The organism is Achromobacter xylosoxidans (assembly GCF_014490035.1).
Taxonomy (GTDB): domain Bacteria; phylum Pseudomonadota; class Gammaproteobacteria; order Burkholderiales; family Burkholderiaceae_B; genus Achromobacter; species Achromobacter bronchisepticus_A.
The window spans coordinates 3661936-3719606 of the sequence record NZ_CP061008.1 but is presented as its reverse complement, the minus strand read 5'-3'; the positions used below and the strand labels follow the sequence as shown (position 1 = coordinate 3719606).

General features: G+C 66.7%; 47 protein-coding genes (2 of these 47 only partly in view). 36 read left to right on the top strand and 11 right to left on the bottom strand.

The window, feature by feature from the left end:
- On the bottom strand, window positions 1–346 hold the 5' portion of the coding sequence (locus tag IAG39_RS17305; RefSeq protein ID WP_118931928.1) for a hypothetical protein. 218 nt of this gene lie to the left of the window's left edge; the window shows 346 of its 564 coding nt (coding positions 1–346); the start codon lies at window positions 344–346; its stop codon lies off the left edge, out of view.
- A gap of 369 nt (window positions 347–715) precedes the next feature.
- Here IAG39_RS17305 and IAG39_RS17300 point away from each other — a divergent pair, with 369 nt between their 5' ends.
- Window positions 716–1564: a DUF4189 domain-containing protein gene (locus IAG39_RS17300; RefSeq protein ID WP_059379662.1), complete on the top strand. Its 849-nt coding sequence runs from the start codon at window positions 716–718 to the stop codon at window positions 1562–1564.
- Window positions 1565–1573: 9 nt separating this feature from the next.
- On the opposite strand, the gene IAG39_RS17295 is transcribed toward IAG39_RS17300, so the two are convergent.
- Window positions 1574–2317, bottom strand: coding sequence for a hemerythrin domain-containing protein (locus IAG39_RS17295; protein WP_118932016.1), 744 nt, complete (start codon window positions 2315–2317; stop codon window positions 1574–1576).
- Window positions 2318–2547: 230 nt separating this feature from the next.
- On the opposite strand from IAG39_RS17295, the gene IAG39_RS17290 reads away from it, so the two are divergent.
- From IAG39_RS17290 to IAG39_RS17255, 8 genes are all read left to right on the top strand, one after another.
- A complete protein-coding gene (locus IAG39_RS17290) occupies window positions 2548–3039 on the top strand; it encodes a pyridoxamine 5'-phosphate oxidase family protein (RefSeq protein WP_118931929.1) in 492 nt (163 codons plus the stop codon).
- Window positions 3036–4400: a GAF domain-containing protein gene (locus tag IAG39_RS17285; protein ID WP_059379664.1), complete on the top strand. Its 1365-nt coding sequence runs from the start codon at window positions 3036–3038 to the stop codon at window positions 4398–4400. Before IAG39_RS17290 ends, IAG39_RS17285 begins: the two co-directional genes overlap by 4 nt.
- 98 nt (window positions 4401–4498) lie before the next feature.
- The gene (locus tag IAG39_RS17280) at window positions 4499–4966 is read left to right on the top strand and encodes a YMGG-like glycine zipper-containing protein (protein WP_118932017.1); all 468 of its coding nucleotides are present in this window, start codon (window positions 4499–4501) and stop codon (window positions 4964–4966) included.
- A 104-nt stretch (window positions 4967–5070) separates the two neighbouring features.
- Window positions 5071–5739, top strand: coding sequence for an RNA polymerase sigma factor (locus IAG39_RS17275; protein ID WP_059379665.1), 669 nt, complete (start codon window positions 5071–5073; stop codon window positions 5737–5739).
- Window positions 5736–6788 carry a FecR family protein gene (locus IAG39_RS17270; protein WP_118931930.1) on the top strand — a complete coding sequence of 351 codons (1053 nt, stop codon included), beginning with the start codon at window positions 5736–5738 and terminating at the stop codon, window positions 6786–6788. Before IAG39_RS17275 ends, IAG39_RS17270 begins: the two co-directional genes overlap by 4 nt.
- Window positions 6789–6908: 120 nt before the next feature.
- Window positions 6909–9380 (top strand): TonB-dependent siderophore receptor, encoded by a 2472-nt coding sequence (locus IAG39_RS17265; protein WP_118931931.1) that lies wholly within the window; start codon window positions 6909–6911, stop codon window positions 9378–9380.
- Window positions 9381–9450: 70 nt separating this feature from the next.
- Window positions 9451–11325, top strand: a complete 1875-nt coding sequence (locus tag IAG39_RS17260) for a PepSY-associated TM helix domain-containing protein (protein WP_118931932.1) — start codon at window positions 9451–9453, stop codon at window positions 11323–11325.
- Between the two features lie 196 nt (window positions 11326–11521).
- Complete coding sequence (locus IAG39_RS17255; protein WP_118931933.1) at window positions 11522–15001, top strand: autotransporter outer membrane beta-barrel domain-containing protein; 3480 nt, start codon at window positions 11522–11524, stop codon at window positions 14999–15001.
- 78 nt (window positions 15002–15079) lie between these two features.
- On the opposite strand, the gene IAG39_RS17250 is transcribed toward IAG39_RS17255, so the two are convergent.
- From IAG39_RS17250 to IAG39_RS17235, 4 genes are all read right to left on the bottom strand, one after another.
- Complete coding sequence (locus IAG39_RS17250; RefSeq protein ID WP_118932018.1) at window positions 15080–15748, bottom strand: response regulator transcription factor; 669 nt, start codon at window positions 15746–15748, stop codon at window positions 15080–15082.
- A 97-nt stretch (window positions 15749–15845) separates the two neighbouring features.
- Complete coding sequence (locus IAG39_RS17245) at window positions 15846–19118, bottom strand: hybrid sensor histidine kinase/response regulator (RefSeq protein WP_223283318.1); 3273 nt, start codon at window positions 19116–19118, stop codon at window positions 15846–15848.
- A 17-nt stretch (window positions 19119–19135) separates the two neighbouring features.
- The gene (locus IAG39_RS17240) at window positions 19136–20350 is read right to left on the bottom strand and encodes an EAL domain-containing protein (RefSeq protein WP_187523961.1); all 1215 of its coding nucleotides are present in this window, start codon (window positions 20348–20350) and stop codon (window positions 19136–19138) included.
- Complete coding sequence (locus IAG39_RS17235; RefSeq protein WP_223283319.1) at window positions 20350–23106, bottom strand: ATP-binding protein; 2757 nt, start codon at window positions 23104–23106, stop codon at window positions 20350–20352. The genes IAG39_RS17240 and IAG39_RS17235 overlap by 1 nt, the downstream gene beginning before the upstream one ends.
- A gap of 286 nt (window positions 23107–23392) precedes the next feature.
- On the opposite strand from IAG39_RS17235, the gene IAG39_RS17230 reads away from it, so the two are divergent.
- Entirely contained in the window at window positions 23393–24220 is an 828-nt protein-coding gene (locus IAG39_RS17230) for a hypothetical protein (RefSeq protein WP_118931935.1), read from the top strand.
- Between the two features lie 19 nt (window positions 24221–24239).
- Here IAG39_RS17230 and IAG39_RS17225 read toward each other — a convergent pair whose 3' ends face one another.
- Window positions 24240–25169, bottom strand: a complete 930-nt coding sequence (locus tag IAG39_RS17225) for a LysR family transcriptional regulator (RefSeq protein ID WP_118931936.1) — start codon at window positions 25167–25169, stop codon at window positions 24240–24242.
- A gap of 138 nt (window positions 25170–25307) precedes the next feature.
- Here IAG39_RS17225 and IAG39_RS17220 point away from each other — a divergent pair, with 138 nt between their 5' ends.
- From IAG39_RS17220 to IAG39_RS17195, 6 genes are all read left to right on the top strand, one after another.
- A complete protein-coding gene (locus IAG39_RS17220; protein ID WP_118931937.1) occupies window positions 25308–26531 on the top strand; it encodes an FAD-dependent monooxygenase in 1224 nt (407 codons plus the stop codon).
- A gap of 245 nt (window positions 26532–26776) precedes the next feature.
- Window positions 26777–27118, top strand: a complete 342-nt coding sequence (locus tag IAG39_RS17215; protein WP_373428966.1) for a low affinity iron permease family protein — start codon at window positions 26777–26779, stop codon at window positions 27116–27118.
- Window positions 27115–28197: a flavodoxin family protein gene (locus IAG39_RS17210; protein WP_118931939.1), complete on the top strand. Its 1083-nt coding sequence runs from the start codon at window positions 27115–27117 to the stop codon at window positions 28195–28197. The genes IAG39_RS17215 and IAG39_RS17210 overlap by 4 nt, the downstream gene beginning before the upstream one ends.
- A 39-nt stretch (window positions 28198–28236) precedes the next feature.
- Complete coding sequence (locus IAG39_RS17205) at window positions 28237–28503, top strand: hypothetical protein (RefSeq protein WP_118931940.1); 267 nt, start codon at window positions 28237–28239, stop codon at window positions 28501–28503.
- A gap of 84 nt (window positions 28504–28587) precedes the next feature.
- Window positions 28588–28794 (top strand): hypothetical protein, encoded by a 207-nt coding sequence (locus tag IAG39_RS17200; RefSeq protein WP_124260345.1) that lies wholly within the window; start codon window positions 28588–28590, stop codon window positions 28792–28794.
- A 61-nt stretch (window positions 28795–28855) separates the two neighbouring features.
- Window positions 28856–29692: a hypothetical protein gene (locus tag IAG39_RS17195; RefSeq protein WP_118931942.1), complete on the top strand. Its 837-nt coding sequence runs from the start codon at window positions 28856–28858 to the stop codon at window positions 29690–29692.
- A gap of 3 nt (window positions 29693–29695) precedes the next feature.
- Here the strand turns inward: IAG39_RS17195 and IAG39_RS17190 are convergent, their stop codons facing one another.
- Window positions 29696–30946 (bottom strand): NnrS family protein, encoded by a 1251-nt coding sequence (locus IAG39_RS17190; protein ID WP_118931943.1) that lies wholly within the window; start codon window positions 30944–30946, stop codon window positions 29696–29698.
- 234 nt (window positions 30947–31180) lie between these two features.
- On the opposite strand from IAG39_RS17190, the gene IAG39_RS17185 reads away from it, so the two are divergent.
- From IAG39_RS17185 to IAG39_RS17110, 16 genes are all read left to right on the top strand, one after another.
- Entirely contained in the window at window positions 31181–32458 is a 1278-nt protein-coding gene (locus tag IAG39_RS17185) for an MFS transporter (protein ID WP_059379680.1), read from the top strand.
- A gap of 10 nt (window positions 32459–32468) precedes the next feature.
- The gene (locus tag IAG39_RS17180) at window positions 32469–33857 is read left to right on the top strand and encodes a NarK family nitrate/nitrite MFS transporter (RefSeq protein ID WP_059379681.1); all 1389 of its coding nucleotides are present in this window, start codon (window positions 32469–32471) and stop codon (window positions 33855–33857) included.
- Between the two features lie 154 nt (window positions 33858–34011).
- A complete protein-coding gene (locus tag IAG39_RS17175) occupies window positions 34012–37755 on the top strand; it encodes a nitrate reductase subunit alpha (protein ID WP_118931945.1) in 3744 nt (1247 codons plus the stop codon).
- Window positions 37752–39317, top strand: coding sequence for a nitrate reductase subunit beta (narH, locus tag IAG39_RS17170; RefSeq protein ID WP_059379683.1), 1566 nt, complete (start codon window positions 37752–37754; stop codon window positions 39315–39317). The genes IAG39_RS17175 and narH overlap by 4 nt, the downstream gene beginning before the upstream one ends.
- Before the next feature lie 14 nt (window positions 39318–39331).
- Complete coding sequence (gene narJ, locus IAG39_RS17165) at window positions 39332–39979, top strand: nitrate reductase molybdenum cofactor assembly chaperone (RefSeq protein WP_054454743.1); 648 nt, start codon at window positions 39332–39334, stop codon at window positions 39977–39979.
- An 18-nt stretch (window positions 39980–39997) separates the two neighbouring features.
- On the top strand, window positions 39998–40681 hold the full coding sequence (gene narI / locus IAG39_RS17160; RefSeq protein WP_118931946.1) for a respiratory nitrate reductase subunit gamma: 684 nt from the start codon (window positions 39998–40000) through the stop codon (window positions 40679–40681).
- 22 nt (window positions 40682–40703) lie between these two features.
- Complete coding sequence (locus tag IAG39_RS17155) at window positions 40704–41465, top strand: peptidylprolyl isomerase (RefSeq protein WP_118931947.1); 762 nt, start codon at window positions 40704–40706, stop codon at window positions 41463–41465.
- A complete protein-coding gene (gene moaA / locus IAG39_RS17150; protein WP_118931948.1) occupies window positions 41462–42460 on the top strand; it encodes a GTP 3',8-cyclase MoaA in 999 nt (332 codons plus the stop codon). The genes IAG39_RS17155 and moaA overlap by 4 nt, the downstream gene beginning before the upstream one ends.
- A 1-nt stretch (window position 42461) precedes the next feature.
- Window positions 42462–43121, top strand: coding sequence for a carbonic anhydrase (locus tag IAG39_RS17145; RefSeq protein ID WP_059379687.1), 660 nt, complete (start codon window positions 42462–42464; stop codon window positions 43119–43121).
- Complete coding sequence (gene mobB / locus IAG39_RS17140; RefSeq protein ID WP_118931949.1) at window positions 43118–43615, top strand: molybdopterin-guanine dinucleotide biosynthesis protein B; 498 nt, start codon at window positions 43118–43120, stop codon at window positions 43613–43615. The genes IAG39_RS17145 and mobB overlap by 4 nt, the downstream gene beginning before the upstream one ends.
- 79 nt (window positions 43616–43694) lie before the next feature.
- Window positions 43695–45632: a type IV pili methyl-accepting chemotaxis transducer N-terminal domain-containing protein gene (locus IAG39_RS17135; protein WP_059379689.1), complete on the top strand. Its 1938-nt coding sequence runs from the start codon at window positions 43695–43697 to the stop codon at window positions 45630–45632.
- Window positions 45633–45643: 11 nt separating this feature from the next.
- Complete coding sequence (locus IAG39_RS17130; RefSeq protein ID WP_054454724.1) at window positions 45644–46315, top strand: response regulator; 672 nt, start codon at window positions 45644–45646, stop codon at window positions 46313–46315.
- A gap of 78 nt (window positions 46316–46393) precedes the next feature.
- Window positions 46394–47410, top strand: a complete 1017-nt coding sequence (locus IAG39_RS17125; RefSeq protein ID WP_118931950.1) for a peptidase U32 family protein — start codon at window positions 46394–46396, stop codon at window positions 47408–47410.
- Window positions 47407–48300 carry a U32 family peptidase gene (locus IAG39_RS17120; protein ID WP_059379691.1) on the top strand — a complete coding sequence of 298 codons (894 nt, stop codon included), beginning with the start codon at window positions 47407–47409 and terminating at the stop codon, window positions 48298–48300. The genes IAG39_RS17125 and IAG39_RS17120 overlap by 4 nt, the downstream gene beginning before the upstream one ends.
- Complete coding sequence (locus IAG39_RS17115; protein WP_059379692.1) at window positions 48297–48719, top strand: SCP2 domain-containing protein; 423 nt, start codon at window positions 48297–48299, stop codon at window positions 48717–48719. The genes IAG39_RS17120 and IAG39_RS17115 overlap by 4 nt, the downstream gene beginning before the upstream one ends.
- Before the next feature lie 122 nt (window positions 48720–48841).
- Window positions 48842–49558, top strand: coding sequence for an SDR family NAD(P)-dependent oxidoreductase (locus IAG39_RS17110; RefSeq protein WP_118931951.1), 717 nt, complete (start codon window positions 48842–48844; stop codon window positions 49556–49558).
- A 35-nt stretch (window positions 49559–49593) separates the two neighbouring features.
- Here the strand turns inward: IAG39_RS17110 and IAG39_RS17105 are convergent, their stop codons facing one another.
- On the bottom strand, window positions 49594–51669 hold the full coding sequence (locus IAG39_RS17105; protein WP_223283320.1) for an ABC transporter permease subunit: 2076 nt from the start codon (window positions 51667–51669) through the stop codon (window positions 49594–49596).
- Window positions 51670–51827: 158 nt separating this feature from the next.
- On the bottom strand, window positions 51828–52850 hold the full coding sequence (locus IAG39_RS17100) for an amino acid ABC transporter substrate-binding protein (RefSeq protein ID WP_118931953.1): 1023 nt from the start codon (window positions 52848–52850) through the stop codon (window positions 51828–51830).
- A 168-nt stretch (window positions 52851–53018) separates the two neighbouring features.
- Here IAG39_RS17100 and IAG39_RS17095 point away from each other — a divergent pair, with 168 nt between their 5' ends.
- The 4 genes from IAG39_RS17095 to IAG39_RS17080 all read left to right on the top strand — a co-directional run bounded on the left by IAG39_RS17095 (window position 53019) and on the right by IAG39_RS17080 (window position 57558).
- A complete protein-coding gene (locus IAG39_RS17095) occupies window positions 53019–54158 on the top strand; it encodes an aminotransferase class V-fold PLP-dependent enzyme (RefSeq protein ID WP_118931954.1) in 1140 nt (379 codons plus the stop codon).
- Window positions 54159–54195: 37 nt separating this feature from the next.
- Window positions 54196–55491, top strand: coding sequence for an O-acetylhomoserine aminocarboxypropyltransferase/cysteine synthase family protein (locus tag IAG39_RS17090; protein ID WP_118931955.1), 1296 nt, complete (start codon window positions 54196–54198; stop codon window positions 55489–55491).
- Window positions 55492–55494: 3 nt separating this feature from the next.
- Window positions 55495–56322 carry an alpha/beta fold hydrolase gene (locus IAG39_RS17085; RefSeq protein WP_223283321.1) on the top strand — a complete coding sequence of 276 codons (828 nt, stop codon included), beginning with the start codon at window positions 55495–55497 and terminating at the stop codon, window positions 56320–56322.
- Window positions 56323–56445: 123 nt separating this feature from the next.
- Complete coding sequence (locus tag IAG39_RS17080; RefSeq protein ID WP_118931956.1) at window positions 56446–57558, top strand: acyl-CoA dehydrogenase family protein; 1113 nt, start codon at window positions 56446–56448, stop codon at window positions 57556–57558.
- A 32-nt stretch (window positions 57559–57590) separates the two neighbouring features.
- Here the strand turns inward: IAG39_RS17080 and IAG39_RS17075 are convergent, their stop codons facing one another.
- Window positions 57591–57671: the 3' end of a surface-adhesin E family protein gene (locus IAG39_RS17075; protein ID WP_059379696.1), read on the bottom strand. The gene runs 474 nt beyond the window's last position; only the last 81 of its 555 coding nucleotides appear in the window; the start codon falls outside the window, past its right edge; it ends in the stop codon at window positions 57591–57593.

Genomic DNA, 57671 nt, shown 5'->3' with positions numbered 1-57671 from the left:
GAATCATGCCCACGACCTGCTGCGAGGTGCCGGTCGAGACCCATTCGGTATAGGGGGCGGTCTGGTAGTCGGACCAGATGAGCTCCATCGTGTTGCCCACGCCGCGCTTCTTCGACGGTTCGCCCAGCGCCGTGATGGCGTCGGAGACCGGACGGCCCTTCATGTTCTTGGCCACGTTCACGCTGGGCGAGAGCGATAGCCCGGACGAGAAGATATTGGTCAGCGACGGCAGCGTGGAACTGCCGCCCGTGGGCATCGGCGCGCAGCCGGCCAAGGCGGCCAGGGCCAAGGCCGCCGGCAGGGCGCGGCCCAGCAACCAGGTCGAACGGAGTCGCGATTTTTTCATGCTGGGCCCTAGCTCCCTCAAAGATCCGGCGTGCCGCAACATAATTCAGCAACCGCAAGATTTTGTCTTGTTTTGGTTTCGTTTCGTGACGAGTCGTATCGCGACGCCGAAGCGTCCGCAGGGCGGCGGATACCCGCAAGCAGCCGCTCGGCGCTGCGCCATGAGGGCAGAATGTTAACGAAAAAATAGTGGCGCATCAGCTTTCAGCCGTCGCAAAATTGGTTACGTAATGCCTGGAAACGTGGAAAAGCAGGGCATGGAAGACAAACTGTAACGTGTTACGATCCGCGCGTTCTGCGCCCCGGGGCGCCCTGGCGATGACAGATCGCAGGGGTGCGCGGCGCCACAACCACTGGATATTGCACACCCATGATGCTCGCGCGATTGCTCGTTCAGTTCCGTTCCACCGTGGCCGCATTGGCCGGCGCAGGCGCGCTGGCGCTGGGCCTGGCCGCTGCGCCCGCGGCGCATGCCGACACGCTGTACGGCGCCGTGGCCACCGACGAAGCGCACGCCAAGCTGTATTGGGTCATGCCCGAAACTTCCACCAAGGAAGCGCAGGACGCCGCGCTGGCCAAGTGCAACAAGGCCGGCGGCAAGGGCTGCAAGAGCGTGACCTCATTCTCCGACAGCTGCGTGGCGTTCTCGCGCAATTCGCGCGACGACCTGTTCTGGGGTGCCAGCGTGTCTTCCGAGGTCGCCGCGAAGAAGGCTATCCGCACCTGCACCAACGACAGCGCCGACGGCAAGTGCAAGCTTGCCGTCATGCCCCTGTGCGTTGGCCCCGGCTACAGCGAAGCCGACCTGAAGGCGCCCGACAGCGCCACGCCAGCCCAGCTCGAAGCCCTGTCGGCCAAGCTGGATTCGCGCGGCTACTGGGGCTCCGTGGCCGAGAAGGACTCGGGCCAGCTGACCTATGCCGACGGCTACCCGAGCGAGAAGGAAGCGGTCGACGCCTTGCTCAAGTGGGAAGACTGCGTGGGCTGCCGCACGGTGCTCACCTATACCGACACCTGCGTCGGCATGGCCTGGGGCAAGGGCAGCAAGGGCCGCGGCACCAGCTTTACCGCGAAGAATCCAGATCCGGTGGCCGCGCGCAACGAGGCGCGCGCCACCTGCGACGCCAAGAGCGGCGGCCTGACCTGCGTGGCCTTCGTGCGCTGCTCGGGGCGCGCCTATATCAGCGGTTACAAGGGCGAGGACGAAAAGGCGAATTGATCGCGGCTCTCAGGCCACGATCCGCACAGCGGTGTCGGATGGTGTCAGCGCACGGGTCAGCTTGACCCAATCCGCGCGAGTCAGATGCGGCCGCACCGCGTCGAGCACGGCGGCGTAGACAGGCGCGGGCGCGGCAGCCCGTACGCCTGCCAGCAGTTCGGCGCGCTCGGCGGGCGTCATGGCCGGAACCATCCAGCGCATGATGCAAAGGTTCTCGGCCGGCGGCAGCGATGCCACGATGGCGCCTTCCAGCGCGCGCAGCTCATCGTCGCTGTAGCAAGACCACAATACCTGGTTGTGCTGCGTTTCCTCCACGTGCATATGGGCGAAGTTCTCGCCGACGAACAGCGCCAGTTGCCGGTACAGCAGCAGCGCGGCTTCTGCTTGCGTTGCGCCACAGCCGGCTGCAAGCAGGGCGGAGGCCGCGGCGCGCAAGCGGGCAATTGCCGCAAGGTGTTCGACATGCTCCGCGGCGATGCGCCCGCTGGATCCGGGGCGGCGCGCTTCCATCGCCGCATGCAAAAAATCGTTTTCATGTCCCAGGTGGCTGGCGCAGATGTCGGCCAGCGCCTGCACGCGTTCGCATGCCGCGCGCGTTTCGGCGGGGTCGGCCGTGTCGACGCGGCCCACGGCCTGCAGCGTGTCCAGCATCATGGCGCGCAAGGCCTTGTGGATGCCGACATAGATGTCCATGCGCGGGGGCATGCCGGCGCTGGACGTAGGGAAATACTGGGCTTCGGTATTGCAGTTCATGGTGCTGGCCTTGAAAAGAGGACGGGCGAGGCGGTTGCCGGTTGCCCGGAAATGGCCGGATTCGGTCCGGAAACCGGGCAAGGAAAGTGTAGGAACGCCGCGCTGCGCGCGTTGCTAAGAGTTTGTTAAGCAAGCGCTAAAAAAACGCTAATTGCCATGCCATCCGGGCAGGGGCCTTGGGCTATGATTTCTGGCACCGTCGAGCTTCAACAGCCCAGGGGTTTCCCGCCGTGCCCATACTGCCCGCCGAATGGATCCTGTGCCTGCCCATGCTGCCTTCGCTGCGGCTGGGCAGTTGCGATCGAGACGGCAATCCCCATGTCTGCAGAGCCCTGGCCGCCGATACGCTGCCGGACGGCCGCATGCTGGTGCTGGTGGCGGAAAATGCCGCTCCCCGGGTCGTGGCCGCCATCCGCGAAACCGCGCAGGTCGCCATGCTGGCCACCTCGCCCCGCACGAACCGCACGCTGCATCTCAAAGGCCGCGACGCCCGCGTCGAAGCCGCCTTGCCCGCGCATGCCGAATTGCTGGCATTGCGGCGCAACACGCTGACCCGGGAGCTCGCCGAAGTCGACGGTTTCGCGGGGGCGCCTTTCCTGGACCACTGGTACGGCGTAGCCGTGCACGAATTGGTGGCGTTGCGCTTTACCGTGGCGGGAGCCTGGAACCAGACGCCGGGTCCGCATGCCGGGCAGGCAGTGGAACTGGAGCCTGGCCCATGAGCGCATTGACCCTGCTGGCGGTCCGACGTGTCCTGGATGGCGGCATTCCGCCCACCTTGTGCAGCGTCTCGGCCGATGGCATCCCCCATGTCAATCTGCTGTCGCACGTGGAGTACGTGGATGGCTGCCACGTGGCCTTGACCTTCCAGTTCTTCAACCGCAGCCGCGAGAACATTCTCGCCACCGGGCGTGCCAGCCTGATGGTGGAGGACCCTTGCACCGGGGCCAGCCTGGCTCTGCAATTGCGTTATCTGCGCACCGAAACCGAAGGCCCGGTGTTCGAGCGCCTGCGCGCCAAGCTGGCCGGCATTGCCGCGCATACCGGCATGGAACACGTGTTCCGGCTGCGCGGCGCCGACATCTACGAGGTGCTGGACATCCAGCCCATGCACGCCGGCGCGTCGCTGCCGACGCTGCAGCCGCGCTGCGATCTGGCCGCCGGCGCGCGGGCCGTGTCGGCACGGCTTGCCGAGTGCGACGAGCTTAGCCTGTTGCCCCAGGTCGCCATGGATGGCTTGCGCCGCGACCTGGCGGTGAGCCATGCCATCCTCTGGTTGCTGGATGAGCAGCGCCAGACCCTGTATGCCTTGGCCAGCATGGGTTATGCGCAGCAGGGCGTGGGCGCCGAAGTGCCGCTGGCCGAAGCCGGCCTGGCGGGCGTAGCCGCGCGCGAAGGCGTGGCGCTGCGCATCGGCCATATGGCGCGCATGTACCGGTACGGCCGCACCCTGCACGAGATGGCCAGCGGCTTGGGCCCGATCGAAGGCCTGCCCATCGCGCTGCCCGGCCTGGCCACCCCTTGTAGCCAGTTGGCCGTCCCGCTGCGCGCGCGGGGGCGCACAGTGGGCGCGCTGCTGGTCGAAAGCGAGAGCGACCAGTTCTTCGGGTATGACGACGAGGATGCCTTAGCGGTATTGTGCGCGCAGCTGGCGCAAGCCCTGGTAACGCTGCAAGGCGCCGAGCTGGATGCAGGCGCTCCGCTGCCGCAGGAGACGCCGATCGGGCTGGCGGCGCACCCGGGCGCGCCTCTCAGCCTGCGCTACTTTCCGCGCGACGGCACGGTCTTCATCGACGGGCAATACCTGATCAAGGGCGTGGCGGGAGCGATTCTGTGGAAGCTGGCCTGCGATGCGCAGCGCCACGGCCGCTGGGGCTTTTCCACGCGCGAACTGCGGCTGGCCGGAAGCGCCCTGGGACTGCCCGATGTGCAGGACAACCTGGGCGTGCGCCTGTTGCTATTGCAGCGCCGCCTGGCGGATTGGGGCGGACCCTTGCAGATCCGCAAGCTGCGCCGCGGCTGCTATGAATTGGTGCCGGGCAGGGCGCTGTCGCTGGAATCCGCGGGCGGGGTTCCGGCCTGATTTCCGCAGGAAGTAACTGTGCCTGGCAGGCGATCGCGGCCAGCCATGCGGCGCTAAACTGAAACGTCCAGGGTCCCTCACCATCAATGGAGTTTTTCATGAAAAAGTCCATACGCCCCTGTACCGCGACGCTGCTTTCCCTGTTCTGCCTGTGCGCCGGCGCACAGACGGTAACGCCGCTCAAAGGGCAGTCGCCCCAAACCACCCAGCAGGACATCAGCGCATGCCAGGCTTTGTCAGGCAGCGGCGCCAGCGCCAGCACGAACGATCCTAAATCCGGCGGACGGGTCCGTGGCGCCGCCGCGGGCGCGGCAGCAGGTGCGGCAGTAGCCGGCGTGCGCGGCAATCAGCACGAGGAGGTCTACGACCGGATGAGCGACGACGCCAAGCAGCAGTACCGGCAGAACCAGGCGAAAGACGCGGCGGCGGCAGGGATGGTCGTGGGCGGTTCGCGGCAACGCCAGGACCGCCGCCAGGATCGCGCCGAAGCGTCGCAGCAGAATGCGGCAGCGGCCTCCGCGTACAGCAATTGCATGCAGCAGCGCGGGTATCAAGTGGCGCCGTGAGTCGCGAGGCTTGCAGGGATGGGTGAACGGCACGGGGCCGGGCTGCATTGCGATTGAGAATAAATCTCAGTACAATCCGGCCAATTTCAAATGACTCGCGCCGCATGAGCCGCAACCCTTTGCTGGCGTCCGACACGACACCCGCATCCGCCGACGACAAGAACGGAGATTCCAGCGCGATCGCCAAAGCCTACGCGCGCTGGCGCTTGCCGCTCATGCGCGGCCTGGCGCGGTTCAAGGGCAGCATAGGCAGCGCCGAAGACGCGTTGCACGATGGCGTCGTCAAATGGGTGGCGGCGAATCCCGCGCTGGACTCTTCCGATGAACAGGGCGCCTACCTGCGCAGGACGGTGTTGAACGGCGTGGCGGACGAATTCCGCGAACGCAAGGCAGGCCGGCGCTTGCAGACGGTGTCGCTCGATGAAGCGGAAGAGGGCGTGCAGGCCATGGCGGCGGGCGATGCGGCGTGTCCCATGCGCGCGGCCGCGCATCAGCAACGGCTTGCGCGCCTGGGCGAAGCCTTGCAGGAACTCCCCGAACGCCAGCGTGAAGCCTTTGTGCTGTGCCGTTTCGATGGATTGACTCAGGACGAAGTCGCTGCCCGCATGCAGATATCGCGGCGCATGGTCGTCAAGCATCTGGCGCGGGCCATCGCGTACTGCGAGGTCCGCGTGCACTATGCTACGGTTGCGCAGATGCAGCAATTGCATCGGCCTGCTGGCGGCGATGCCGGCCTGGACAATAACAACAACAGCGACGCTGCCTCGTCATGACCGACCCGTCTTCCTCTGCCTCGCCGGACACGCTTGCCCTGCACGAAGCGGCGGCCGAGTGGCTGGTGCGCCGCCAGGACGCCAGCTGGTCGGACGCCGATGAAGAGGAGCTGCATGCCTGGCTGGCCGCGCGGCCCGCGCATCGGCAGGCCTATTCGCGGGTATCGCGAACCTGGGAAGACCTGTCGCAGGCGCCGCGGCCCGCCTTGGCCTCCGACGCGCAGGCCGCCAACCGTTCATCGCCGCGCTTGCCGCGCCGCGCTTCGCGGAAGGCCTCCGTCCGGCCGGGCTTCTGGGGCGCGCTGTTGGGGCAACCGGGTTTCTCCAAGACCTTCGCCGCCGCCTGTGCGGCGCTGGTGGTGGGCGGCGGCTACGGCTGGTATCGCTGGGACAACACGCCCGGCTATGTACTGAGCGTGAGCACCGCCGCGGGAGAGGTGCGTCAGCTGGACCTGCCCGACGGCTCGCATGTCGCGTTGAATTTCGGCAGCACGCTGGAGGTCCGCTACTACCCGCGGCGCCGCGAGCTGGTGTTGAACCAGGGCGAAGGGTTTTTTGACGTGGCGCCGGACGCCGGCCGGCCATTTACCGTCGATGCCCGCCGCAGCAGGATCACCGTGGTGGGCACGGCCTTCAATGTGCGCAACACGCCCGAGGAAGTCATCGTCAAGGTGTCGCACGGCCGCGTGCGCGTGCAACCCGACCGCGACCAGGCCAGGCCGGAGCTGTCGCTGGGCGCGGAACAAGGCGTGACCCTGGATGCGCGCAACGCCACCCATCAGGCGGTGACGGCGGTGCCGGACGGGGTGGGCGGATGGCGCACTGGCCGTCTGGTGTACCGGCGCACGCCGCTGGGCGAAGTGGCCCAGGAAGTTGCGCAGTACTTGGGCAAGCCGGTGGCGCTGGACAACCCGGGCCTGAAGTCCCTGCCGGTCTCGGGCTTTGCCGCGACCAATGCGCCCGCCGCATTCCTGGAAGCCCTGCCGGATCTGCTGCCGGTGCAGGTCAAGCGCGCGCCCGACGGCGGCTACCTGATCCTGGATCGCTGAGCGTGCAGGCGCCTGCCTGAAAATTATTTTTGTTTGCAGACGGTATGCGGGTTCCCAATCCCGTGCCGCAATCCGTTTACTCCCGCAAGGCCGGTAGCGGCCAACAACGATGGAGCGGGAATGGGACGGGGATTGTTGAAGGACGCGCTGGCTGGCGGCGCGTTGACGGCGGGCATGCAACTCAGGGCCATGCCGGTGATGGTGGCGTGCGCGCTGGCCGCCCTGGCGTCGCCCGCTGCGGTGCACGCGCAGCAGCAGGCGCAGGTGGATTTCAGCATTCCGGCTCAACCGCTGGAACATGCCTTGAGGCTGTTTTCGGAACAGTCCCGGCATCAGGTGCTGTTCGATGAGGCCGTGGTGGCGGGCAAGCCCGCGCCAGCGGTCAATGGCCGCCTTACGCCGCGGGAGGCGCTGGATCAGTTGCTGGCCGGCGCCAATGTGCGCGTGAACAGCGCCAGACCGAACGTGTACACCTTGACGGCCATCGGGCAATCGTCGGGCGATGCGGTGACGCTGCAGTCGGTGACGGTCAGCGGCAGCGGCGTGGGCAATCCGACCACCGAAGGAACCGGCTCGTACACGAGCGACGCCATCACGATCAGCAAGATGACGCAGTCGGTCAGGGAAACGCCGCAGTCGGTCAGCGTGCTCACGCGCCAGTTGCTGGACGACAAGAACCTGACCACCCTGGACGAGGCGCTGGCGCAGACCACCGGCGTGACGAAGACGGCCAGAAACTTCGGCAACCACAAGTTCTCGATACGCGGCTTCACCGTCGACGACAACAACTATCTGGTCGATGGCGTGGCCGGGGTGGTCTATGCCCCGGTAGGCTGGCTGCCCATCGACACCGCGGTATTCGACCGGGTCGAAGTGCTGCGCGGCGCGGCCGGCTTGATGCTGGGCTCGGCGGACCCCAGCGGCGCGATCAACATGGTGCGCAAGCGCCCGCGCGGCGAAGGCCATTTCGAGGGCTCCACCACGGTCGGATCCTGGAACAACTACCGCATGGAACTTGATGGCGGCGGCCCGCTCAACGAGTCCGGCACGGTGCGCGGCCGCCTGGTGACCGCTTATCAGGACCGCCATTACTTCTACGATGGCACGAAGTCGAAATCGCCCCTGGTCTACGGCGTGATCGACGCCGATCTCGGGCGCGACACCACGCTGACGTTCGGGGCGCGCCACCAGGCCACCGACACGGACGGCTATTGGCTGTTCGGCCTGCCGCGCTATACCGATGGCGGCGCGCTGGACGTTTCACGCTCGACCTCGCTGATCCAGGACTGGAACCGGCAGAAGGGCCAGGTGAACGAAGTGTTCGCCGAAGCCGAGCACCGGTTCGACAAGGACTGGAAGCTGCGCCTGTCTCTCAACCACACCGAGGTGGACCTGGACCAGCGCGTGGCCATTCCGATCGGCGGCGTGGATCGGGCGACTGGCGTCGGTTCGAGCTTCTACACCATCTACTTCAACAATGCGCGGGTGAAGAGCGATGGCATCGATCTGAACACGACGGGCAGTTTCCAGGCGCTGGGCGGCACGCACCAGATTCTGCTTGGCACCAGCTGGTCGCGCCAGCGCGTCAATCAGAAGTCGGCGAATCTGGACAGCGACTCGCCCATCAACGTGTACCACCCGGACCATTCCTCCATCCCTGAGCCGGCGCGTCCAGCGTGGGACAGCAAGGAGACCTCGCAGTTGGAGCAGACCAGCCTGTACGGCAGCATGCGCCTGCAACTGGCGGAGCCACTGCATTTGCTGCTGGGCGGCAAGTTCAGCTGGCTGAAGTACCGGTCCGACGACGGGCTGACGGGCGCGAGAACCCGGGACTATGAGCAGAAGCATGAATTCACGCCCTATGCCGGACTGGTCTACGACCTGGACCAGCAATGGTCGGTCTACACCAGCTACGCCGACACCTACCAGCCGCAGAGCACCTACGTAACGTCTTCGGGCAAGCCGCTGGACCCGTCCATCGGCGCCAATTATGAGGCGGGGGTGAAGGGCGAACTCTACGACGGACGCCTGAACGTATCCGCCGCGGTATTCGCGGTGAAGAAGTCCGGCATCGCCGTGGAGGACATGTCTGCCCCTGGCAACTGCCCGGGTTCGCTGGCCTCGCCCAATTGCTATCGCAACGGCGGCACCCTGCGCAGCAAGGGCTTTGAACTGGAAGCCAGCGGGGAATTGTCGCCGGGCTGGCAGGTGATGGCCGGCTACACCTACGTCACCAGCCGCGACGACGAAGGCGAAACGATCAGCGCGGAAACGCCGCGCCATCTGTTCCGCCTGTCCACCACCTACCAGTTGCCGGGCCGTTGGAATGCCTTCAGCGTCGGCGGCGGCGTGTCGGCGCAAAGCGGCTACTCGTACAAGGCCTACGACGACATGTCGGTGCGGATGGGCGCGCCCGGCCGCGCGGTGTGGGATTTGCGCGCGGGCTATCGCATCAACAAGCACTGGTCCGCCAGCCTGAACGTGGCGAACGTGTTCGACAAGGACTACTACGGCATGGTCAGCCAGATCCGGCGCGGCAACCATTACGGCGAGCCCCGCAACGTGATGCTGACCTTGCGGGGCACGTTGTGACCGGCCGGTTGTCGGTCGGTGATCGCTGCGGCCTGCGGACCCGATTGTGAAAGGGGGATTCCGTCAAAGCATGTCCTGGCTGCACACCTGGTGCGGCCTGACTTGCGGCTGGCTGCTGTGCGCGATCTTCCTGACCGGCACGCTCAGCGTGTTCCGGGAACCCATCACGCGCTGGATGGAAGCGGGGCCGCCGGCCAGCTCCGCCTCTGATGCCGCTGCGGATGCCAAGCAGTGGCTGCCGCGGGCAACGCAGGAGTTGTCGTCCCGCGCCGCGGCGGCCTCCGCCTGGGATATCGCCCTGCCGGCCAGACCCGGCTGGCCCGTGCAGCTGTCCTGGCGCACGGACGATGGCGCGCGCCACGAGGTCTGGCTGGACTCCCGGACTGGCGCGGTGCAGCCGCCGCCCCAGATACGCGAGACCGAGGGCGGCCGGCATTTCATGTCCTTTCACTACACCTTGCACGGCGGCTTGCCGGGTTACTGGCTGGTGGGTTGGATATCCATGTGCATGCTGGTCGCGCTGGTCTCGGGCGTGGTGGTGCACAAGCGCATCTTCAAGGATTTCTTCACTTTTCGCCCGGGCAAGGGGCTGCGCAGCTGGCTGGATGCCCATAACGCCACGGCGGTGCTGACGCTGCCGTTCCTGTTCATGATCGGGTACACGGGACTGGCGTTCTTCTACACCAGCTACATGCCGTGGCCGCTGCATGCGGTGTATGGCGGGGACGCCGGCGCCTATCGCCGTTACCAGGCCGAACTTGCGCCTGCGCTGCCTGCGCCTGGCCTCGCAGGGCCGGGTTTGGGCGGGGTGCCGGATCTGTATCCCTTGCTATCGCGCGCGCGCGAGCTGACCGGGCAGGATGCTGCGCGCATCACGATAGACCGTCCGGGCGACGCCCGCAGCATGGTCCTGGTGTCCGGCCGCAAGCCCTTGGCCAGCGCGGCCCCGCAGCTGCTCACCGATGCCAGCCGCGTCGCGTTCGATGCGGCAAGCGCAGCGGTATTGCAGGTCGTGCCCGCTCAGCAGGACGGGTTTGAAGCCAGGCAGGTCCACGAGACGATCGAAGCCCTGCACAAGGCGGATTTCGGCGGATGGACCATCAAGTGGCTGTACTTCTTCAGCGGTCTGATGGGCACCGCCATGATCGCCATCGGTACGCTGTTGTTCTCCATCAAGCGGCGCAGGAAGAGCGAGCATGAGTTCGGCGGGGCCACGGCTCTGGTTTACCGTTGGGTCGAGGCCCTCAACGTCGCCGCGCTGGCAGGCATTGCGCTGGCAAGCATCGCCTACTTTTACGGCAACAGGTTGATTCCGGCGTCCTGGCCCCAGCGCAGCGCCGCAGAGATCCAGTTCTTTTTCGCGGTGTGGACCGCCTCATTGGCCCATGCGTTGTGGCGCCAGCCCCGACAAGCGTGGATCGAGCAGCTGGCAGCAGCGGCCGTGCTATGCGTGGGTTTGCCGGTGTTGAACTGGGCGACGACCGGGCGGCATTTGCAGGCGTATGCCGTGAGCGGGGAGGGGTTGCTCGCAGCGGTGGAACTCACCGCGCTCGCCTTCGGCCTGGCGCTGGCATACATGGCTTGCGCGCTGCGGCGGCACTGGGGGGGTGAGCCAACGGCCGCTGCAGCGCAGCCGAGGAAAGCGCGGCCCGCGGGCGACGGAACCGCGGCACAGCGATGGCGGACCGGCGGCCGCGTGCTGGCGGCCGCCGCGGGCGGCTATCTGGTGTCGGCCCTGGCGATGTCGGCGTTGGCGCTGATTCTGCCAGCCGTGGCCGGCGCGTCGCCGGCTGTGGGCGTACTGACTGGAACGCTATTGAGTTTTGTCGCATATGCCGCGATCGCGGTGGGCGTATTTGGCGCCCGTAGCGCAGGGCGGGCCTGGTCGGCGCTGGCACTGGCGTGCGTGGCGGCTGGGGCGCTGTTGGCGTGGTTGGGCACGTAGAGAGAGGTTGCCGGCCGCGGGGATGGGGTTTTAATAATCTTATGATTCTTGCTGGAGCCTTGACTCTAGAGAATGAGGCCTCTTCTTCATTCTCTCCTTGTCCAGGTCGCAGGCTTATTGATCGATAGGCAATGCACTATCGCGGGTGATTTGCGATGTTCGTCAGCGGACCTTGGCAGGGGCCAAGGAATCCACCATGAACCAGCATCTCACCCCCATCATGATCGGCATACTGGCCGCCACGCTTCCCGCCTACCCGGTCGTCGGCGTTGCGGCGGAACTCGGCCAGGTGGATGTATCGGATCCGACGGGCGGCACGCAGATGACGTTGGAGTCCGGGGCTACGGTCACCCATGCTGGCGCCGGAGCGGCCATCACTGTCTCTATCGCGGGCAACAAGGTGATCGGAGACGGCATCCGTATCATCGCGGGCGGAGCAGGCGGCCAGAACACCCCGGGCGTCAAGGCCAGCCAGGGCGGGGCGGCGGAACTGTCCAACGGCAGCGTGCAGACCGTGGGCACCGGGTATTACGCATACGGCCTGCATGCGACGGGCGCGGGCAGTTCGATATCGGCCGTCAATACCGAAATCAGCACCGCGGGCTTGTATTCCCATGGGGCTTACGCGCAGTCGGGCGGAAAAGTCACCCTGAAAGGCGGCAGCGTCTCCCTGGCAAACAACGGCAGCACCGGATTGCGCGCGGAAGGCGCAAACTCCCTCATCACGGCGGAGTCCCTCGATATCACCACGGCCGCCAATAACAGCGCCGCCGTTTATGTCGATAACGGCGGTCGGGTCGAACTGACAGGCGTCAATGCCAGCGTTCGTGGCAATACGATCGCCGCGATGGCCGCGAGAGGCGCCACGTCGACGCTGTCGCTCAAGGACACGCACCTCACGGCTGTCTCCGGCAGGGGCATCGACGCGGAAAGCGGGAGGCTCGTGATGGCGGGCGGCTCGGTGACCGCCTATGGCGACGCGATCATGGCGAACAGCGTTTACGGCGTCCCGGGCGGCGCCGTGGAAGTCAGCGATGCGACGCTGTCGAGTTCCAACGGGTACGGCATCAATCTTAACGCGGACGGCGCTTCGGCCAAGCTGCGCGACGTCTCAATCTCGGTCACGCGCTCGTGGGGAGCGGGGATCTGGCTCATCGGCGTCGATAGCGAACTCGACGCGGTCGGCCTGCACATCGACTCCCAGTCGCTCGGTATCGACAACCGGCGGGGCCGCGCGATCCTGCGCGGGGGTTCCATCACCACGCGTGGCAACAATGCGCATGGGCTATATGCGTCGCGCGAAGGGGGAACCCAGGCCACCATAGAAACCTACGGCACGCGGATCCAGACCAGCGGCGCGGGTTCGGTTGGCGCGCTGGCGCGGGTATCCGGCGCCAGCATTTCGTTGACGGACTCCACCATCGAAACCGAAGGCGTCCTGGCGCACGGACTTTTTTCCAGCGGAACCAACTCGAAGGTCAGCGCGACGGGAACCGTCGTGCGCACGCGCGGCGCCGACGCCACGGGCCTCGCCATGAGCAACCGGACCATCGTGATGCTGGACAGCACACAGCTGAGCACCGAGGGGGCCGACGCATACGGAATCTGGAGCTACGTGACCGGGGAGGACATCACCAATACGCTGTTCCTCACGAACGGCAGCCGCGTCGACACGCAGGACGCCGCCGCGTTGCTGGTCACGGGCGGCAACCATGACTTCACGCTGCGCGACGCGCAAGTCACGGCCCGCCAGGGCGGCGTCGAGGACGGCGGCTTGCTGCTGCACGCGCGGGCGGTCGATGTCACCAGCGGCGGCACGACCACGACCATCGAAGCGGGGCTGGTCAACCTGGACGCTTCTGGCTCGACCCTGGCGGGTGACATCCTGGCCGACAGTGGCGTCGTGGATGTCTCGCTCAAGAATGCCAGCGTGTTGACCGGCGCGCTCATCTCACGCGGCGGCCGCATCAATAGTCTGGGCGTGGACGCCACCAGCACCTGGAACGTCCGCGGCGATTCTTCCTTCGGCGTCCTGAACAACGCGGGCACGGTGAGATTCGTCGCACCCGACGCGCACGCGGGCTTCAAGACGGTGACCGTGAACGACTACGCCGGCGGCGGCACGCTGGTCATGAACACTCGGCTGGGCGATGATAGTTCCCTGACCGACAAGCTGGTGATCGACGGCGGTTCCACCTCCGGCACCACGGCCATGCGTATTGTCAACGCGGGCGGCGCGGGCGGGCAGACCACGCAAGGCATCCGACTGGTGGAAACGATCAACGGAGGCACCACCACTGCGGACGCGTTTCGCCTGGACGCCGGGTCGACGGGCTACCGCGCTAGCGCGGGAACCATCGCGATCAATGGCTATGACTACAGCCTGGTGCGCGGCGGCGCCAATGGCGTGGCGTCAGACTGGTACCTGACTTCCGTCTATACGCCGGGCGGCGAGGTCGACCCGGAAACGCCGGAGCCGCCGATCACGGATCCAGGCGGTGAGGTCGACCCGGAAAAGCCGGAACCGCCGATCACGGATCCAGGCGGTGAGGTCGACCCGGAAAAGCCGGAACCGCCGATCACGGATCCAGGCGGTGAGGTCGACCCGGAAAAGCCGGAACCGCCGGTCACGGAGCCCGGCGGGCCGGTGGCGCCGCCCGAGATCACCCCGCCCGGCGGCGAGGGCTACGTCAACGTCTCGCCGGAAAGCGGCGCGTACCTGGGCAACCAGTTGGCGGCGACGCGGATGTTCATGCACAGCCTGCATGACCGCGCGGTGGGTCGGATCCCGTCGGCTAATGATGCGACGGATAAAGCCGGCAATACGCTCTGGGCGCGCGTGAAAGGTAGCCACGACAGCGGCCTGCGCATGACACAGGGCAAGGTCGATGTCGACACGGACAGCTACGTCATGCAGCTGGGCGGCGATGTGCTGCACGCCCGCGCGGGTCAGGACGGCGTCATGTTTGCCGGCGTGATGGCGGGTTACGGCGATGCGCGGGCGAACTCCACGTCGCGGCTCATGCTGCCTGGCTCGAACTCGTCCGTGAACGCGCGAGCGCGGGGCAAGGTTACGGGCTACTCCGTCGGCGTGTATGCCACGGCCTACGCCAATGACGTCACCCGCCTGGGCGCCTATGCGGACTCCACGCTGCAGTACGCCCGCTACTCGAACCAGATCAGCAGCGAACTGGGATCGGCGCGCTATCACGCCCATGCCTGGATGGCTTCGGTCGAAGCAGGCTATGCGGTGCGGCCGTTCGCGCCCGGTTCGGCCCTGGCCGCCGTGGTGGTCGAGCCTCAGGTTCAAGTGGCCTACACCCGGTACGACGCCGAAGACGCCACGCTGCCGGGCATGAAGCTGGAGAGCGGCAGCGCGAATTCAGTGACCACGCGGGTCGGCGCGCGCGTTTATCCGCTGGGCAAGTCCGAGGCTGGGGCGACGATGCGTCCGTTCCTGGAGGCCAATTGGCTGCACAATACAGGCACCCCGCAGGTCGCGATCGGTGACGGGCGCTTCAGCGTCAAGCCGTTGCGCGACGCGGCTGAGTTGAAGATGGGCGCCGAGGGCAGGATCGGCAAGTCCCTTTATCTGGCGGGCCAGGTGTCTGGCCTGGCCGGCAATGGCGACCAGCGCGGGATAGGCGGGATGTTGAACGTGACCTATCGCTGGTAAGGGCCGGTCAGCGTCAAGCAACGCCCGGTTGCGCGGTGAGCGCAGCCGGGCGTTACGCGTGGACGGGCGGGACAGCGCTCAGGCGAATCCTTGTTCGTCGGCGTAGCGCAGCAGTTCGGCGTTGCTGTCGATGTTGAGCTTGCGCATGGCCGACTGCTTTTGCGTGCCGATGGTTGCGACGGACCGGTTCAGCCGGCGCGCGATCTCCGTCACCGACAGCCCCAGCGCGAACAGGCGCACCACTTCGAGCTCCTTGGGCGACAGGCTCCTGGTGCGGCCAGCGCCTCCCATCGTCACATCATTCTGGCTGAGCCGCTTGTCGACGCCGGCCGACAGGATCGTCTCTGCTCCGGTCATGGCGCGTACGCATACCGCCACCAGCTTGTCGATGGGTTCGTCTTTGCCGACGATGCCCGCCACGCCCAGTTGCCGCAATTGGCTGAGAATGCCGCTATTGGTCAGCATCGTGAAGACCACGATCGGGATCTGCGGAAATTGGCGCTGCAGGCGCTCGATGAGGCGCAGGCCGTCCTCGTCCGCTGCGTCGGACTGCATCGTGAAGTCGGTCACGATCAAGTTGCAGGGGTGGTTTTGGGCCGCCGCAAGGAGCTCCAGTCCGGAGCGGGCAGTCGCCACGACGCTGAAGCCCGGAACCCCGTTGAGAGATTCGGCCACGGCAAGCGAGATGATCGGATGATCATCGGCGACGATGATACGTACATCCTGTGCAGATAAAGGCTTGCTCATGAATGGGCTATCGAATGGCGCGGCTTCCGAAGCCATCCAGGCTTCCGAGGGTGTTCATTTTAATCCAAGTTCCTGCCGGGACACGACGAAAACGGGTTTAGATTTCCGCCAGCATGCGTCGCAGCGCGCCGGCCAGGGCTTGGGCTTCGCTGAACGTCACCGCGTTCAGTCCTTCGTTGTGCAGCGCCGCTTCCAGCGCCTCCAGCCTGCGGGTCAGCGCTGTCATGTGCACGACGCCGACCGCGCCCCGGATGCGGTGCAGCGTCTTTTGCAGCAGGTGCAGGTCGCCGGCCGCCAGTGTCTGCTCCAGCTGCTCCAGATCGTCCTGCATCGTAGTGATGAAAAGCGCGCGGAACTTGATGGACGCCGGGGGCGGCGTGCTGGCTGCCGCGGGAAGCAAGCGGGTCATGGCCGTCGCGATGCCCGAAGCGCCGGCGTTGCGGTGCTGCAGATGGCGGCGCAGCGTGCGCAACTCGATAGGCTTGACGAGCCATGACGTCATGCCTGCATCCAGGCAGCGCTCTTCCTCTTCGCGCATCGCGTTTGCCGTGACGCCGATGATAGGGACCTTGACGCCTTGGGCGCGCAGTTCGCGAGCCAGGTCGTAGCCGTTCATGCGGGGCATGTTGACGTCGGTCAGCAGCACGTCGTAGGTTCCCAGTCCCCAAAGCGTCAACGCCTCGGCGCCATTCGGGGCCACTGTCGCGGTACAGCCCAGCTGTTGCAGCTGATTCTGCAACGTCGCCTGATTGATCGGGTTGTCTTCGGCGACCAGGACCCGCAGCCCCAAAGGCGCGAATATGATCGCTTCCGCAGCGCCGGGCGGCGGTGTCAGCTGGCCCCGCAAGGCGCCCAGGATGCCGGCGGCGATCTGATCCACGCCGGGTATGACCCGGATGGTGCGGGCGGAGGGCGCCTTGACGCCAGCGGCCGCCAGCACGTGGTGGCCGCCCCAGTCCAGGGCATCCAGGTCGGGTCCGCTGAACAGCACGTCCAGCAGCACCTCGTCGGGCGCGCCCAAGGGCAGGGGGGCCGGAGCGGGGGCGGCCTGCGCGCCCCAGAGATTCAGCCACAGGCAAACGTTGTCGGTCAGCTCGCGATTGGGGCTGCGCACCAGGACGCGAGCGCCGCGCAGATCGGGCGTATCGAGCGGCCGGCCGGGCACGGTCCGCAGCGGCAACTCCAGCGAAAAGCTGCTGCCCAGCCCCAGTTCGCTGGTCACCCGTATCTCGCTGCCCATCAGCTTGGCCAGGCGCGCGCAGATGGGCAGGCCGATCCCCGTGCCTCGCACCGTATGCGATGCGCCATCGATCTGGTAGAAGGGCACGAAGAGTTGGGTCTGTTCGTCCTTGCCGATGCCGATGCCCGTGTCGACGACCTGGAGCGTGAGGGTCGTTTGGTCGGCCGCGGCGCTTGCAACCTTCAGGCGTGCGATCACATGCCCCGATTCGCTGAATTTGATGGCGTTGCTCAGCAGGTTGCCCAGTATCTGCCGGATTCGGGCGGCGTCGCCCGTCACCCAGGGCGGCACGTCGATGTCCACGCAACAGAACAGCAGCAGGCCCTTTTGCTCGGCCATCGCCGCATAGGAGCTGGTGCAGCTCTGCACCAGTTCACGAGGGTTGAACTCCGTGGACTCCAGCACAAGCTGGCCGGCTTCGATCTTGGTGATGTCCAGGATGTCGCTGATGAGTTGGAGCAGGATCGCCGACGAGCTTTGCATGCGCTCCAGATGCTGGCGTTGTTCGCGGTCCAGCTGCGTCAACCCCATCAGTTCCAATGTCCCCAGCACGCCATAGAGCGGCGTGCGGATTTCGTGGCTCATGGTCGCCAGGAACGTGGACTTGGCTTCGCTGGCCTTATCCGCTTCCCGCTTGGCCTGTGCCAGCGCGCGTTCTATCGACGCCCGGGCGCTGATGTCGGAAAAGGCGCACAGCACGACATCCCGGTTGTTGTAGCGCGTCGGTGCATAGGCGACATACAGCGGGCGGCCGTCGGCGGCATGGAAATTGGCGATGGTTCCCGGCGCGGTCGCCGCCAGCACCTGGCGTAGCAGCAGATTGGCCTCCGGCGTGTTTTCCAGCGGCTGGCCGGCTTCGACGCCCAGCCATTGCAGCGCCAGGCCGTTGCCGAACACGATGTCGCCCGTGGGACGCGCCAGCAGGCAGAGCGCAACGGGCGCGGTCTCGACCAGCGTGCGACTGAATTCTTCTCGTTCGACGATTTTGTGCTGGGCATTCTGCGCGGGCGCGATCACGCTGCGGTTGAACCAGCGCACGAAGGCAAAGCCGCCGCCCAGGCTCAAGAGCAGGAGCAAGGCGGCGGTGATCGGCAGCCAGAGATTGTCCTGGAAGAAAACGGGATAGTCGACCCGATACACGCCGGTCCAGACGCCGGTCGAGTCGGTGGTGCGCAGCACCAGCCCGTCGGCCGTATAGTGCAGCCCGTTCTCGCTCACCCTTGGACGGTCGCCGTCGCCCAGCAGTATGCCGGCTTCGCGGTGCGACAGCCAGAATCCGCCGTACAGGGGCCGGCTCATCGCTTTTTCAAAGATGCTGATGCGGTGGTGGCTGAGCAGCGTGGCGGCATAGATCGCGGGCGTTGTCCCCGGTCTGCCGCTCCATGCCGATGGCGGGACGTTGGCGTAGATCATTCCCAACATGCTGCCCGGCAGCTCTGCCGTACGGAACCAATGAATGCGGCCCGCGCTGGCCGGCCCCGGCAAGCCAGGCAGATCCTGATCGATCAGGCGTTGCTGGACCGCATCCAGTTGGCGTAGTTCCGCGCGTATGGCGTCCGTGGCCGCCAGGAAGTGCCGCGGGGTCAGCATCTCGTAGCCGGACGGCGCGTCGACCGCCGGGACGCTGAGACTGATGCTGTCGTTCTGGTTGACCAGGAAACTGGTGGACGCGGGGAAATAGGACGACGCCCAGTAGGTGGAGTAGAAATTCGCCAGATAGCCGCCCAGGCCCGCCAGCCGCCGGCCGGCCGTGGGACAGTCTGACGGGTCCCCGCATGCCAGGGAGAACGCCATTTCGGCGCTGCTGTGCTGCCCATCGAGGAGCTGCATGCCGAAGCGTTCGCGGACGCTCGTTGCATGCAGGGAAATCGTGGTCGAAGTGTTTTCGGCAGGCAGCGATGGGCTATGCGAGCGCAGCTTGTTCAGGAACTGTTCCTGGGCATGGACATAGCCGATGAGTATGGTGAAATCCAGGTTCAGGCGTTCGCGCTCTTGTTCGATGATGCGCTGCAGGCCCCAGAAAAGCGCGCTGCCCAGCACCAGCACCAGGGGCAATATGCCGAACAAGGCCAGGTTCAACCAGCGCGAGGTGCGCGTAATCCTGCCGAATGGCGTGTCCTGCAAGGGCATGAACGGCTTCCTCAACGTTAGGATGGGTTCATCGCCTGGCGCTCCAGGGCCAGCAGATTACTGAAGGCATCGGCGTCGACCGCGGCGGAAATCAGAAAGCCCTGTGCGCAGTCGCAGCCGATGCGCCGGAGAAACTCAAGGTCCTTGCCGGTTTCAACGCCCTCGGCCGTGATCTGGAGCCCCAGCTGCCGTCCCAACTGAACCGAAGACACGAGCGCGGCGGCGCGGCCTTCGTCGCCGGCGGCGCCGCTGACAAACGCCCGGTCGATCTTCAGCTCGGTGAACGGAGTGCAAATCAAGCTGTACATGGAGCTATATCCTATGCCGAAATCGTCTTGTGCCAAGCCGAATCCTTTCAGCCGCAATCTGCTTGCGCCCATATAGTATTGGCCTTGGACCGTGGTTGTCTCGTCTTCCAGCAATTCAAATGAGATTTCCTGCGGCGCCACGTCCGCGGCCAGCACGATGCGCTCGAGTTCGTCGGGCAGGTCCGGGTCGTCCAGCAGCTGGGTCGGCAGGTTCACGGATACGGGCATCCGGTATCCCTCCCGCCGCCAACGCGTGTAGGCTTCCAAGGCGTCTCCCAGCATCCGCAGGAGCAGCGCGCGGTCCAGCGAGTGGCGCCTCACCGCGGACAGGAACGATCCTGGCAGCATGAATCCGAATTCGGGGTGCTGCCACCGGACCAGCGCTTCGGCACTGACGATGCGGCCGCTGGCCAGCGCTTTCTTGGGCTGGAACCAGGCCCGCAGCTGCCCCTGCCGCAAGGCGTGTTCTAGGGTCCCGCGGTCGAACAAGACATCGGTATTGGCCAGCGAGGCCGGAGCGCGCGCTTCGGTTCGACTTTGCCGCAGTTGGCTGGTCAACTGCCGGGCGTGATCCGCCGTCAGCGGTTTCGCAAACGTGCCCAGCACCGCCAGGCCTTTTTCCTTTGCCATCAACGCCACGCTGTTCATGATGCGGCGCGGACACGCAGACACGATGGCCAGCATGGGATTGTGGTGCAGCGTGGCGAGCCGGTCGATGAACTGAACGCCGTCCATGCCCGGCATGTTCAGGTCGATCAGCACGAGGTGATAGGGCGCTACGCCGATCATCTCCAGCGCGGCTTCGGCGGATGCAGCGACGTCCGCGGGGGCGAATCCGGCGGCTTCCAGCAGCGTCGTCATGTGGACGCATTGGAGGGGGTGGTCTTCCACGACCAGAATCCTGTAGTCGGCGAGCTGCTTCATCATGAGGCTTCCTTAAGGGCAACGAGGGTTTGGCGCAATGCGTCTATGGGTAAGGGCTTGAGCAGGACCTTGGTCATGCCGACGGCGGCGCTGCGCCGCAGGTCTTCGGTGAATGCGTTGGCCGTGATACCGACGACGGGGCGGGTATAGCCCTGGCTTCGAAGGGCCAGAGTCAGTTCATGACCGTCCATCTGGGGCATCTGGAGATCGGTCAGGATGGCGTCAAAAGCGGTCACGTCCGGACGGGCCAAGGCTTCGCGGCCGTTGGCGGCCAGAACCACGGTGCAGCCCAGATGTTCCAGCTGCTCCCGCAAGATATGCTGGCTGACCAGGTTGTCCTCGACTACCAGCAGGCGCATGTCCAGAACCTCGCGCACGGCCTTGGTTTCGAGGGATTCCTTGGCCGCCGCGCCATCCTGCGCCTGGCGCACCGCGGCGGCGATATCGGCCAGGCTGTAGGCGTTGGCCATCCAGCTGCTGCGCGCCTGGTCCTGGCGGGGTAGCGTGCCGGGAGGGCATGCAATTACCCGGGCGCCTGACCAGTGCGACGGGTTCGGGACCCGCGGCCAGGCATCCACCAACACGCCGGCTTCCGCCTGGTTGTGGTCTTCGGCTTGGTAAGGCAGGGCCAGGGCGCCCCAATGGCGCAGCCAGTGGCACAGGTTGTTGACGACTTCGTTCACGGCGCCGCGCACGAAGACCGGCGTAGCGTCCAGGCGGACCCTCGTGTCATCGCGCACGCCGCCGGCCAATGGCAGCGTCAGGTCCAGCGATATGCTGGTGCCGAGGCCGGGCTCGCTGACAGCTTGGAGCGATCCGCCCATCATCTCCGACAGGCGCGCGCAGATCGCCAGTCCCAGTCCGGTGCCGGGAACAGCGCCGGACTGGCCCGATTCGGCGCGATAGTAGGGTTCGAACAACTGGGTGTGGTGTTCCGGCGGAATCCCGACACCCGTGTCCGCTACCTGGAACCTCAGCGTCGCGGTCTCCGTGCCGCTGCGCAAGACCCGCAGGCGCAACACGATTTGGCCCGAATCCGTGAATTTGATGGCGTTACTGACCAGGTTGTTGAGTATCTGCCGCGTGCGGGTAAGATCGCCCAGCACCGACGCAGGCGCTTGCACGTCGGCCACCGCATAGAGGTGCAGTCCCTTGCTTTCGGCGCGCGCGGCATAGCCGCTGACCACGGCGTCCAGCAGCTCCGCCGGAGAATAAGCCTCTGACTCCAGCTCCAGGTAGCCGGCTTCGATGCGGGACAGGTCCAGCGTGTCATTGATGGTGCGCAGCAGCGTCGATGAGGACTGCTGCATGGTTTCCAGGTATTGGCGCTGTTGGTTGTCGACCGCCGTCAGGCCGAGCATTTCCAGCGTGCCCAGGATGCCGAACAAAGGCGTCCGGATTTCGTGGCTCATGGTTGTCAGGAACACGGTCTTGGCGTGGTTCGCGGCGTCGGCATCGAGCTTGGCCCGCATGATCGAGCGCTCTACCTGCTTGAAGGGTGTGATGTCGTTGATGCCGCACAACACCACCTCCTGGCCGCGATAGGTGATGCCGGCAAACGTGATGTGGACGTTGCGGCCGTCCTGCAAGGCGTACTCGCGCGTCGAATTGAGGCCGGCGGAGGTGGCCGCGCTGCACAGCAGGCCGGCATCGCTGAGCAGCCATTGGCGGGCCAGTTCATTGGACAGGATGAGCTTGTGGTCGGCGCGCCGCAGCAGGCACAGGCCCACCGGCGCCACCTCGACGAGCTTGCGGGTCAGCGACACGCTGTCGGCCAAGGCTTCGTATTGCTGGATGGCCGGCGCGATCAGTGTTTTCTTGATATGCCTCGCGCCAAGGACCACTGCCGCGAGCAGCAGGACCGCGGCGGCCAGTGTCGCCTGGACCGCAAAAGCCGTGTTGCCGAGAATGCGGCTGATTGGCGTGTGGTAGACCAGCCGCCAGCCTGCCGCGCCGACGGATTTGTTCAGCACCACATACTCGGGCAGCAGCCCGGGTCCCGACCAGCCGAAGGAGTCCGCGTGCGCGTCGCGCGGGCTGGACATGGCCAGGAACGAGGCGGCCGGACTGTGCAGCACGGGTGCGCCGTCCTGGTCGTACAAGGCGTAGCTGCCGCCGATCAGGGGCGACAGATCGATGGCGGCATCGATATCCACCACTTCCAGGCCGATCCACCCCGAGTCCGGTGCGGTGGAATCCATGGGCGTGTACAGGTACAACCGGTTTGTCTGATCCATCGGCGGCCTGAGCCAGACGATCGGATGGCGGCCGGCGGGGTCCAGGCTGGGATCGGCTGCCGCCAGCGCGCGCGCAATCCAGCGCTGCTTGGCCGGGTCCATCTCGTTCTGTTCATGTCCAGGCAGCGGCACCAGCAGGGAGGTCTGGCCCGTGCGCACCGAGCTGTACAGCAACTGGGTATGGGCAAGACCTACGTCGTTCAGGTCGCGGGGGGTGAGGATCAGGGCCCAGTCGTAGGCGTCCTGCTCTTCCTGCAGCGGAAACACCTCGATCTGCCGCGTATTGCCGAAGAAGCGCGGTGTCTGGGAGACCGGCGCGCGGTCCGTGTTGCGCACCGCGGAAGAGGACAGGGAGCGCAGCAGGATCTCCCGTTGGTCGAAAAAGAGCTGCGCGGTGTAGGCCGCGGCATTCATCTGGCGGCGATAGGCCGAAACGGTGTCGCTGAAGGCCCAATAGAGGGAGAGGGCCGCCGCGGCCCCAATGCACGCCAAGAGCGCGAGGGCGAACAGATGCAGCAATAGTGTCGGCCCTCTGAGGGGGACCTCGACATTGTCATGCGAGAGGGGTTGGGATTCCTGGACGGGCATGAGCCCATCGTAGAAACGGGGGGCGGCACGGAACATCAAAAGATTTTGAAAATGCTGGCCGCCGTCCTTCAGACTCGCTCTGGCGCATCCGAACGGGGGGCGCTTCCAGGACCTGGAGAATCAGAATCTTATGATGGGAGCGCCTTGCGGCGGTCCGTACTCTGGCGCCAGCAGGCTGAGCGCCGTTCCCGCGCCGGCGGAATCACAGAAAACACGCATGAACGTCAACGATAGGACCGAAGCCACGCCATGCCCGGGCAGTTCGCTGAAGATTCAGCCCATTCTGGACGCAAGCGGCGCCGTCTGCGAAATGGCGCTGGCGGGGGATTGGATGAGCCGCCAGCCCACGGGCGCATCGCACGCAGCCGCGGCATCCGCGTTGCGGGCCGCGTGCCGCATTCTCCAGGAGAGCGGCAGCCTGGCGCCGTTGACCATGGACCATCCGCTCAACGTGCACGCGGGGAGAGGCCTGGCCGAACAGCTTTGCCTCGATCTGCGCATAGCGGAGGTGGGTAGCAACTTGCTGCCGGATGGGCCCCTGCTCCGGGAAAGGCCGCAGCCGATTTACCCGAGCGTGCGCGTTGTGTTCAATATCCCGTTGAGCAGTCGCGTCGCCGAAGGCGCCGAGTTCTTCCGGCGCTACGGTGATTTCAAGGCCACGCTACGCGTCCGCCTTCTTCCCTGTAGCCGGGCCGGCGCGCCCACGCCATTCGGCGTCCTGCGCGCGGTGGGCCTGCGCGTGGATATTCCCGCGGGCATCAGCCAGGTCGATGCGTTGCAGGAGCAGTTCTTCAGCTTGCTCGGGCACGCGTCCAGAAAGGGCGTCAAAGTGCTGGCAAGCAGGATCCGGACCATCGAGGACTTCAATTGGCTGCGGTTGCAGCCTGATCTGCGATTTCAGGGCGACGTGCTGTCCACCGCCTTGAGCCTGTGCTACGTACGGCATTGGCTGTCAGGCGCCGGCGCCGACTGGCGCGCATTCCGGATGGGAGAAAAGGTCGATCCGGCCCGCTCGGCGCCCGACCTGGCGCCTAGCGACGGCTAGCGCGCGTGGCGCGGCATCGTCAGGATTCCGCGGTTGCCGGTCGTCCCGCGTTGCCCAACCGCAGCTGCATCAACTCCAGCAGCGCCCGCACCCGTGCAGTCACCGAATGGCGATGGCTGTATGCCCCCAGCAGTTGCAGTGGCGCCGGCCGCAGATCCAGCGGCACCTCCACCAGGCGGCCCGCGGCAAGGTCTTCCTGGCAGCCAAAGGCCGTCAGTATCGCGAAGCCTATGCCTTGGCGCGCGCCCGCGCCCGCCAGTTCGCCGCTGTTGACGCGGTAGCGGCTGCGGACCGGCACCTTGACGATCTCGCCGGCGGCGTCGACGAATTGCCAGGGCTGGCCTTTCAGCGCGCTCAGGGTGGTGATGCAGGGCAGGGACTTGAGTTCCCGCACGTGGCGAGGCGTTCCGGTCTGCGCAAGCAGGCTGGGCGCCGCGACCACGATGCTGGGCAGGGTGGCCAGTTCACGCGTGATGAAGGCGCTGTCGTCCTGCCGGCCGCGATGGAAGACGATGGCCAGGTCCACGTCTTCGTCCCGCAGTGACTCCAGCCCGCTCATGCGCGTATCGCATTCGAGTTCCACGCCGGGGTGCAGGCTGCAGAACTCGGCAAGGATGGGGGCCAACAATCTGGGCGCTTCGCCCGGCATGCACATTTTCAGGGACCCGCGCAGCTCGCGTTGCACCGCGCCCAGCTCTTCTTCGGTGGCGAGCAAGGCGTCGAGCAAGGGCTTGGCGCGTTCGTACAACAGCCTGCCGGCTTCCGTCATGCGCAGATGGCGGGTGCTGCGCTCCAGCAGGCGCACGCCCAGCCGGCGTTCCAGCGACGCGACGTGACGGCTGACATTGGATGACGGCAGCGCCAGCAGGCGGGCCGCGCCGGCGAAGCTCTGTTCGTCGACGACCGCCGCATAGACGCGGACGGTGTTCAGGTCGAGGGCGTCGCGCATGATTATCCCGATTGAGGTAATTAATAGGCCAATTTTGGAATGCTAGTTATCAAAAGTGGCGGACTCTAAGATGCCCCCATCGCCCGATGTAGCGCCGCTAGCGGCGCGTCGAGGCGGGCATTGAAGGAGAGCAAAAGCGTGGAAATCGGAATACTGGGCGGCGGCATTGCGGGCTTGAGCGTGGCGTTGGCGTTGCGCCAGCAGGGGCACAGGCCGCGCGTGTACGAACGCAGGTCGCAGCCCGCGGCCATGGGGGCTGGCGTGACGTTGTGGCCCAATGCGGGCTTTGTGCTCAAGGAGTTGGGGCTGTTGCAGGACATCGCGGCGGTAAGCGGCCGGCCGGCCGCGATGCGCCGGCTGGACGCGGCAGGCAATCCGCTGGGAGGCCTGGATATCGCGCTGCTGGACCGTTTGATGGGACACCCGACCCATACGGTATTGCGCAGGGATCTGCAGACGGTGCTGCTGGACGCTGCCGCGGCGGCCGGCATCCCGGTGGCGTACGGGCATCGGGCGGTGACGATCGAGCCGGACGGAGGCGGCCGGGCGGTGGCGCGGTTCGAAAACGGGCTGAGTATCCGCCCGGACCTGCTCATCGGCGCCGACGGTCGCATGGATTCGGTGGCGCGCCGCTATGTCGCGGGCGATAACGCGCCGGTCTACCAGGGCTTCGTGAACTGGATAGGCGTGGCGCAGGCGGATGACGCGCTGGTCGATGAAATCGCCATCCGGGACTATTGGGGCGCGGGTGAGCGCTTTGGCGCCGTGGCGGTGCGGCCAGGGCTGGTCTATTGGGCGGGGGCGCAGGCGCGGCCCTTGCGCGCGACGGCGCCTGCCACGGACCCGCGCCAGGAGGTAGAGACCTTGTTCGGCGGGTGGCCTGAGCCTGTCGCCCGCATCATCCGCGCAACGCCGGCGCATGCGGTCCATCTGATCTTCGTGCATGTTCATGAACCCTTGAAAATCTGGAGCCGGGACAACGTGCTGCTGGTGGGCGATGCCGCGCACGCGCCCTTGCCTACCTCGGGGCAGGGCGCGTGCCAGGCCCTGGAGGACGCCTGGCACCTGGCCCGATGCCTGGACGGCGGACACGATGCGCTGGAGGCGGCCTTGCTGCGCTTTGCGCAGCTACGCGCTCCCAAGACCGCGCAGCTGATCGAGCAGGCCAGGGTACACGCGCGCGGCCTGTTCGCCGCCGATCCCGAAACCTGCCGCATGCGCGATGAACGCGCCAAGGCCTCCGACCCCGTACGCGACGCGCAGGCCTTGGCGGCAGGGTGGGCACAGGGCTTGCCGATGACGGGCGGCGCACCGGACGCCTTGGGGCGCGATGTGGGCTTCGGCAGCCGGTATCGGGAATGAACCAGCCCCGGGCATGCGGCTTGCTGAGCGGACTGTCCGCTAGGACTGGACGCAACACCATGCCGAGCACCAGTATTCCCCGACGTCAGCAAGCCCGGGAGGGCGCGCGCCTGAGCCGGCCACTCCTTAGCCGGCCGCACCGCGCGGCACGCACCGGCCGAGCCTCAGGCGGTGGCGCCTCAGCCGGCCGCGCCAACCCCATCTCCCGGTTCTTCGACCATTTCGCCGCGCACGTGACCAGATGGGTGGGTTCGCCAATCGCCTTCGGGCTGGCGCTGATCGCCGTGATCATCTGGGCCGCGACCGGCCCGGCCTTCAGGTATTCCGAAATCTGGCAGTTGGTGATCAATACCGGGACGACCATCGTGACGTTCCTGATGGTGTTCCTGATCCAGCAGAGCCAGAACAAGGACAGCGAGGCGCTGCATCTGAAACTGGACGAATTGCTGATCGCGCTCAAGGGCGCGGACGAAGGGCTGGTCGACGCCGAGCGCCTGGACGAAGACAAGTTGCTGGCGTTGGCCGCGGCCTGTACCGCGCGCGCCCGGCAAGAGCGGCGCCGCAAACGCGCCAGGAGAGAACCATGACCGAAATCGGACCGTCGGTGCGCAAGGGACAGTATGGCGGCCCCCTTGCGCGGGAAGAATTCCGCCTGCGCTTCATGCGGCGCTTCTACGATCCAGCCTTCCAGACCGAGCGCGCCGCCCTCGAGCGCCTGGAGGCGATCGCATGGGATGCCTACGAAAACGGCCGCAAGGCGCCCCTCACGGCCAAGGCCGGCCCGGATTACGCGGACCCTGATTACGACCTGTCCGTGGAGTGGCAGGAAACCCGTGACCGGCTGGCGCGCGCCGCAGCAGTGCAGCGCGATCCGGCCACGCCGTCTCGTGTCCTGGTGATCGTCGGGGCCGCGCGCAATGACGGCACCTGTCCGGGGGAGGCTTCCAAGAGCTGGAGGCTGGCGCGTATCGTCCTGGATGAACTGCAAACAGCGGGCCTGCAGACGGATCTGCTGGATCTCAGCCGCCTGGTTTCCGAGTACGAGTACCGCATCCATCCCTGCAAGGGCTGCGTGTCGACCGCGATGCCCTTGTGCCATTGGCCATGCAGCTGCTACCCGAATCACTCGCTGGGACAGTCCAATGACGCCATGGCCGGCATCTACGAGCAATGGGTCGCGGCTCATGGCGTGATCCTGCTGGCGCCCACGTATTGGTACCAATCGCCCAGCCCTTTGAAGCTGATGATAGACAGGCTGGTGTGCGCCGACGGCGGCAATCCCGATCCCACGCTGACACGCGGCAAGGATCCGCTCAAGGCCAAGCAGGTAGAGCTTGCCGGTTGGCCATACCCCAAGCATCTGGCCGGCCGCGCCTACGGCCTGGTGGTGCATGGAGATGTGGCCGGCATCGAGGCGCAGCGGCGCGGCCTCGCCGATTGGCTGGACTGGATGGGGCTGATGGATGCCGGCGCGGCCTCTCGGCTGGACCGCTACATCAGCTATTACCGCCCGTATGCCACCAGCCACGACGACCTGGACCGGGACCAGGCGGTGCAGCAGGAAGTGCGCAATGTGGCGCGCGCCATGGCCAATTTCCTGCCGCGCCTGCGGCGCGGCGAATTCGAGGGACTAGACCAGGGCATCCGCGACCCTCGTCCCAAGTAAACCGCAGTAGCATGAAAGCAGGATTCGACAGGAGGCCCCATGGAACACGCCAGATGGGATTTCGAGCTCGAGCGTCCGGTTGAGCAACAGGGCAGCTGGAGCATTGCTTACGTACTGGTTCCGCCGGCGGCGGGCGCGCCGCAAGAGCGTATTGCCGTCGAAGAGCGCTTCGCGTCGGCCCAGGTTGCGATCGACGAAGCGACGCGGCTGGCCCAGATCCACGTCGCGGACCTGAACGGCGATACGGCGTCTTTCGAGAAACCGACGGACACGGAAGTGCCGTTCGGCAAGAATCCGCGCTTCTGATGCCTCTTGCGCTGGCTTGGTGGCATGGCGCTTGCTAATACCGGGCTGCGGCGGATTTCGCCGCATTTCCTGATAGGTGCCGTGATGCCCCAGATCCAATTCGAGTTGGCCTTGCATCCGATAACGATGGCGTCCGTGCCGCCGCCCGGGACTGCCGTCCAGCGGCCGCCGCCGGTGAACCCGGACGACGCCAGTGACAGCGCTCAGGGCGACGAGGTGCCCGACGAGGACATCGAACCCGCCGACACGACGGCCAAGGACAACGCCGCCGAGGGTTCGGCCGACAGGTAACCTAAAATGGCGCTCCGATCATTTCAAGGCGCTCCAGGCGCCGCCTGCCCAGGTTCTCTCCATGCAAGAAAACACGTCCGCCGCGCTGCCGGCATCCGGAACGCCGCAGCGCCAGCGATTCGAGTCGCTCGCGCGCACGCTAGAAGAGCAGCGCGCCCGCCTGCGGGGGTGGCAGGCCGTGCTGCCCGAATACCAGAAGAAATACGAGGACGTGCTGGCGCCGCTGGAGACGGTCGAGGTCGAACTGAAGGCCAAGCTGGTGGCCTGCTTCGACCACGCCTGCAAGCAGAAGGAGCTGACCAAGGCGGAACGCGCCCTGGCATCCGAAATTGCCGCGCAGCTGGCGCAGGAGACGCTGGACGTCATCGTGCTGGACGGCACGCCGGCCGAGTGCGACACGGACAGGCTGAAGGCCTTGTATCTCAAGCATGCCGGCTCGGATTACGACGCCAGCGCGGAAGACGTACAGGACGAGGGCGGGGTCGAAGTCGAAGCGCCGCCGGCCCAGGCGGCGGCCGGCCGGGCTGCGCCGGCGCCCGAGACGCTGGCGGAAATCGACGCCTTGGCGGCTGCCGGTCCGGATGGGCTGGCTGGCGTCGATGAGGAACGCTACGCGCAGTACAACCAGGCGCTGGACGCGCAGCTCGCCGTGTTGGCCGGCGACATCGCGGCCGCGGAAGACGGCTTCAAGGCCAAATACCATTTCGATCCCGCGCAGTCCATAGATCCTGCCGACCTGATGGAAGACCTGGACGCGGAGATCGCCGATGCCGAGGAATACATAGGCGAACTCGAGTTCGAGTTGTCGCAGTTCGTGGACATGCAGCAGGTCAAGGCCTGGCTCAAGGCCATGAAGCAGCAGCTCGCGGCCACGCGCCGGCGCGAAGGGCGCGGCTGAGGCTCAGGCGGCCGGACGCCGCCCGACCGCCACCACCTTCATCACTGGCGCTGCGGTCTTGCCCGCATCGGCCCGCGGCCGGATCATCATCGGGAAGAAGCGCCACAGGTACAGCGCGAAGGCTAGCGCCCAGGCGGTGGCCGAGGCGTGCAGGAAGCCGATGGCGGCGGCGGTCGGGAGCAGGGCGGCCAGGCGCAGCAGGGCTGCCAGAATCATCAGCGCATAGCTCAGCACCATGCTGCGGTCAGTCTGCAACGGCCGGCCCAGGTGGCCGAGCGCGGTGCGCGTGACCATGCCCAGGATCAGCACCGAGAATCCGGCCACGCCGATCACGTGGGCGGGCCAGGCGGGCCGCAGCACGTAGCCGGCCAGTTGCGCCGCGCCCACCAGAAGGCCGATGCCCAGGCCGCCGTACCCCGCGTACAGAATCCATAGCAGCGGCACCTTGCGTACCGCCCAGGGCTTCCACGATACCCATTGCGCCAGGGCGATCAGCCCGGTCGCGGCCAATGCCAGCGCGGCGACTTGCGGCTGGCCGGCAAGCAGGCAGGCGATGGCGACGATGCCCGTGCCCAGTTGCCAGTGGCCGCTGCGGGTGTGCGGCGGGATGTCCAGCCCCGCAACGGCGCGCTTGGCGAAGAAGGGGATGACGCGGCGCGCGATCAGCAGCGTCAGCACCGCCATGCACAGCAGGCCGGCGTTGAAGTAGCGCATCAGTGCGAAGTAGTCGCCCTGGACCGAGGCCCAGAGGTAGAGCGCGTCGGTGGCGGCCAGGCCCAGCAGCAGGAAGGGAATGCCGTAATTGCGTTGATTGCGCGTGACGGCGACGGCTCGGCCCAGCGCGCCCGCGGCCCACAGGAAGAACAGCAGATCCGCCGACGCGGCCACCACGAAGGCCGGGCGTCCTGGCACGAGATAGCCCGCGCGTGCCACGATCCACACCGCGCACAGGACCGCCAGAGGCGTGCCGCGCAAGGGGTTCTTGCCGGTCCAGTTGGCGCCTGCCGTCAGCAGGAAGCCGACCGCGATGGTGGCGACGAAGCCCCACAGCATTTCGTGCGCATGCCAGAACATGCCGTTCAACACGCCCGTCAAGCGGGCAGGGGCATGCACCCACAGCAGCACGGACGCCAGCGCCCAGAAGCAGCCGGCCAGGTATAGCGGCCGGAAGCCCATTTCCGTGAAGGCGCTCCATTGGGGCTTTGCGCGGCGGGGGGCCGCCGCCGGCTCTTCGATGCTAAGCAGCGTGCTCATGTGGGTAGTCGCGGCGCCGTTTCGGCTTCGCTTTTAAAGGTGTATTTGAAATGCATATTAATGCGTCCGGCGCTTTGCCGCCAGCGCGGCCGCTTGATCCAGCGCAAGCCGGGCCGGCAAGAAAGGGGTGACTAGTCACATCGGCACGGGGCTTCTGGTCGGCTGGCGAATGGTCCGCAAGGCCCGCCATGCCTAGGCTAGCCACATGTCTTCGTGAGTAAAGCGAGAGTAACCATGGCAGCAAGTCAACCTTCCGCCGGCGCGCCGATGCGGGTCCTGATTTCAAGCACATTCGCCTTCACCATCTGTTTCGCGGTGTGGATGATCTTTGCGGTGCTGGGCATTCCCATCAAGCAGCAACTGGGCCTGTCTGAAACCGAGTTCGGCCTGCTGGCCGCCATGCCGGTGCTGACCGGTTCGCTGGTGCGGGTGCCGCTGGGCATCTGGACCGACCGCTACGGCGGGCGGCCGGTGTTCTTCATCCTGATGCTGCTGGCGGTGGTGCCGATCTGGCTGCTGTCCTACGCCACCGAATACTGGCAGTTCCTGGTGCTGGCGCTGTTTGTCGGCCTGACGGGCGGCTCGTTCTCGGTGGGTACGCCCTACGTGGCGCGCTGGTTCCCGCGCAACAAGCAGGGCCTGGCGATGGGCGTGTTCGGCGCCGGCAACTCGGGCTCGGCCATCACCAAGTTCGTGGCCCCCGCGCTGATCGCGGCGGCGGGCGGGGCCTGGGTCATCGTGCCCCAGGTCTATGCCGTGGCGTTGCTGGTCACCGCCATCCTGTTCTGGCTGTTCTCTTCTTCCGACCCCTCGCACCGCGTCAAGAGCGGCGCCAGCCTGTCGGCGCAGATGGCCATGCTGAAGGACCCGCGCGTCTGGCGCTATTGCCAGTACTACTCGGTGGTGTTCGGCGGCTACGTGGCGCTGGCGCTGTGGATGACCAAGTACTACATCGGCGAATACGGCTTCGACATGAAGCTGGCGGCGTTGCTGGCGGCCTGCTTTTCCCTGCCCGGCGGCGTGCTGCGCGCGGTGGGCGGCTGGATCTCCGACCGCTACGGCGCCTACAAGACCACCTGGTGGGTGATGTGGGTGTGCTGGGTCGCGTTCTTCCTGCTGAGCTATCCGCAAACGGAATTCACCATCGCAACGGCCAACGGCCCGCGCAGCTTCGGCATTGCGCTGGGACCGGTCACCTTCACCGTGCTGCTGTTCGTGGTCGGCATCGCCATGGCCATCGGCAAGGCCTCGGTCTTCAAGTTCATCTCGGACGAGTTCGGCGAAAACATCGGCGCCGTGTCCGGCATCGTCGGCCTGGCCGGCGGCCTGGGCGGCTTCGTGCTGCCGATCATGTTCGGGGTTCTGCTCGACCTGACGGGCGTCCGCTCCAGCGCCTTCATGCTGCTGTACGGCACCGTCTGCGTCTCCCTCATCTTCATGCATTTCAGTTTCCGGCCGGAAAGCGCGGCCATCGCCCGGCAACACGCCGTCTCTCCTTCCACCACCTCCTGAGAGTATCCCTATGTCTTCCACTCAAGTCCTTGCGCGCTGGGAGCCGGATAATCCCGGCTTCTGGAAGCAGACCGGCGCCCGCGTCGCCAACCGCAATCTCTGGATCTCCATTCCGGCGCTGATGCTGGCGTTCAGCATCTGGATGCTGTGGAGCGTGGTGGTGGTCAACCTGGACCGCGCCGGCTTCATGCTGTCCAAGAACCAGATGTTCTGGCTGACGGCGTTGCCCGCGCTGTCGGGCGCGACCCTGCGCATCTTCTATTCCTTTCTGGTGCCGGTGTTCGGCGGGCGCAAGTGGACGGCCATCTCCACGGCCTCGCTGCTGATCCCGGCGCTCGGCATGGGCTTCGCCCTGCGCGACCCAACCACCTCGTTCCCGACCCTGCTGATCCTGGCGCTGCTGTGCGGCCTGGGGGGCGGCAACTTCAGCTCCAGCATGGCCAACATCAGCTTCTTCTTCCCCAAGGAGAAGAAGGGCCTGGCCACCGGGCTGAATGCCGGCATCGGCAACCTGGGCGTTTCCCTGGTGCAGTTCGTGGTGCCGGTGGTGATTTCCATCGGCGTGTTCGGCGTGGCGGGCGGCGAGCCCCAGGTCATCAACGCCAATGGCGCGCAGCAGAATCTGTGGCTGCAGAACGCCGGCTTCATCTGGGTGATCCCGATTGCGCTGGCCTCGATCGCGGCATGGTTCGGCATGAACGACATCGCCGACGCCCGCGCCTCGTTCGCGGACCAGGCCGTCATTTTCAAGCGCAAGCACAACTGGCTGATGTGCTGGCTGTACGTGGGCACCTTCGGCTCCTTCATCGGCTTCTCGGCGGGCTTCGCCATGCTGACCAAGACGCTGTTCCCGCAGGTCGACCCCATGGCCTATGCCTTCCTGGGCCCGCTGGTGGGGTCGCTGACGCGGCCGTTTGGCGGCTGGGTGTCGGACAAGCTGGGCGGCGCGCGCGTCACGCTGTTCACCTTCGCGGCCATGATCGCGGCGGTGCTGGGCGTGGTGACGTTCCTGCCGGTCGCCGGGCAGGCCGGCAATTTCAACGGCTTCCTGGCCATGTTCATCGTGCTGTTCGCGCTGACCGGCGTGGGCAACGGCTCGACCTTCCGCATGATTCCCGTGATCTTCCTGCGCGAACGCACGCAGGCGGCCGAAGGCAAGGGTGCCGCCGCTCAGAAGCAGGCCCAGGCGGACGCCGCCAAGGAATCGGCCGCGGTGCTGGGCTTCTCGGGCGCGATCGGCGCATACGGCGGCTTCTTCATCCCGCGCAGCTTCGGCACCTCGCTCGAGATGACCGGCAGCGTGCAGGCCGCCCTGTATTGCTTCATCGGGTTCTACGCCACTTGCATGGTCATCACCTGGTGGTACTACGCCCGCCGCAATGCGCCGGTGCCTTGCTAGCGCGTAGCGGACGCGGCCGGAGTGACTAGTCATTCTGCCGCGCCCGGCCTGTGCCACCGGCGAATGGTCCGGCAGGCGGGCCGCGCCCACAATGGATTCAACAGCATCGATCGCAGTACGCGCCGGCGGGGCCGGCGCTCTTGGAGAATAGAGAATGAGCCATTTTCTGGACCGCTTGAAGTTCATGTCGCGGGTGAAATCCACCTTCGCGGACGGTCACGGCGAAACGGTCAACGAGGACCGCAAGTGGGAGAACGCCTACCGCGCCCGCTGGCAGCATGACAAGGTGGTGCGTTCGACGCACGGCGTGAACTGCACCGGCTCCTGCTCCTGGAAGGTCTACGTCAAGAACGGCCTGATCACCTGGGAAACCCAGCAGACCGACTACCCGCGCACGCGGCCGGACCTGCCCAACCATGAACCCCGCGGCTGTCCGCGAGGCGCCTCCTACAGCTGGTACGTCTACTCGGCGCAGCGCGTGAAGTATCCGATGATCCGCGGCCGCCTCATGGAAATGTGGCGCGAGGCGCGCAAGACCATGGACCCGATCGCGGCCTGGGAATGGATCAGCCAAGATCCCAAGCGCGCCAAGCGCTACAAGGCCGTGCGCGGACTGGGCGGCTTCGTGCGTGCGGACTGGGACACGGCGATGGAGATCGTGGCCGCCGCCAACGCGCTCACGATCAAGAAGTTCGGCCCTGACCGCGTGATCGGCTTTTCGCCGATCCCGGCCATGTCCATGGTCAGCTATGCGGCAGGCGCGCGCTATCTCAGCCTGCTGGGCGGCGCCTGCCTGAGTTTTTACGACTGGTACTGCGACCTGCCGCCCGCCAGCCCGCAGATCTGGGGCGAACAGACCGACGTGCCGGAATCGGCCGACTGGTACAACTCGACCTACCTGATGGTGTGGGGCTCCAACGTGCCCCAGACCCGCACGCCCGACGCGCACTTCTACACCGAGGTCCGCTACAAGGGCACCAAGACGGTGGCCGTGTCCAGCGACTTCGGCGAAATGGTCAAGTTCGGCGACATCTGGCTGGCGCCCAAGCAGGGCACGGATGCCGCGCTCGCCATGGCCATGGGCCATGTGATCCTGAAGGAATTCCATCTCTCCGGCGCATCGGAATACTTCCGCGACTACGTGCGCCGCTACACCGACATGCCGATGCTGGTGCTGTTGAAGGAGCGCGACGGCTTCCACGCGCCGGACCACTTCCTGCGCGCCTCGCATCTGGACGGCGCCCTGGGCGAACAGAACAACCCCGACTGGAAGACGCTGGTGCTGGACGCCAAGACCGGCGACCTGGTCGCGCCCAATGGCAGCATCGGTTTTCGCTGGGGCGAGGGCGCGGTCAACGGCGGCGAGAAGGTCGGCCGTTGGAACCTGGAGTCCAAGGACGGCGGCAGCGGCCGCGAGATCGAACCCGCGCTGAGCCTGCTGGATCAGTCCGACGCCGTGGTCGGCGTGGGCTTCCCGTATTTCGGCAGCGAGCATGGCGAGCTGCAGGTGCGCAATGTGCCTGCGCGCCGCATCCGCCTGGCCGACGGCAGCGAGGCCCTTGTGGCCACGGTGTACGACCTGCAGATGGCCAACTACGGCCTGGACCGCGGCCTGGGCGGCGGCAACGTCGCCAGCTCCTATGACGATGACGTGCCTTACACGCCCGCCTGGCAGGAAAAGCACACCGGCGTGCCGCGCGCGCAGGTCATCCAGGTGGCGCGCGAGTTCGCGCAGAACGCCCACGACACCGAAGGCAAGTCCATGGTGATCGTCGGCGCCGGCCTGAACCACTGGTACCACATGGACATGATCTACCGCGGCATCATCAACATGCTGATGATGTGCGGTTGCGTCGGCAAGAGCGGCGGCGGCTGGGCGCACTACGTGGGCCAGGAAAAGCTGCGCCCGCAGTTCGGCTGGGCGCCGCTGGCCTTCGCCGCCGACTGGGTCCGCCCGCCGCGCCAGATGAACGGCACGTCGTTCTTCTATGCGCACACCAGCCAGTGGCGCCATGAAAAGCTGAACGTCCAGGAGATCCTGGGCCCGACGGCGGACCGTGGCCGCTATGGCGACCTCAGCATGATCGACCTGAACGCCCGCGCCGAGCGCATGGGCTGGCTGCCGTCGGCGCCGCAATTGCGCACCAATCCGCTGGACGTGGTGGCGCAGGCCGAAAGCCAGGGCAAGGACCCGGTGGCTTACGTGGCCGAACAGCTGAAGTCGGGCGAACTGCGCATGTCCTGCGAGAACCCCGACGACCCGGCCAACTTCCCGCGCAACATGTTCGTGTGGCGCTCCAACATCCTGGGCTCCAGCGGCAAGGGCCACGAGTACTTCCTGAAATACCTGCTGGGCACGCAGAACGCGGTGTTCGGCGACGAAGCCGAAGCGATCAAGCCCACCGAGGTGCAGTATCAGGAAGACGCCGCCGAAGGCAAGCTGGACCTGCTGACGGTGCTGGACTTCCGCATGAGCACCACCTGCCTTTATGGCGACATCGTGCTGCCCACGGCCACCTGGTATGAAAAGGACGACCTCAATACGTCGGACATGCACCCCTTCATCCACCCGCTGAGCGAAGCCGTGCAGCCGCTGTGGGAAAGCAAGACCGACTGGGAGATCTACAAGCTGCTGGCCAAGAAGTTCAGCGAGATCGGCGGCCCCTACCTGGGCAAACGCCGTGACGTGGTGCTGACCCCGCTGATGCACGACACCCCGGGAGAACTGGGCCAGGCTTTCGAACCCAAGGACTGGAAGCTGGGCGAATGCGACCTGGTTCCCGGCAAGACCGCGCCCAACATGACGGTGGTCGAACGCGACTACAACGACATCTACCGCAAGTTCACCTCGGTGGGGCCGCTGCTGGACAAGCTGGGCAACGGCGGCAAGGGCATCAACTGGAACACCGAGCACGAGGTGCATGAGCTGGCCGGCATCAACGAGGCCGTGACCGAGCCGGGCGTGAGCCAGGGCCGGCCCAAGCTCGACACCGCCATCGATGCGGCCGAGATGATCCTGACTTTCGCGCCCGAGACCAATGGCCACGTGTCCGTCAAGGCCTGGGAAGCGTTGGGCAAGATCACCGGACGCGACCACGCGCACCTGGCCGTCGGCCGCGAGCACGACAAGATCCGCTTCCGCGACATCCAGGCGCAGCCGCGCAAGATCATCTCCGCACCCACCTGGTCGGGTCTGGAAAGCGAAGAGGTCAGCTACAACGCCGGCTACACCAACGTGCACGAGCTGATTCCATGGCGCACGCTGACCGGCCGCCAGCAGTTCTACCAAGACCACCGCTGGATGCTGGACTTCGGCGAAGGCTCCTGCGTGTACAAGCCGGCTATCGACACCAAGACGGTTGCGCCCATGCTGGGCCGCTACCCGAACGGCGAGAAGGAACTGGTCCTGAACTGGCTGACGCCGCACCAGAAATGGGGCATCCACAGCACGTACTCGGACAACCTGCGCATGCTGACGCTGAGCCGCGGCGGTCCTCACGTGTGGATCTCGGAAGCCGAGGCCAAGCAGGCCGGGCTGGTCGACAACGACTGGGTCGAAGTCTTCAACGTGAACGGCACCCTGACGGCGCGGGTGGTGGTCAGCCAGCGCGTGCCGGTGGGCATGTGCCTGATGTACCACGCGCAGGAAAAGATCGTGAACGTGCCTGGGGCGGAAACCAGCGGCAAGCGCGGCGGCATCCATAACTCGGTCACGCGCACGGTGCTCAAGCCCACGCACATGATCGGCGGCTACGCCCAGCAGGCCTACGGCTTCAACTACTACGGCACGGTGGGCGCCAACCGCGATGAATTCGTGGTGCTGCGCAAGATGAAGAAGGTGGACTGGCTCGAAGGTCCGCTGGTTGAAGCAACGCAACAAGAAGAGAAGCAATCATGAGGATACGCGCCCAAATCGGCATGGTGCTGAACCTGGACAAGTGCATCGGCTGCCACACTTGCTCGGTCACCTGCAAGAACGTCTGGACCAGCCGCGACGGCGTCGAGTACGCCTGGTTCAACAACGTGGAAACCAAGCCCGGCATCGGCTATCCCAAGGAATGGGAGAACCAGGAGAAGTGGAAGGGCGGCTGGAAGCGTACCGCCGCTGGCAAGCTGGAACCGCGCCAGGGCGGCAAGCTGCGCATCCTGGCCAACCTCTTCGCCAACCCGAACCTGCCGCAGATCGACGACTACTACGAGCCGTTCACCTTCGACTACGAGCACCTGCAAAAGGCGCCGCTGTCGCAGACGCCGCCCACCGCGCGTCCGGTGTCGGTGCTGACCGGCAAGAAAATGGACAAGATCCATTGGGGCCCGAACTGGGAAGACGACCTGGGCGGCGAATTCAGCGCGCGCAGCCGCGACGCCTTGTTCGAGGGCGTGCAGAAGGAGATGTACTCGACCTTCGAGAACACCTTCATGATGTACCTGCCGCGCCTGTGCGAACACTGCCTGAACCCGGCCTGTGTCGCCAGCTGCCCGTCCGGTTCCATCTACAAGCGTGAAGACGACGGCATCGTGCTGGTCGACCAGGACAAGTGCCGCGGCTGGCGCATGTGCATCTCGGGTTGCCCGTACAAGAAGATCTACTACAACTGGAGCAGCGGCAAGGCCGAGAAGTGCACCTTCTGCTATCCGCGCATCGAAGCCGGTCAACCCACGGTGTGCTCGGAAACCTGCGTGGGCCGCATCCGCTACCTGGGCGTGATGCTGTATGACGCCGACCAGATCGAGCATGCCGCGTCCACCGCCAGCGAACAGGACCTGTACCAGTCGCAGCTCGACCTGTTCCTGGACCCGCATTCGCCCGAGGTGATTGCCGCCGCGCGCGAGCAGGGCATCCCGGAATCTTGGCTGGAGGCCGCGCGTAAATCGCCGGTCTACAAGATGGCGGTGGAGTGGCGCGTCGCCTTCCCGCTGCATCCCGAATACCGCACCTTGCCCATGGTCTGGTACATCCCGCCGCTGTCGCCCATCCAGACGGCCGCCGAGTCCGGCCAGATGCCGCGCCGCACGGTGGGCAAGAGCGGCATGATTCCCGACGTCTCCAGCCTGCGCATCCCGGTACGCTACCTGGCCAACCTGCTCACGGCGGGCAAGGAAGCGCCGGTGGTGCAGGCGCTGGAACGCATGCTGGCCATGCGCGCCTACAAGCGCTCCGAGACGGTGCATGGCGAACGCGACACGGCCTTGCTGGACCAGGTGGGGCTGACGGAGGCCACGGTGCAGGACATGTACAAGATCATGGCCATCGCCGACTACGAAGACCGCTTCGTGGTACCCAGCAGCCACAAGGAAGTCGTCGAGGACAGCTTCAACGAGAAGGGCAGCTGCGGCTTCACCTTCGGCAACGGCTGCTCCGGCGGGGTGTCGGAAGGCACCTTGTTCGGACGCAAGCCCCAGGGCAGCGAGATCTTCATCGAGATGCCGAAATCCCGCAAGAAGGCCGCTTCGGCCTAGGAAAGGAGAAAACCATGAGTCTTTACCGCCTGCTTTCCGCCTTGCTGTGCTACCCGGAACCCGAGCTGCTGGACGCGCTGGGTGAAGTCGAAACCGCCTTGGCCGACTATCCCGACGCAGAGGAAACCCTGCAGCCGCTGGTCGGCTACCTGGCCACCAACGACCTGATCGCGCTGCAGGAGAACTACGTCGCCACCTTTGACCGCAACCGCTCGCATTCGCTGCACTTGTTCGAACACGTGCACGGCGAAAGCCGCGACCGCGGCCAGGCCATGGTGGACCTGCTGGACACCTACCGCGAGCACGGATTCGAGCCTGTGGTGTCCGAGCTGCCTGACCATGTGCCGCTGTTCCTGGAGTTCCTGGGCGTCATCGACCCGGCCCAGGCGCAGGACCTGCTGGACGATGCCATCCACGTGCTGGCCGCCATCGGCGCGCGCCTGGCCAAGGGCGAAAGCCCCTACGCCTGCATCTTCGCGGTGCTGCGTGCCCAGTCCCGCGTGATTCCGCGCGAACAGACCGAGGCGCCCGTGCGCGACATGGACGAGGCGATGGAAACGTTCGGCATAGGCGCGGACGGCGTGGAACCGCTGCTGCGGCCGTTCTCGGGCGATGGCGCGCAGACCGTGCGCTTCTATCCCCGCGCGCCCGCGGCTCATTAATCTTCAGGACGACGCATCATGAACTCCCTGAATCAGTTCTTCTTCGGCATCTATCCCTACATCGCGCTGACGATCTTCCTGTTGGGCAGCCTCGTGCGCTTCGAGCGCGAGCAATACACCTGGAAGACGGACAGCTCGCAGCTGCTGCACCGCGGGCAATTGCGGCTGGGCAACATCCTGTTCCACGTCGGCATCCTGGGCCTGTTCTTCGGGCATCTGGCCGGATTGCTGACGCCGGTGGTGGTGTGGGACACGCTGGGCGTGTCGCACAGCCTGAAGCAGACCGTGGCCATGGTGGCCGGCGGCGTCATGGGCGGGCTGTGCCTGATCGGCCTCCTGATCCTGATCCATCGCCGCCTGAGCGACCCGCGCATCCGCGCCACCACGCGGTCCGGCGACAAGCTGCTGCTGTTGTGGATCCTGGTCACGCTGTTGCTGGGCCTGTCCACCATCGCGCTGTCGGCCGGCCACATGGATGGTGAAATGATGGTGCGCCTGATGACCTGGGCGCAGCACATCGTCACCTTCCAGGGCGACGCGGCCAGCCATATTGCCGACGTGCCGCTGCTGTTCAAGGCGCACCTCTTCATGGGCCTCACGCTGTTCGTGATCTTTCCGTTCACGCGCCTGGTCCACGTCTGGAGCGGCTTCGCCTCGGTGGGCTATCTGGGCCGCGCCTGGCAGCTGGTCCGTCCGCGCTGATTCCCTGTCCCAGGAGCCGACCATGCCTGTCATCGTCAATGGCGTCGAACTGAACGACGCGGATCTGGAACGCGAACTGCCGCTGCATGCGGAGGCCGGCAATCCCATGCGCGAGGCGATCACCGCCCTGGTGCTGCGCCGCGTGCTGCTGGACGAGGCCAGCCGGCTGGGCCTGGACCCCGCGGACGAGGAGGGCGCCATCGGCGCCTTGCTGGCCCGCGAGGCGCCGGCGCCCGAGGCCGACGAGGCCGCCTGCCGCCGCTTCTACCAGATGCACCCGCAACGCTTCATGGCGGGTGAGCTGATCGAGGCGGACCACATCCTGTTCCAGGTCACGCCGGGCGTGAACCTGGACATGCTGCGGGCCCATGGCAACGCCGTGCTGGCGGAGTTGATGGAAGATCCGTCGCGCTTCGCCGAGGTGGCGCGCGAACAATCGAACTGCCCGTCCGCCGCGGTGGGCGGCAGCCTGGGCCAACTGGGCCGCGGCGACACGGTGCCGGAATTCGAGCGGGCGGTGTTCGCGCTGCCCGCGGGAGGCCTGTTGCCGCAGTTGCTGGAAACCCGCCACGGCCTGCATATCGTGCGCGTCACGCGGCGTATCGAAGGCCGCATGCAACCCTACGAGCATGTGGCCGGACAGATCGCCGCCGCGCTGTCGTCCATGAGCCGCGATACGGCCTGGCGCCAGTACGCCAAGCTGCTGGTCGAACGCGCCGACATCCAGGGTATAGACCTGCAGGGCGAAGAGCCCGAGCGCGTCTACAGCGGGAGCGCCGCATGATGGACGAGCCGGCTGCGGGACCCCTGGTGGACGGCCATGGCCGCCGCATCGACTATCTGAGGGTGTCGGTCACGGACCGCTGCGACCTGCGTTGCAGCTATTGCCTGCCCAAGGATTTCAAAGGATTCGAAACCCCCGCGAATTGGCTGCGCCACGACGAGATGGCGCGGCTGGTGGGGTTGTTCGCCGGCTTGGGCGTGAGCAAGGTCCGGCTGACCGGCGGCGAGCCGCTGCTGCGCCGCGGCGTTGCAGGTCTGGCTGGCGTCATCGCCGCCATGCCCGGTTTGAAGGATCTGTCCGTGTCCACCAACGGCACGCAGCTCGCGCGCCACGCGCACGACCTGCGCGCCGCGGGCGTGGACCGGCTGAACATCAGCCTGGACACGCTGGATGCCGCCGCCTTCAGCCAGATCACCGGCCGGGATTGCCTGGAGTCGGTGCTGGCCGGGCTGGCGGCGGCCAAGCAGGCGGGCTTTGCGCCCATCAAGCTCAACAGCGTGGTGCATGCGGCCACGCCCGAGGCCGAAGTGCGCAGGCTGCTGGATTACGCGGTGGCGCAGGGCTTCGTGCTGCGCCTGATCGAGCCCATGCCCATGGGCAGCTGCGGCCAGGGCTACGCCCACACCGACTTGAATGCCCTGGGAGCACGGCTGGCCGCCGAAACCGGCCTGGTTCCCGCCCTGGGCGGGGCGGGCGCGGGACCGGCGCGCTACTGGACCACGGGCCATGGGACGCCCGTGCTGGGCGTGATCACCCCCATGTCGCGCCATTTCTGCGCGAGCTGCAACCGCGTCCGGCTGGGCGTGGACGGCACCCTGTACTTGTGCCTGGGGCAGGAAGACCAGGTGCCGCTGGGCCGCCTGCTGCGCGCGGGCGCCAGCGACGCCGAATTGATCCAGGCGATCCGGGCCGGCATCGCCGCCAAGCCGGAACGCCACGATTTTGTGGCCCGTCCGGAACGCATCGTGCGCTTCATGGCGCAGACGGGAGGCTGACATGCGCGACATCGAACGGCTGGTCGACGGCTTCCAGCGCTTTCAGCAGCAGTACTACGAGGACGCGCCATCGCTATACCGCAATCTCTGCGAAGGCCAGCACCCCAGCACCTTGCTGGTGGGCTGCTGCGATTCGCGGGTGGATCCGGCCATGCTGCTGGGCTGCGACCCCGGCGACATTTTCACGGTGCGCAATGTCGCCAACCTGGTGCCGCCGGCCAGCACCGACCGCGGCCTGCAGGGCGTGCTGGCCGCGATACAGTTCGCGGTGGAGCAGTTGCAGGTCAGCCGCATCATCGTGCTGGGCCACGCCCACTGCGGCGGCATACGGGCGCTGATGGACCGGCGCACCCGGGGCGACGGCGAGACCGACTACCTGGAGCGCTGGATGGACATCGCGGAACCGGCCCGCAGGCAGGTGCTGCAGCAGATGCCGCAGGCGACCGCGGCCGAACGCCGTCGCGCCTGCGAGCAGGCCTCGATCCTGATTTCGCTGCGCAATCTGGAAGACCTGCCCTTTGTGCGGCGCGCGGTGGAGGCGGGCAGCCTGACCCTGCATGGCTGGTACTTCGACCTGGTGGCGGGCGCTTTGCTGGCATACTCGGCGCGGGCGGATGGATTCCTGCCCATCGTATGCCCATTGTTCACGGAGCTTGCATGACCCCAGTTTTCGGCATCGCCGGCCGTTCCGGCAGCGGCAAGACCACCCTGATCGAGGCCATGTTGCCGCTGCTGGCCGCGCGCGGCCTGCGGGTCAGCGTCATCAAGCACAGCCACCACGATTTCCAGATGGAGCCGCCCGGCAAGGACAGCGCGCGCTTCCGCCAGGCGGGCGCCCTGGAGGTGATGGTGGCCTCGCCGTTCCGCTACGCCATCGTCCACGAGCTGCGCGACGCGCCGGAGCCCACGCTGGACGAGCAACTGGGGCGCCTGTCGCCGGCCGACCTGGTGCTGGTCGAAGGCTTCAAGCAGGCCGCGATCCCGCGCATCGAAGTGTACCGGCCTACCTTGGGCAAGCCGCCCCTGCATGCGCAAGACAGCAGTTTCCTGGCGGTGGCCACCGACGCGCCGCTGGATACCGATTTGCCCTGCCTGCCGGTCAACGAGCCGGCGCAAGTCGCGGATTTCATTTGCCGCGCCCTGGGGCTGGCTTGAGGGCGTGGCTCCGGAACAAGAGGCGCTGCGGCTACACTGGAAGCCGCAGCATTCCTCCAGCAAGACCGCGTTGAAAGCCATGAAGCCCACCGATACCGCCGCCCCAGCCGACGGCCTGCCTTCGCCCTGGCATCGCCTGTCCACGCGCATCGTCATCAGCTCGCTGGTGGCGCTGGTGGTGGTGCTGTCCATGGTCAGCTGGACGCTATGGCTGTCCTGGCAGCTGGAAGGCGCGGGCGCGGCCATCAACGACACGGGCAGCCTGCGCATGCGGGCCAACCGCGTGGCGGTGGAGCTGATGCGGCCGCAGGCCGGACGCGAGTTCCGCACCAACGAGCAGGTCCTGCTCATGGACGACACCATCGCGCGGCTGGCGCGCGGCAACCCCGCGCGCCCGCTGTTCATTCCCAACGACCAGGCCATCCGCAAGCAATGGCATGACGTGGCCGCCTACTGGTACGACATCATGAAGCCGGCCGCCACGCGCGCCCTGGCCCAGCCGGATGCCGCCACCTATCTGGAGACCCTGCCAGAATTCGTGGCCCGGGCCGACACGCTGGTGCGCATGATCGAACAGGACAACGCCGGCAAGACCACCTCGCTGCGGTTGTCGCAGGGCGTGCTGGCGGCTATCGCCAGCGCCGGCACGCTGGCAATGATCTACCTGCTTTACCTCTGGATCATTTCGCCGGTACTGCGCCTGCGCGATGGCCTGCAACGCATGGCGGCCAGGGAATTCAGCACCCGGCTGCCGGTGGAAAGCCAGGACGAGTTCGGCGTGCTGGCACGCGGCTACAACCGCATGGCCGATGAATTGCAGGATCTGTACACCGGCCTGGAGCGGCGGGTGGAAGAAAAGACCGCGCAACTGGCCGCGCAGAACCGCGACATCGGCGCGCTCTACGACATGGCCGCCTTCCTGAACCAGCCCAACGAGATCGAGGCGCTGTGCGACGGCTTCTTGCGGCGCGTGATGCTGCAGTTCGACGCCGAGGGCGGCAGCATCCGGGCGCTGGATCCCAACAACGAGAAGCTCAACCTGATGGTGTCGGTGGGGCTGTCGGACGAACTGGTCGAGTCCGAGCATTGCATGCGTGTGAACGACTGCTATTGCGGCGTCGCCACGCGGCAGGCTGGGGTCATCGTCATCCAGGATTTCCGCGAGTCGCCGCCGGCCATGGAACTGAATTGCCAGCGCGACGGCTTTGCCAGCGTGGCCGTGTTCCGCATCGTCACGCGCGACGAGGTGCTGGGTTCATATTCCCTGCATTTCCGCCAGCAGCGCCGCTTGTCACCGGCCGAATCGCAGTTGCTGGAAACGCTGGGCCAGCATCTGGGCGTGGCCCTGGACAACCGCCGCCTCAGCGCGCAGGCGCGCCAACTGGCGGTGGTGCGCGAACGCGGGCTAGTGGCGCAGGGGCTGCACGACAGCCTGGCGCAGGGCCTGAACTTCCTGAACCTGCAATTGCAGATGCTGGACGCTGCCGTCAAGCGCGGCGACCAGGCGGAGATCGACGAGATCCTGCCGCTGTTGCGTACCGGCGTGGACGAAAGCTACCAGGACGTGCGCGAACTGCTGACCAACTTCCGCACCAAGCTGTCGCAGGGCGACCTGCAGGCCGGTATCGAAGACACCGTGGCGCGGTTCCGGCGGCAGACCGGGATCGAAACCGAGCTGCGCTTCGGCCCTGGCGCGGGCGCGCCGCTGGCACCCGACGAGCAGTTGCAGGTGCTCTTCATCCTGCAGGAAGCGCTGTCCAACGTGCGCAAGCATTCCGAAGCCAGCCACGTGCGCATTGACGTCGCCAACGACCGCGACTTCAGCCTGGTCATTGCCGACGACGGCCAAGGGTACGACCCCGCCGAGGTGGCCGAACGCGGCGAATCGCACGTGGGCCTGCACATCATGCGCGAACGCGCCGCGCGCATGCGCGCCGTGATAAAACTTGAATCGCAGCCCGGCGCCGGCACGCGCGTCGCGCTGACCTTGCCCGGCAGCGAACGCCAGGCCGCTTGAATATTCCGACCATGCCCATCCGTATACTCCTCGTCGACGACCACACCCTGTTCCGCTCGGGCGTGCGCCTGCTGCTGCAACGCCAGCCCGACTTCGAGGTCGTGGCCGAGGCCGGCGACGGCGTCGAAGGCCTGAAACGCGCCAAGGAACTCAAGCCGGACGTGGTGCTGCTGGACCTCAACCTGCCGGGCCTGTCGGGGCTGGAAACGCTGCAGCTGCTGACGCAGGAATTGCCATCGTGCGCGGTCATCATCCTGACGGTGTCGGAAGAGGCCGACGAACTGGGGCAGGCGCTGCGCGACGGCGCCCGCGGCTATCTGGTCAAGAACATCGACGCCGAGGCGCTGACCGCCGCGATCCGCCGCGCGGCGGGCGGCGAGCCGGTCATCGCCGAAAGCATGACGGCCAAGCTGGTCGAGCAATTCCGCGGCCAGGCCAGCCTGGCCGCGCAAGCGCCGCAGCCAGGGGGCAGCGCCGAGCGCCATCGCCTCACCGCGCGCGAAACCCAAATCGTGCAATGGCTGGCGCGCGGCGCCAGCAACAAGGTGATTGCGCGCGAACTGGACGTCAGCGAAAGCACGGTCAAGATCCACGTGCAGAACGTGTTGAAGAAACTGAACCTCACCAGCCGGGTGCAGGTCGCGGTGTACGCGGTCGAACACGGCCTGTACACGGAAGAATAGGGCGGCATGCGGCATTCGGCACGGGCCGTTTGATCTGCGACAAGGCCAGGGGCGTGGCGGCCCCATAGACTGGCCGGCATGGAAACTCGAACCTCTCCCATGGAGCTCGTGGCCCCCGCCGGCAGCCTGGCCGCGCTGAAGGCCGCCATCGATGCCGGCGCCGACACCGTCTACCTCGGGCTCAAGAACGCCACCAATGCCCGCAACTTCGCCGGGCTCAATTTCACCGAAAGCGATATCCGCGCCGGCGTCGAGCTGGCCCACAGCCGCGGACGGCAAGTGCTGTTCGCCATCAACACGTTTGTGCAGGCCGGCCGGGCGCCCGAATGGCGCGCCGCCGTCGACGCTGCCTATGGATTGGGCGCCGATGCGGTCATCATGGCCGACGCCGGGCTGCTGGCCTACGCCAGCGACCGCTATCCGGACCTGCGCCTGCACCTGTCGGTGCAGGGTTCCGCCACGCATGCTGACGCCATCGAGCTGATGAAGGAACAGTTCGGCATACGCCGCGTGGTGCTGCCGCGCGTGCTGACGCTGGCGGAGATCGCGCGCATCTGCGCCAATGTCAGCGTCGAGGTCGAGGTGTTCGGCTTCGGCAGCCTGTGCGTCATGGCCGAAGGCCGCTGCCTGTTGTCGTCCTACGCCACCGGCGATTCTCCCAACAACAAGGGCGTCTGTTCGCCCGCGCATGCCGTGCGCTGGTCGGAAGAGAACGGCCGCATGGATGCGCGCTTGAACGACATCCTGATCGACCGCTACGAACCGGGCGAACCCGCCGCCTATCCCACCCTGTGCAAGGGCCGCTTCGATGTGGACGGCCAGGCGGATCACGCGCTGGAGGAACCCACCAGCCTGAACGCCATCGGCCTGTTGCCGCGGTTGGCGGAGATGGGCGTGTCCGCCATCAAGATCGAAGGGCGGCAGCGCAGCCCGGCCTATGTCACCCAGGTGGTGTCGACCTTGCGCGCCGCGTTGGACAGCGCGCATGCGGACGCTTCCCGCTTTTCGCCCCGTCCCGAATGGAACGCCATGCTGGCGCGCCATTCCGAGGGTTCCCAAGTCACGCAAGGCGCATTCGAACGTCCATGGAAATGAAACCTAGCGCGTACCGGATATCGGTCGCACCGTTGCAGTACTACTGGCCGCGCCAGCACACGCTGGATTTCTACGCGTCGCTGGCCGATGGCCCCGCCGACATCATCTACGTGGGCGAAACCGTCTGTAGCCGCAGGCACGAGCTGCGCGCCGAGGACTGGATGGAGCTGGCGCGCGACCTGCGCGCCGCGGGCAAGACGGTGGTGCTGTCGGGCCGCACGCTGATCGAGACCGGCGCCGAGGCCAGCGCGTTGAAGAAGCTCTGCGGGCAGGACGACTTCATGGTCGAAGCCGGCGAGCTGGGCGCGGTGCGGCACCTGAACGGCCGCGCCTTCGTGGCGGGGCCCCATGTCAATGCCTATCACGGCGGCACCCTCGAATGGCTGGCCGCGCGCGGCGCCGCGCGCTTCGTCGCGCCGCTGGAAATGGACGGCCGGACGCTGGCTCTTCTCATGGCGGAAAGGCCAGCCGGCCTGGAGGCGGAAGTCATGGTCTGGGGCCGCATGGCGTTGGCGTTCTCGGCGCGCTGCTTTACGGCGCGTCATTTCCGTTTGAAGAAGGACGACTGCGGATTTCGCTGCATCGAGCATCCGGACGGCCTGGACATGCGCACGCGGGAATCGAGGGATTTCCTGGCGATCAACGGTATCCAGGTACAGTCCGGAGCCTGCCTGGACCTGCTGTCGCAGGCGCCGGCGCTGGCCGCCATGGGCGTGGAGGTGCTGCGGGTGAGTCCGCAATCGACCGGCACGCTGGACGCGATCGCCGCGCTGGATGCGATGCGGCGCGGTCTGGCGCCGATGGAGGCGCAGCCGCCCGCGGGCATGGTCCGCTGCAACGGCTACTTCCATGGCCAGCCGGGCATCGATCTGTTGGAGGCCGTGGCATGAGCGCGGCGATTCAAGTGCCGGGCGTGCTCGCCAGGCTGGGCCGGCGTCTACCCGCGCCGTTCGTCTCGCTGCACTTCACTGCCGGACTGGAACTGGCGCGGCGGCTGAAATGGCTCACACCTCCGTCCGAACTGGAAGGCCGCAGCTTCGCCATCACGGTCGAGGACCTGGGCCTGCGCAGCAGCTTCGCGGTGCGCCAGGGCGCCTTCCGGCCGGTATGGAACGGCGCTCCCGCCGAACTGGAGCTGGGCGCCAAGCTGGCCGATCTGCTGGCCTTGATGCGCTCGGAAACGGACGCCGATACCTTGTTTTTCCAGCGCCGGCTGCGGATCTCGGGCGATACCGAGCTGGGGCTGATCGTCAAGAACTGGCTGGACGCGGCGCCGCGGCCGGCATGGCTGCAGGGCGCGGTCCGCTAGCCGCGCAATGCCCGCCAGCGCTTGCGGGCATTGCGGGAATCCGGCGCTGATCGTGCTATACCCGGCGTCATTGCCGCGGGCAGCATTGCCGCTTGCCCAGGCGCGATCGAACGGAGGCAGCAATGCGGGTCATGGTAGTAGGCGCCAGCAAGGGACTGGGCAGGGCATTCGTGGAGGGATTGGGCCAGGATGCCTCGTTGATCGTGGGCGTGGCTCGGCGCGCGCCGGCGGACATTACTGTGCCGCCCGGTTGCGAACTGCGCTGGATAGCAGCCGACCTGTCACGCCCCGAGGCCGCCGTCGAGCAGATTGCCGCGCAGGCCCCGGATGGACTCGATGCCATCCTCTACAACCTGGGCGTGTGGGAAGAGCACGCCTTCAGCGAGGATTACGATTTCCTGGCTGACTCGCCGGCGGAGATCGCGCGCATGGTGAGCATCAACGTCACCGCGACCATCCTCTTGCTTCAGCGCTTGATTCCGCGCGTCCTGGGCGCACGCAAGCCGCAAGTCATCCTGACCGGCTCGACTTCCGCGCTGGCCGGCAGCGGCCGTCCCGAAGTCACGTTCGGCGCGTCCAAGCACGCGTTGCGCGGCATCGCCGACGCCTTGCGCGAGAGCTTCAGGGCGCGGCGGCTGGCGGTGACCTGCCTGCAATTGGGCTACCTGAACACGGAAGACGGCCTGGACGTGCCGCGCGAAACCGCCAGCCTGCGGGGAGAGGGCAGTTTGATACCGGTGCACGACGTGGTGGCGATGACACGCGCGCTGCTGAATCTGTCGGACGCGTCGTTCGTGCGGGAAATCGTCATGCCGGCGCTGATGGACGAGCGTTTCTGAAGCGGGTCCTCCGCGCCCACGGCGTCATGCTGGCCTCAAGCGCGACCGGTCTTGCCTTCCATGGCGCGGGCCGCGCGCGACAGGGCCAGGCTGGCCGCAAAGTACAAGGCGGCCACGGCCAGGTAGACCTCGACGTGATAGGGCCGCCAATCGGTGCCGGCCACCACCGCCTTTGCCGCACCGAGCACATCGAACACGCCGATGATGCTGACCAGCGATGTGTCCTTGACCGCACCCACGAATACGCCCAGGGCGGCAGGCGCGGCAATGCGGCGGGCCTGCGGCCAGATCACCGAACCATAGGCCATGGCCGCAGGCATGCCCAAGGCGCGCGCCGCCATCATCTGGCCGGGCGGTATGGCTTGCAGCGCGCCGCGCAGCACCTCCGCCAGCAGGCAGGCGGTGTGCAACGTCAGCGCGGCCAGCGCCATGGCGAACTTGGACACGCCGCCGCCCAGCAGCATGGGCAGCACGAAGGATGCGAACAGCAACTGCGTCACCAGCGGCACGCCGCGCACGGCCTCGATCAGGCCGGCGGCGGCCAGCGAGGCGGCGCGGTTGTGGCTACGGCGCAATAGCGCGAGCGCGAACGCCAGCGGCACGGCGGCGAGCAAGGCGGAGATGGCCAGGATCAATGTGACGAGCAATCCGCCCCAGCGTTGCGGCCCGATGGCGGCGCCGCCCCAAGGCCAACCGGACAGCGCGCTGATGGCCGCGCCCAACAGGACGGCGAGCAAGGCCGCGCGCACCGCTGCACGCATGCGCGGGGCAGTCAGCGCCAGCGCAACCCCGGCAAGCAGGGCTGCGCTGGCGGCCAGCGCCGGCGCGCGGTCGGCCTGGGCCATGGCGCCGAAGAACAGCAGGGGCAGGTTCTCGCCCACGGCGGCCCAGCATGCGCCGGCCGCGCCCGCGCATGCTGCGGGGTCGCCGCGCCACACCGCACCGAGCAACGCCCATTCCAGCAGGCGCCATAGGATCAAGCCCACGGCGGCGGCCAATGCGGCCGACACCAGCCTGCCGCGCCAACCACGACGTTCGCCGGCAGGGTTCCAGGTGGGCCGCTCGCCCAGGCGCGCGCCGTGCGTGTCGCCAGGACCGTGGCGGGTATTACGCGCGTTCCAGGCCGACAATCCGCCGCCCAGCGTCAGCGCCAGACCGAGATAGACCGCGACGGCCAGCGTGATGCCTTCGAGCGCCAGGCCGGTCTGCGTGATGGCGGTGTTGATCACCGCCATCAATTCCTGATAGCCGATGGCAATGGCCAAGGTGCTGTTCTTCACCAGCGCCAGGCACTGGTTGGCATAGGGCGGCAGCGCCACGCGGGCGGCATAGGGCGCGATCACCAGCCGCAGCACGCTGCGGGGCTTCAGGCCCAGCGCCTGGCCGGCCTCCACCAGTCCGACCGGCACGGCGCGCACGGCCGCGCGGGCGATGTCAGCGATGTAGGCGGCATGGAACACCACCAGGCCTATCGTCAGCGCCGCGAATTCGATGCTGGGCTGCCAGCCTCCCTGCAGACCCAGGCCGCGCCTGACCGGCATGTCGATGCGCATGGGCGGCAACAGCATCCATGCCAGCAGCGCGCCGGCCAGCACGGCATACAGTGCGGGGTTACCCCAGCGGCGGCGGGCGAAGCCGCCCAGCGCCAGCGCGATGGCCGCCGCGGCTGCGTAAGGCACCCACCCATGCACGGCTGGCAAGGCCAATCCGCGATTGGACAGCAGCAGGTGCGGCAGCGGCGACCAAGCCTGGCGCAGGTCGGGCAGGCGCAGCAGCAGCCCGTACCAGACGAAGAGTTGCAGCAGGACTGGCGTGTTGCGCAAGGGCGCGATGATGGCGGCGGCGCAGCGTGCAGCCCAGGGGTTGCGCGACATGCGCAACAGGCCCAGTCCCAATCCCAGCAGCGTCGCCAGCGGGATCGCCACGGCGGCCACGGTCAAGGTGTTGACCAGGCCAGCGGCTATCGACATCCAATAGGGATCTTCCGGCGTGATGTCCAGCAGGCTTTCCGAAATGCGGAAACCTGCGGGCTGGAACAGGAAGCCGAAGCCGCCCTGGATGCCGCGCGCGGTCTGCACCGATTCGATGTGCCAGAGCAGGACGGCAGCCATGCCGCCGAGCGCGAGCGTCCACGCCAACGCAGGCAGCCAGCGCCGCCACCGGCCGGTGGAGGGATAAGGAAGAGTGGTCGCAACCATGATGGAAAAGGAGGGGGCAAATGCAAGAAAGGCGGGCTCAAGGCCCGCCCGTGGCGCTCAAGCGGCCAGGATCATTGGAACGGCGGCGAGTACAGCAGCCCGCCCTGGTTCCATTGCGCGTTCAGCCCGCGCTCCAGCTTCAGCGGCGTCGCGGCGCCCAGATTGCGGTTCCAGACTTCGCCATAGTTGCCCACGGCCTTGATGGCGTTGCGGGCCCAGCTTTCGTCCAGGCCGAAGCTCTTGCCTATGCCGGGGTCCACGCCCAGCAGGCGGCGCACCTGGGCGTCGTTGCTTTGCGCCTGGCTGTCGGCGTTCTGGGCGGTGATGCCGAGTTCCTCGGCCGCCACCAGCGCATTGATGGTCCAGCGCACGATGGCCGCCCAGTTGGCGTCGTCCTGCCGCACGAAGGGGCCCAGCGGCGACTTGTTGATGCGTTCGGGCAGGATGACGAAGTCGTCGGGCTGGCTGGCGCGGGCCGCGCGGCTGGCGGCCAGGGTGGACGCATCCGACAGGTAGACGTCGCAGCGCCCGGCGTAGAAGGCTTGCTCGAGTTCGACCAGATTCTCGATGACGACCGGACGATAGCTCAGCTTGTGCTTCTTGAAGTAGTCGACCAGGTTTTGCTCGTTGACCGTGCCAGGCTGCACGCAGACCTGCGCGCCTTCGAGTTCCGTCGCGCTCTTGACGCCCAGCTTGCGCGGCACCAGAAAGCCCTGGCCGTCATAGAAAACGATGCCGGCGGAGGCGATGCCCAGGCCGGCGTCGCGGCTGGAGGTAATGGTGGTGTTGCGGTTCAGCACGTCGATCTCGCCCGATTGCAGCGCGGGAAAACGCTGCTGCGAACTCAGCGGTACGAAGCGCGTCTTCTCCGGATCGCCGAGCACGGCCGCGGCCAGCGCGCGGCAGAGGTCCGCGTCCAGGCCGGTCCAACGGCCTTGCTTGTCGGCAATGGACAAGCCTGCGGACCCCTGGCTCACGCCGCAGACCAGCTCGCCGCGTTTCTTGATGGTATCGACTGTGCCTGCATGAGCCGCACCGGCCAGCGCCAGCATGGCGGCCATGCCCGCGATTTTCAATTGTTGAGTCAAACGCATGCCATTCCTTTATTCGATGCCGTCCGGAAAGGCAGGAATTCTATGGGCGCGATGGCTAGGCGCGAGCGACTATATGGTCATATGGATATAAAAACTAAGCCTTACTCAAATGCGCGTCATATACCTAGAATCCCTGCATACCAAGTTGAAATGACGGAGCGGCGGCGCATGAGCTGGCAGGACGAATTCAGGCAGTTGTTTCCCATCACGCAAGACCAGGCCTACGCCAACATTGCCTATACCAGCCCGCTGGCGCCCAGGGTGGCCGAGGCGGTCGCCGCCTTCTTCGAAGGCATCACCTATGCGCGCAGCGACAAGCCTCGGTGGCTGCGGGACGCGGATGCGTTGCGCTTGCGGCTGGCGCGCCTGATCGGCGGCGACGCCAAGCGTCTGGCCTACACCAAGAACACGACCGAAGGGCTGAACATCGTTGCGCAAGGGCTGGCCTGGCAGGAAGGCGACAACCTGGTGGTGGACGATCAGGAGCATCCCACCAATGCCTTGCCCTGGCTGAATCTGCGGCGCCGCGGCGTGCAGGTGCGGGTGGCGCAGGCGAATTCGCATCGCTATACGGTGGACGACCTTTGGCAGCACGTGGATGCGCGCACGCGGCTGATCGCGGTGTCCTGGGTGCAATACGGCACCGGCCTGCGCACCGATATTGCCGAGTTGGGCCGGCGTTGCGCCGAACGCGGCATCTGGCTGGTCGTCGACGGGATTCAGGGCGCGGGGCTGTTGCGCGCCGACGTGGATGAATGGGGCGTGGATGCCTTTGCCTGCGGCGCGCACAAGGGCATGCTCGGACCGCTGGGCGTGGGCCTGCTGCATGTGTCGCCCAGGCTGCTGGACGCCCTGGATCCGTTGTACATCGGGCCTTCCGGCGTCAATACGCTGGACAAGTCCGGACTGCAATGGCAGGTGGGCATCGCCGATGGCGCCGACGCCCGCAGGCTCGAATCGGGCAACCTGAACTATCCGGGCATCGCGGGCTGGGCTGCCGCGCTGGACCTGATCGAAGGCGCGCGGCCCGAGCGTATCGAGCCCTGGGTGCTGGAACTTTCGGAAGCGCTGGGCACCGGCCTGCGCGGACTGGGCCTGCAGGTGGTGTCGCCGGCCGGTCCCGAATTCCGCAGCACGACGACGGCGCTGCGCGTGCCGGATCCCGCCGCCGCGCTGGCGCATCTGACACAATCCGGGGTCGTGGCCAGCATAGTGGAGTATGGTTACGTGCGCTTGTCCGTCGGCGCCTATAACAATCATGCGGACGTGGAACGCATCCTGCGCGCGGCGCGGACGCTTCCCGTCTGAGAAGAATCATTGATAAGCAACCCTTCAGGAGATACTGATGACCGAAGCGAAGAAGCCCCAGTGGCGGCTTGAAACCGTGGCCGTGCATGGCGGCTACCGCCCCGATCCGACCACGCGCGCCGTGGCCGTACCCATCTACCAGACCGTGGCCTACGCGTTCGACGACACGCAGCATGGCGCCGACCTGTTCGACCTCAAGGTGCCGGGCAACATCTACACCCGCATCATGAACCCGACCACCGACGTGCTGGAGCAGCGCGTGGCGGCCCTGGAGGGCGGCATCGCCGCGCTGGCGCTGGCCTCGGGCCAGGCCGCGGTGACCTACGCCATCCTGACCATCGCCGAAGCGGGCGACAACATCGTCTCGTCCAGCACGCTGTACGGCGGCACCTACAACCTGTTCGCGCATACGCTGCCGCAGTACGGCATCACCACGCGTTTCGCCAATCCTTCCGACCTGGCCGCCTTCGAGGCCCAGATCGATGACCGCACCAAGGCCATCTTCGCGGAATCCGTGGGCAATCCGCTGGGCAATATCACGGACATCGCTGCGCTGGCCGAGCTGGCGCATCGCCATGGCCTGCCGCTGATCGTCGACAACACCGTGCCGTCGCCGTACCTGCTGCGTCCCATCGAGCACGGCGCCGACATCGTGGTGCAGTCGTTGACCAAGTACCTGGGCGGCCACGGCACCAGCCTGGGCGGCGCCATCATCGATTCCGGCAAGTTCCCGTGGGCGGAACACAAAGAGCGTTTCAAGCGCTTGAATACGCCTGACGTCAGCTACCACGGCGTGGTCTACACCGAAGCCTTCGGTCCGGCCGCCTACATCGGCCGCGCCCGCGTGGTGCCGCTGCGCAATACCGGCGCGGCGATCTCGCCCTTCAACTCGTTCCAGATCCTGCAAGGCATCGAGACCCTGGCGCTGCGCGTGGACCGCATCGTCGAGAACACCGTCAAGATCGCCAACTACCTGCGCGAACATCCGAAGGTCGAGTGGGTCAACTACGCAGGCCTGCCGGACCATCCCGACCACGCGCTGGCGCAGAAGTACCTGGGCGGCAAGGCGCCTGGGCTCTTCACCTTCGGCGTGAAGGGCGGCCGCGAGGCCGGCGCGCGCTTCCAGGACGCGCTGCAGCTGTTCACCCGCCTGGTCAATATCGGCGACTCCAAGTCGCTGGCCACGCACCCTGCGTCGACCACGCACCGCCAGCTCAATCCCGAAGAGCTGCAGAAGGCCGGCGTGCGCGAGGAAACCGTGCGCCTGTCGATCGGCATCGAGCACATCGACGACCTGCTGGCGGATCTGGACCAGGCGCTGGCACAGGTTTAAGCCATGACGATGCTTCCCCGCAGAACCTTGTTGAAGCTGGCCGCGGGCCTGCCCGCGCTGGCAGCTGCGGGAGCGGCCGGGGCGGCAGCTCCGGCTGCCCCGACCGCAAAGGCCCGCAACTACGTCCTGGCCCACGGCTCCTGGCATGGCGGCTGGTGCTGGCGCCCGGTGGCGGACCGTCTGTTGGCCGCAGGCCACCGCGTGTACGCGCCCAGCTACACGGGCATGGGCGACCGCGCCCACCTGTTGAGCAAGAGCATCACCATCGACACCTTCGTCGAGGATCTGGTCCAGGTCATCGAGACGCAGGAACTGAAGGATGTGATCCTGGTGGGCCACAGCTTCGGCGGCATTCCCATCACGGGCGTGGCCGACCGGATACCGCAGCGGCTTGCGCATCTGGTGTACTTCGACGCCATCGTGCTGCAAAGCGGCCAGAATGCGTTCTCCGTGTATCCGAAGGCGGATGCCGACGCGCGCATTGCGGCCGCCTCGAAGGCCACCGATGGATTGGCTGTGCCGATTCCCGATCCGCTGCCTGCAGCCTGGGGATTCACGCCGGGCAGCGCCGACCATGACTGGGTCAAGCGCCGCCTGACCGCGCATCCGCTGGCCAGCTACACCACGCCGCTGAACCTGAAGCACCCCATCGGCAACGGCGTGGCCCGTACCTACATCCATTGCACCCAGCCCGAACTGCCGGTGCTGGACGATTCGCGCAAGCTGGTGAAGTCCCAAGCGGGTTGGAACTGGGTCGACATTGCCGCGCCGCACGAAGCCCACATCACGCATCCGGCCTTGCTGGCCGATTTGCTGCTGGGCCTGGCCTGATCCAGCCAGGCCAGGACGGGTGGCTGATACGGTCGTCCGGGCGTCGCAGTTTGAGGGCATCATGCGAGATTGCGCCGGGCCGCCCGCGCCGGCGCATCCCATGACGACCCGCTGGAGACTCCCATGGCCCTTACGCCCGTCCACGCCGCGCTGCCGGCAGACCTGAAAGCCTGGCTGCGGCAACACGCCGACGCCTTGGACGACGGCAGCCTGGACGCGGCGGAGTTGTTGCCGCGGCTGGCCGCCGCCGACGTGTTGCGCCATGGCGTGCCCGTGGCGCAAGGCGGCTTGCCGGGCACGGATATCGGCGATGCCATCGAAACCATTGCGCAGTTGGCGGAACTGTCCGTCGCCGGCGCCTTCGTGGCCTGGAGCCAGCGCGTTTTCATCGAGTACCTGTTGCGCAGTCCGAACGCCGGTCTGGCGGATGCCTGGCTGGGGTCATTGCTCCAGGGCGGGCAGGCCGGCGCGACCGCGCTGTCGAACGCCATGAAGTTCCTCAGCGGCATCGAATCGCTGCAGATCGCCGCGCGCGAGGCGGGCGACGCGTGGGCGCTGGACGGACAGATGCCTTGGGTCACGAACCTGCGGCCGCAAGGCTTCCTGGTGGCGGCCGCGGTCGCCGCGCCTGATGGCACGCCGGCGGTGGTGGCGCTGCCGCACGACATTGCGGGGCTGGAGCGCAGCGCGGACCTGCCTTTGCTGGCGTTGCAGTCGACCAATACCGCCGCGCTGGCGCTGCGCGATGTGCGCATCGGCCCCGAATGGCTGATCCATTCCGACGCGCGCCAATACCTGCCCCAGGCCCGGCCGGCCTTCGCCGGCATGCAGTGCGGCCTGTCCATCGGCTTGGCGCGGGGCGCCTTGCGCGCCGCGCTGGAGGCCGGGCAGGGCCAGGCCTCGCGCGGCATCCTGGGCCAGCCGCTGCAAGCGCTGGGCGCGCAACTGGATGCATTGACCGCGGGCTTGCTCGAAGGCGTGCGTAGCGGAAGCTTCGTGGCGCAGCCCTGGCGGCTGTTCGAAATCCGCATCGCCTTGGCCGAAGCGGCCCAGCAGGCGGTGCAGCTGGAATTGCAGGCCAGCGGCGGCGGGGCCTATCTGCGGCAGGCCGGCTCAGGCTTTGCCCGGCGTTGGCGGGAAGCGGCCTTCCTGCCCATCGTTACGCCCAGCCTGGTGCAGTTGAAGACCGAACTGGCCAAACGCCAGGCGCGGCTGGCGGCCGAAGCGGCGGGATAGGCGCGCGGCGCGGCAGCGACGGCCGGCTGCTGCTACTTGCGCGGCCCCTTGCCGTTGGCCGGGCAGACGATCTCGCGCAGCTTGCGCTGCACAGGGTCTTGCGTGATGGGCGC

Coding starts and splice junctions, on each gene's coding strand:
- IAG39_RS17300 (WP_059379662.1), top strand. CDS start 716: ATGATGCTCGCGCGATTGCTCGTTCAGTTCCGTTCCACCGTGGCCGCA.
- IAG39_RS17295 (WP_118932016.1), bottom strand. CDS start 2,317: ATGAACTGCAATACCGAAGCCCAGTATTTCCCTACGTCCAGCGCCGGC.
- IAG39_RS17285 (WP_059379664.1), top strand. CDS start 3,036: ATGAGCGCATTGACCCTGCTGGCGGTCCGACGTGTCCTGGATGGCGGC.
- IAG39_RS17280 (WP_118932017.1), top strand. CDS start 4,499: ATGAAAAAGTCCATACGCCCCTGTACCGCGACGCTGCTTTCCCTGTTC.
- IAG39_RS17275 (WP_059379665.1), top strand. CDS start 5,071: ATGAGCCGCAACCCTTTGCTGGCGTCCGACACGACACCCGCATCCGCC.
- IAG39_RS17270 (WP_118931930.1), top strand. CDS start 5,736: ATGACCGACCCGTCTTCCTCTGCCTCGCCGGACACGCTTGCCCTGCAC.
- IAG39_RS17265 (WP_118931931.1), top strand. CDS start 6,909: ATGGGACGGGGATTGTTGAAGGACGCGCTGGCTGGCGGCGCGTTGACG.
- IAG39_RS17260 (WP_118931932.1), top strand. CDS start 9,451: ATGTCCTGGCTGCACACCTGGTGCGGCCTGACTTGCGGCTGGCTGCTG.
- IAG39_RS17255 (WP_118931933.1), top strand. CDS start 11,522: ATGAACCAGCATCTCACCCCCATCATGATCGGCATACTGGCCGCCACG.
- IAG39_RS17250 (WP_118932018.1), bottom strand. CDS start 15,748: ATGAGCAAGCCTTTATCTGCACAGGATGTACGTATCATCGTCGCCGAT.
- IAG39_RS17245 (WP_223283318.1), bottom strand. CDS start 19,118: ATGCCCTTGCAGGACACGCCATTCGGCAGGATTACGCGCACCTCGCGC.
- IAG39_RS17240 (WP_187523961.1), bottom strand. CDS start 20,350: ATGAAGCAGCTCGCCGACTACAGGATTCTGGTCGTGGAAGACCACCCC.
- IAG39_RS17230 (WP_118931935.1), top strand. CDS start 23,393: ATGAACGTCAACGATAGGACCGAAGCCACGCCATGCCCGGGCAGTTCG.
- IAG39_RS17225 (WP_118931936.1), bottom strand. CDS start 25,169: ATGCGCGACGCCCTCGACCTGAACACCGTCCGCGTCTATGCGGCGGTC.
- IAG39_RS17210 (WP_118931939.1), top strand. CDS start 27,115: ATGACCGAAATCGGACCGTCGGTGCGCAAGGGACAGTATGGCGGCCCC.
- IAG39_RS17205 (WP_118931940.1), top strand. CDS start 28,237: ATGGAACACGCCAGATGGGATTTCGAGCTCGAGCGTCCGGTTGAGCAA.
- IAG39_RS17200 (WP_124260345.1), top strand. CDS start 28,588: ATGCCCCAGATCCAATTCGAGTTGGCCTTGCATCCGATAACGATGGCG.
- IAG39_RS17195 (WP_118931942.1), top strand. CDS start 28,856: ATGCAAGAAAACACGTCCGCCGCGCTGCCGGCATCCGGAACGCCGCAG.
- IAG39_RS17190 (WP_118931943.1), bottom strand. CDS start 30,946: ATGAGCACGCTGCTTAGCATCGAAGAGCCGGCGGCGGCCCCCCGCCGC.
- IAG39_RS17185 (WP_059379680.1), top strand. CDS start 31,181: ATGGCAGCAAGTCAACCTTCCGCCGGCGCGCCGATGCGGGTCCTGATT.
- IAG39_RS17180 (WP_059379681.1), top strand. CDS start 32,469: ATGTCTTCCACTCAAGTCCTTGCGCGCTGGGAGCCGGATAATCCCGGC.
- IAG39_RS17175 (WP_118931945.1), top strand. CDS start 34,012: ATGAGCCATTTTCTGGACCGCTTGAAGTTCATGTCGCGGGTGAAATCC.
- narH (WP_059379683.1), top strand. CDS start 37,752: ATGAGGATACGCGCCCAAATCGGCATGGTGCTGAACCTGGACAAGTGC.
- narJ (WP_054454743.1), top strand. CDS start 39,332: ATGAGTCTTTACCGCCTGCTTTCCGCCTTGCTGTGCTACCCGGAACCC.
- narI (WP_118931946.1), top strand. CDS start 39,998: ATGAACTCCCTGAATCAGTTCTTCTTCGGCATCTATCCCTACATCGCG.
- IAG39_RS17155 (WP_118931947.1), top strand. CDS start 40,704: ATGCCTGTCATCGTCAATGGCGTCGAACTGAACGACGCGGATCTGGAA.
- moaA (WP_118931948.1), top strand. CDS start 41,462: ATGATGGACGAGCCGGCTGCGGGACCCCTGGTGGACGGCCATGGCCGC.
- IAG39_RS17145 (WP_059379687.1), top strand. CDS start 42,462: ATGCGCGACATCGAACGGCTGGTCGACGGCTTCCAGCGCTTTCAGCAG.
- mobB (WP_118931949.1), top strand. CDS start 43,118: ATGACCCCAGTTTTCGGCATCGCCGGCCGTTCCGGCAGCGGCAAGACC.
- IAG39_RS17135 (WP_059379689.1), top strand. CDS start 43,695: ATGAAGCCCACCGATACCGCCGCCCCAGCCGACGGCCTGCCTTCGCCC.
- IAG39_RS17130 (WP_054454724.1), top strand. CDS start 45,644: ATGCCCATCCGTATACTCCTCGTCGACGACCACACCCTGTTCCGCTCG.
- IAG39_RS17125 (WP_118931950.1), top strand. CDS start 46,394: ATGGAAACTCGAACCTCTCCCATGGAGCTCGTGGCCCCCGCCGGCAGC.
- IAG39_RS17120 (WP_059379691.1), top strand. CDS start 47,407: ATGAAACCTAGCGCGTACCGGATATCGGTCGCACCGTTGCAGTACTAC.
- IAG39_RS17115 (WP_059379692.1), top strand. CDS start 48,297: ATGAGCGCGGCGATTCAAGTGCCGGGCGTGCTCGCCAGGCTGGGCCGG.
- IAG39_RS17110 (WP_118931951.1), top strand. CDS start 48,842: ATGCGGGTCATGGTAGTAGGCGCCAGCAAGGGACTGGGCAGGGCATTC.
- IAG39_RS17105 (WP_223283320.1), bottom strand. CDS start 51,669: ATGGCTGCCGTCCTGCTCTGGCACATCGAATCGGTGCAGACCGCGCGC.
- IAG39_RS17100 (WP_118931953.1), bottom strand. CDS start 52,850: ATGCGTTTGACTCAACAATTGAAAATCGCGGGCATGGCCGCCATGCTG.
- IAG39_RS17095 (WP_118931954.1), top strand. CDS start 53,019: ATGAGCTGGCAGGACGAATTCAGGCAGTTGTTTCCCATCACGCAAGAC.
- IAG39_RS17090 (WP_118931955.1), top strand. CDS start 54,196: ATGACCGAAGCGAAGAAGCCCCAGTGGCGGCTTGAAACCGTGGCCGTG.
- IAG39_RS17085 (WP_223283321.1), top strand. CDS start 55,495: ATGACGATGCTTCCCCGCAGAACCTTGTTGAAGCTGGCCGCGGGCCTG.
- IAG39_RS17080 (WP_118931956.1), top strand. CDS start 56,446: ATGGCCCTTACGCCCGTCCACGCCGCGCTGCCGGCAGACCTGAAAGCC.